Genomic DNA, 51,262 nt, shown 5'->3' on the forward strand with positions numbered 1-51,262 from the left:
GGCTGCAGGCAGCCGCCGATGTTGTCGGCGCCGAGTACAATCTGCGATCGGACATCATGGCAATGACGTTCGAGAAGCATGACGTGAATACCCTTGTCGCGGCGGGCACGCGCGGCCCGACGAAACGATACGAGCTGCAGGAGCCGGAGCACTGCCTGTTCCGGTTCACCGTGGACGCCGGAACGCGCGAGGCCCAGACCACTACCGCCGACCTCGGCAAGCTCAACCGCCTCGAAGTGGCGCCGACGATGTCGGGCAACTTCGGTATCGTCTCCCTGGCCGGCAGCGAGGCCAACACAGTCTCGGTTCATTCGCGGTACGGCGACCAGAAAAGCAACAAGGTGCGCCTCAACAACCTGGCGCCGGGACAGATCGACGCGTTCCTGTCGAAGGTCGCGGAGTTTCAGGAGAAGTTCTGCGGCTTAAAGGTTCAGATGCCCGGCGGCTGAGGCTGCCGGAACGATGTTACGGGGGACGAGAGATTTCCGTCCGGTTCGGACGGATACGTGATCAGCCCGGCATAACGCCGACGCTGATAAACAGGAGAAGTTCAGTGAGCATCTTCGGTAAACCTACGCATTCCGCATCCTTCGGCGAGTTCGCGACCGGTGGATCGACTCCCACGCACTCGGCTTCGTTCGGCGAAATCGCCAGCGGCGCGGCCGTGCAAGTTTCTGGCTCTACGTTTGGCCAGAAGGTTTCTGGCGCGTCGACAGCGACGCATTCCGCGAGTTTTGGCGAACGGGTGTGCGGCGACTCTATGGCCACATACTCAAAGGATTGATAGTTACAGGCGAGCGGTGTGCTTGCGTGCCGCTCGTCTTGCTCTCTGAACGAGCCGTACGGTCTTTTAAGGCCTTTCCGTCGCGATAGTGCGGCTGGCCTCGCTTTGAGAAGAAAGACTCTTTAATTCCTGCGCCAGCTCGTTTGAACGCCGGTCTGGATCCAAATGATCCTCGTTGTTGGCAATGCGCCACCCCCCCTTCCCTTCAAAAAGAGAGTGAAAAATTCAGCCGCAGGCGTTTTAAGAGGTATTCATAGTTTTAAATAGTTTTAGGCGAAGCGACCCTGGGGATATGTCAAAATTCCGCTAACTACATCATGCGCTTGGGCTGGAAACCAATAGGTGATCTACGGCCTCGCGATAGATGATATACGGTTTGTCATAGGCGATATACGGTTTGCCATAGTTGATATACGGGGTTTGGTAGGTGAAATACGGCTTTGTCAAAACGCCTTTGTCAAAACGCCTTTGTCTCTCGCTCCCGGATAGGCGATATACGGTTTTGTCAAAATGCTTTGTCAAAAATCGGCGCTCGGTAGGTGATATACGGTTTTGTCAAAACCGTTTGTCAAAATCAGGCCAGCAAAGGTAGCGGAGCTTTGGCCTTGCCCAGTTTCGCCCCTTCCCCACGGTATCGCATCCAAAGCAATTCTCCGCTTTGGCCCGCGATTAGATCAAGATCATAATCCGGGAGCGGGAACATCTTGCTATGCGCCACGAGCTTCCTGAGTATCTGCGCAAATTGTGGCAACGCCTGAGGCGAGCCGCTCCGCTTATGGACCTCGATAATTGAATAGCGCGCCTCGGTCCGGCCTGCAGCTCGCCGGGCTAGTCGATAGACCATCCGACCTAGCCCTTGGCTGATGAGGAAGTAGTCCGGATTGAGTGTCAAAATCTGCGGCTTCCCCTTCTCCCGCACCACGGATTCATACACCCAGCTCGGAATATAGATTTCGATATCATCGACATGCCCGTTCGAGGTGGCACTCACTACACGGTACTTGTCGATCAGAGGGACGTTGACCACCTCGCGGCGCCTGCCACCGCGGAGATTGGCTACTTTCAAACGCGTGCCCGATAGGCGATCGAGTGCGGCTTCCAGGCTCTTGTATTGCAGCCCACCTGAGCCGCGACGGCAGAACTTCAGAATGTGCGATGCCTTTGGCCGGTAGACTTGTGGCGGTAGATTGGGACGCAACCCCTTGCTTATGTCGATGTGATACCGACGCGCTTCCTCGGCCAGGTACGTGACCATGTGGAGGAAAATGTCATAGTCGAACACGGTGGCAAGGCCGTGCTCCGCGCTTCCGTCAACGGTGACGATACAGTCGTTGAGCTCGTAACGAAGCCCAGTAGTTCTCCGATTTTTCGACATCGTGAAGGGCGCTATATCCATGAGATTGACGTCGTCCTTAAGCGGAGCGTCATAGATCACCGGCACAAAAAGCGAGAGTTGGTGATCATCCGTCGGGGCTTTTCGCAGTATCGGTCCTGGCAATTCCGACTTAAGCGCGCCGACAACGTCGTCCTGGCGCTCGCTGTCCTTGATGGTTTCGCCAAGGCTCCGCAACGCAGCTGCCAGTTCGGGGTCGGAAATTTTAAGGTCGACTTTCCCCCTCTCCAGATCGGCGAAGCTTCGGCGCAGGTAGAAACGACGAAGCCGGGCCAGTGCATCTTGCCCCAAGGCAATAGTCGGACGACCGGTTTTTTCGGCGAACTCGCTCGCGAGCTTTTGTAGGTAGCCATTTCGTTCGTGTAAGCCCAAGTCCGCGAACGCCTCGCGTGACATAAGATCGAGCTTGAGCGGCTGCATTCAGTGGACAATAGCGCTTCCCCTTCCCGCTCACGAGTAAGGCGCCAATGATTTGAGCACTTATGATCGACGTCGAACTTGCAGAAAGCGCGGTTTTCAGCTCGGCGCGTCAGTCGTACTGTTACGCTGCCATGCTGCTACATATCCATGCTGACATATTGTTGCACTGCTGTACTGCTATGCCAGCATACTGCATAAGCAGTGTCCTGCCGTACTGTTGTAGTGCTGTAACAGCCTATCAGCGAACTGCTGTACTGCCATAGCAGTGGTGTGCATCCCTGCATTAGGGTAGGCACATGAAAATCGTCAGCTTCGTCAATCAAAAGGGTGGCACGGGCAAGAGCATGCTCGCCATCAACCTCGCTGTGGCTGCCGAGGCTGCTGGCGAGAAGGCTTGCCTTATCGATCTCGATCCGCAAGGCACGGTGACCAACTGGTTCGACACCCGAACAGCCGAAACGCCCCCGGTTGTTGCACATGAGTCCGCGGCCGATCTCACGAAAACCCTTACAGCGCTGGAGCAAGCTGGATTTTCGCTAGTGGTGATCGATACGAAGGGGGAGGACGGTCACGCCACTCGTGCGGCAATGCGGGTCGCTGACCTGTGCTTGATCCCCGTACGCCCCGCCGGGCCTGACCTGCATGCCACGCGCACCACCATGGAAGCGCTGCACACCATGCGCCGCGACTTTGCGCTGGTCGTAAATCAAGCCACACCGAACAAAGCTGCCAAACTCACGTCGGCTGTCATGACGGGCCTGGCGCAAAGCGGGCCAGTGGTCCCGATCTCTTTGGCCTCACGGATGGACTTTCAATACAGCTATGCTCTAGGCCTCGGTGTCAGTGAACATGCGCCCGAGTCAAAAGCTGCCGACGAGGTTGCCGAATTTTGGGCCTGGTGCAGGAAACGTATCAACAAGGAGAAGACCGGTGAGCAGCAAGAGCGACGCCGCGCGTAACGCTGTTGCAGCTGCTGCGGGTTTGGACGGATTGCTGCGCCCAAAGCCCGTTCAGTTGGCCGTCGCGCAACCCGATAATGTGGTGGAAATTACCCCGGAAACTGCCGCGCCTCGCGCAGAGCCGGCCGGGGGCGAATTCCGTAAGGCAGCGAAGCGGCAAGAAGGAACCGTGCGGGCAACTTACAAGCGCGTGATGTTGTACCTACCGCCTAAAGCAAAGAAGAAGATGCAGGAAATCGCCTTCATCACTGACCGCAAGCCTCATGACATCTACTTGGACGCTTTGCGAGAATTTCTAGAACGGTCTGGCCATCCAGGTCTATTGTAATAGTACAGCAGTATACTAGTGCGCTGCTATGCCAGCATGGCGGCAAATCGCAAATGCGATTTTCAGGTGTGCGCTTACATCTCAAAGACGGATGGATCGCCGCCGCGGCCTCCATCCACCAGGCATTCCGGTAAAGCGTTGGGTCGCAAACGCATCCGCTGCGCGCGCCTCCCGAATGCGTCGAGCAAAGTCGGTTACGATTTGTTGGGCGGCGAGCAACTGAGGGCGGCTTGGAGCCACTTTTATAAATTCTTCGCGCGACATACAGACAACCACGGCACTTCCTTCTGCGCGTCCCGGAAGCAAGCACCAAAGTCCGTCTTTAAACGCATCCGGTGGTTGGCTCTGATACACACCACGAAAATCGAAGACGACTGGTACGGAACTATCGAGCCACGTGGCGGGAAAGCATTCTTCGGGGAAGGAGAGGAGGAAGTATCCCTGGTTATTGGTGCGCCTGAGCTGATCCTTTCCCTTCACAAACCGTGGGTAGTCCCGCTTCAGGCGGGTGCCATCAACAACCCACACCATATTTCCATAGAAGCCCTCGCGTGCCGCTCGTTCCGGCGAATTGAGGTGCGAGTGCTGAAACTCAAGTACAAGGCCATGAGAGGTGCGGACATCAGCAATGTGCCGTTCACCCGATTGACCATCGTGTTGGACAAACTCTTGGCATTCAGCCGGGAAGTAGTTCTTCCACGCTCGGTGCCATTCGGTTTCCTTTTCAACCCAAGAGTCGCAATCTTGAATTCCCCGATGGGCCCAGTGATGAACTCTGTGCGTGCCGCATTTGGCAATAACTTCGCTACCACAAACGGGGCATGTCGCTCTACCTTCGAGGTAGGCTTCAACGCGTTTACCGCCTGCAAGGGCATATTTCATGTTGCGTAGGCCTGCGATTGGAACGCAAAGAGAGTAGGGCGGCTACCAGGAAATCTCAACGTCAAAGCCGGTGGCCTGCCGACCGTCCTCGGTTGTCGCCACGCGGCTTTGCCATTCTGCAGAGAGTCCGTTTTGATTGATCCATTCCTTAAACATCTCGGCGCCGTCCGTCTTTCTCAGGTCGATGCCGCCAGGCAAGGCGATGCGGAGAGAGCGGTGACCGTTCTTGGCTGCATTGTGCAGAGCGATTTTGATCTTGTCGTGGCGCAGGTGTGTGGCCGCCAGGTTCTCCAGGGCCGTCGTATAGGACTTTTCCAGCTCGGGGATGAACTTCGAGAGAGGGGCTTTCATGTGCCCCGATTCTGCGCCTTTGCGAAGCGACTGCCAAGATAGGTGTCGGTGACGGCCAATCGGCCATGTCCCAGCTCGTTCGAAATCTGCATGCGGGCGCGGAAGTCCGCCGCTTTCTCGGCGCGGGACATGCGCTCATACGTGGCGCCGCCCGCAGCAGGGCAGGGGCGACCGGTCAGTGCCTGGTAGCGCCATTGCGCGTACCAGTGCCGGTGACCATGAAGATTGCGGATGCCAGCGCCCCAGGTCACACGTTCGACCTCTTTGCGAAAATCAATGTAGCGTGTTCCTTGCGGGATGAGCGATCCATCGCCGACGGCTTCACGCAGTTCGTCAAGCAACGCCCGCTGGCGCGGGTGCGTCACAGGGACCTCGCGGGCGCGACCGCCCTTGCACCAACTCGATTGCATGGCCAGGCGATCGCCTTTGTCGGCGTGGCTCACGCGGAATTTCAAACTCTCTTCAAGCCGCAGGCCGAACGCCATTTGCAGGCGCAGCGCCAGCTGCATGCGGTAGGGCAGGGTGGCGAGCTGCTCGATCGGGGTGACGTGGGCGCGGTTGCCGTTGAAGGCCACGCGTTTCTCGATGCCGACGCTCTGGTTATCGCGCGGCACCACGTTGGGTTTGCGGACCCTCCCGGCCCACCAGCGCAGCCAGCCCATGCGGTTCTTCATTGTCCCGGTCGAAAGCCGCGACGTCTGCCAATGTCCAACCAGCGCCTCGACATGGCGCGGCTTCAACGATGACGCGGCCGGGAGCTTGAACCCGAGCCCGCGTAGCTCGCGCGCCATGAGTTGCAAGCCCCGGTGCCGCTGGTTGCGCGTCAGGTATGACCCTACGCCATCGCCCAGGGCGATGGTTTTGAGGTCATAGGCGAGCGCGTCCATCGTCATTATCCTCTTTAGTGTTGATGACCGCCGCAGAAGCCTTGGCTTGCTGCGGCCCGCCATGCTGGCGGACTGGTCGATTCAATACGGCGAGCGACGCCGCATTGCCTCGTTTGGTCTGTGACCGGTACGCGACCGGGAATGCGGCCAGCTCCTTCCATGCTGTGCTTCGGCATTGCCGAGTTGTTGCGTTTCCTTGTCGTTACTTGCCTCTTATCGGCACGCAGCCGGCATTGCCCGGAGGGATGCACTGGCGGCGGAATTGCCGGGAAACGCCCGGCTCGCTTGTGTCTTGTCGACATCATCTTGCTCCTTTGAAATGGTCGTGGCCTGACGGCCGGGGGTGGCTCTCACTGTCGTACGGCCTGGCGAATAACTTCTGGCACTCGCCGGCACTCGACTCGTGCAGAACCCGTGCCTAACCGGCACGAAATGCAGAATGATTGTGCAACCGCGGAGAGAACTCGTCCGACAAACTTAGCGCCGTGCGTGTAGCTCGCGCCCTCACTACTGGTCTTTGACTGTAGTGAGGGCGCTTGCAGCGCGAGTGCCGGCACGCCGGCATCGGGGAGGGGAGCCTCCCCAAAACCCTTCCCGTGGCCGCTTAGGGCTGCGCCATCCAGCGGCCAGCGGAGCGCGTGCGCCGCACTCCGCACCTCACTGCGGCGGGGGACACCCCGGCACCCCGCGTCGTGGAAACGTGAAATCGTGAATACGAGTTTTCCGTGCTGCTGATGTGTGCTCGTTCGCTGATCAACAAAAGCGCCTGACAACTTTACGCCCGGCTGGATTGCGTCAGCATCGGCACACAGCGTCTCGCTGGAAACATCCCTCGTTTGAAAAGGAAGAACTGATGGCCGAGAGTAAAATGCCCTCGCATGACGCGTTTGTTGTGAGTGGCGATGGCAGGAAGGCGACATGGACACGAATCGGCGCTGCGTGGCCGAACGATGATGGCAAGGGGTTCAACATTGTGATCGCGCCCGGCCTTGCGGTGTCGGGAAAGATCGTGCTGCGCGAACCGAAGGCTCAGCCCGACCAGGAGCCTGACTAGATGCGGCTTCCCTAGCCGAAGCGAATGAGCTTGTGAGGGCGTTCCGCGACCTCATCGAAAGGACGTCTTGGCCAACCTGGCGCAAGGATGAATTCATTCGAGCTGTTGAAGCGCTCGCCGAAGCGCAGCTGGTCACTGAAGCGGTGATCGCGATGCCGGGCGATGCGGGGTTTCGGGAGCGCTTTGCCGCCGCCTTCATCCTGTTTGCGAAATGCTAAGGCTCTCCTACGGGGGAGCCACTCTTATCCGGTGTTCAGTGCTGAGTTGGCGTTCGGTGCAGAACAATTTGTGCCATTGCGTCACAGGCTGGTAAGTACGTAGTTAGCTTGTTAAAACGCGAGTGCCACACGGATTGCTGCATTTCCATTATGCCAACCTTTTCGAGAAAGGCCAACGATGATCGCGGTTCTCATTCATTGGCGCATTAGACCGGATGACGAAAACGTGCAGGCCTTTCTTGATCACTGGAAAGGTAACAACACTATTGGTGATCGCACCGGCCTTATCGCGGAATTCTTAAGCGACTCGCTTCCTGTCAAAGAATTTCCTGACACCACTTGGCATTTAGATCCGGATTCCCTTGGTAACTTTCGATCATACGTGACAGTCGGTCTTTGGAACGATGCTGAAGCATTCAAGAGTCAGGTGGGCAACTACTTTAATGATCAAAAACCAATGTTGAAGTTCGAGAAGTATCGGCGACGGCGGGTGATGTTTGATCCGGTAGGCTGGCGCATAGGCCACGCTGCTTTGCCTGCGACGGATTCACCGGAAGTCAAATAGCCAAAGCGTTCGGGTTTTCCAACACCACGCCGTTATCAAAAAGCGGGCGTGCCTTCGGACGGGCTTTAGGCTTTGCCCGGAGCCGCTATGCTGTCTCCGCCGATGCGGGTGACAATCCCTCACGCAAGGCATAATGCACTCCTCGCCGGAGGCACTCGGTCAAGCAGCTGCCTGCGGCACCGCTATCACTGCTGCGTGCGCCGGGTGCCTTCTTAACCGGTCTCGTCGCCGCACTCGGTCACGCATTTGCCTACAGCATCGCTATCACTAATGCGCGCACCGGGTGCATTTCTCTTGGCTCCGCTTCGCTCCGCTATGCAGAAACCGGGGCCACCCTGTCCCGATCGCGTCAAGGCCAAGCCCGATGGGCGCCACGCGGTCTTGACCCGCTCACGCCAGGGCGGGGAGGGGCTTTCCATCGCGCTAAAGCGCACTCAGGTCGGTTGGTACCTCGCCGAACTTCCTGATCAGCTTGGCGTCGCTGAAATCACCGGAGGCTGGATCACCCGTCCGCGAAAAAGCAAGCGCGCCGACGTGACCGGGCTTTCGGGACAGCGCCTCGGCCCGCATGACCGCCGCATTGGGATTGAAGCACTCGGTTGGCTCGCCAGGTGCAATGCCGTCGTCAGCGGCGACAAAGGGCAGCGCGACGTAGTAGGTGACTTCCGACATCTCCTTCGCTCCTAGCCATTGTAGGGGTGAAATCTTCCGCGCGCATATGCGTGAGAAACTGACTTCATCAGCTCGGCAACTTCCGATTCCAAATACTGGTTTGCCACGATCAACGCCTTGATGGTTGCGCGGACGTCGCCACCGCACGCGGCAAGGGCCTGGTCGACAGATTCCTCAAGCGAGTCCTCGTCGCCTTGCGGAATAGGCGTGGGACTTTGAGACATCGGCCGTTTCCGCATTCAGTGGGACCGGCAAAATGTTCTCATTTTGTTCTTTTGGAGTCAAGCGGCCCCGGCTGCCTTGGGCTGCTATCTTTTCGGCGCTCCGGCGGCTCCGTATCGTCGATATTGCCCACGGGAACGCCGCACGGCCCGAGGTTCTTAAGCTAGGTTCGATAATCGTCTTTGTTGAGTAGCGTAATGGTCAAGCGTACCAAGCCCCGAGTGCGTACCGCTTCAGCGGAGATGCCGGGATTCATCAAACCGCAGCTTGCCACCTTGAAGAGCCAGCCTCCCTCGGGAGAGCAGTGGCTTCACGAAATTAAGTACGACGGCTACCGCATTCAGCTCCACATCGAAGGGGAGAGCCGGAAGGCCTTCACCCGCAACGGCCACAACTGGATCAAGCGTTTTTCGGTGATTGCGGGTGCCTTCGATGTCCCGGGCCAGGCCATCATCGACGGTGAAGTGGTCGTTATCCACGAGGCCCGGACCAATTTCTCGGAATTGCAGGCGGAGCTCGCCGGCGGCCGCCAGGACCGTTTGGTGTTCTATGCCTTTGACCTTCTCTGGCTCGACGGCAGGGACCTGCGCAAAACGCCGCAGCTTGCGCGCAAGGTGGCGTTGAAGGAGCTGTTCGATGCCCACGGCATCGAGGTCCCGGCGCTCTACAGCGAGCATCTCACGGGAAACGGCACCGACATGTTCGAAGCCGCCGCCAAGCTGAATTATGAAGGCATCATCTCGAAGCGGGCAGACGCGCCGTACCGCTCCGAGCGCAACGAGGCCTGGCTGAAGATTAAGACCGTGCAGAAGGGTAAATTCCCTGTCGTGGGGTTCGTCAAGGACCCCTCGGGTGTTGCCGCTCTCTACCTCGGAAAGAAGGAAGGGAAAGACCTGGTTTACATGGGCAAGGTCGGCACGGGCTGGGACCGGTCGACGTCCGGCAAAATCCGGAAAGCGCTGGACACCGTGGTGAGCCCGAAGAGCAAGCTGAGTAAGCAACTCAAAAACCCTAAGGCCACATGGGTCGAGCCTGTCTTCTCAGCGGAGATCGAATTCCGGGACATCACGTCGGAAGGGCTGTTGCGCGCGAGTTCGTTCAAGGGGCTCTTGAGAAACTGACTTTTGTTATAGCGCTCGCCGTTCAGGAAACTACTTTTGGGGGTATCGCCGTACGCGGTGAGCATCGGTCGTTGAGAGGCCATTGCTCTCACGCCCTCCTCTGAAGGGAAAGGAGCGCGCCATGCAGAAACGGCGCCGATTCAAACAAGTGCTTACGCTTCAAGAGCGGCTGACGGCCTGGTCTGAAGAGACAAAAGCTCAGGCCGCAAGACTTCCACCCGGTCCCAAGCGGGATGCTCTCATCAAAAAGGTTCGGCAGGCCGACGTTGCCAGCCACCTTGACGATTGGGCGAAGTCGCCGGGATTGCAGCCGCCGACTTAGGAACGGACGGTCGAGCGGCAGGTTCTGCGTTAATGAGCGAACCCATTCCTTGGCTTATCGAGCATTCCATCCAGATCGCCTGGAATTATTTAGAGCGTACCGGCGAACTGGGAAATGCGGCTGAAGCCAGCAGCTTCCTCCTGAGGACCGTCGATGAGATGGTCCTCAAGGGCGAGCGCCGGAAGCTGATGCTCGCCAGCCGCGCGATCGAGGCCTATCAGCGGCACCGCCCGGTCATCGCCGCATGATCGACCCGGAGTGCCAGACCTGTTTCGGCCTCGGCTGGGTTTGCGAGAACCACCCATTTCAGCCTTGGAATGAAAACGGCTGCCAATGTGGCGCGGGAATGCCATGCGAATGCCAGCAAGCCCACGGACTTGAGCAGCCTGATATCAGCAAGGTCCTAGAGAGCGAGGACGTGAAGGTACACCGCGAGAATTAGCGCGATACTGACGATGACGATGCCGATCAGAAACCGGCCCATCACTTCTCCTTGCGGACGCCCTTGAATTTCTTCGCGCTCTTCTTGACGGCCATGAACTGGCCGCCCTTCTTGTTGCGCTTGGTCGAAGTCTTCGTGAGCGGGTTCTTCAATTGCGTACGTTTCTTCACCGCGCCCTTGCGGGCATTGTCGCCGACCGGTTTGTTGACTGCCATCCTGGCCTCCCGTTTTGCAATCAATGCATGACAGGGACGCTTGGTTCCTCGCCCGGAACTGGGCGCGCTCTTGCGCGTTTTCTTCACGCAACTGAGGAGGACAACATGGGCTTTGGTAGAGGTGCTTTGCTTTGGCTTCTCGGCATCCCGTTGCCGATCGTTTTGTTGCTCGCACTGTTCTGGCATCACTAAGGGCGGATGTACCCCTTGATGCTGAGAAGGGCCGTCGGTTCGCCGGGGGCCTTTCTTTCCCTTATGGGCGCCTGCCACACCGCTGCCGCCAAACTAGACGCCTGACGATACAGTTCAGCGGCTTGGCCTTACTGTCGGAGCATGCGCTCCGTGTTACTCGGATTGATGCTCGCCTCTGTGGCTGGCGCCGCCGTGGCCCAGGATTGGGGCAACATGGCCACCATCTCGTCGACGCTCGGCAACAACACCAATCGGCTTTGCATCGGTGACCACTCACGGCCCGGGGACATCGGCTGCCCAACTTGGGCGCCCAGTCTCACGACAGCAGGCAACGTGATCGTCAGCGGCAGTGTTACTGCCGCGCAATTTATTGGTGATGGTTCTGGTTTGACCAACGTCGGTGCGGCAAGTACCGACCGCATCACCAGTGGCACGACGAGCATGCTGGCCATTTCAAGCACGGGCTTTGTCTCGCTTACGCAGAGTGGCGTAAATACCGGATGGTTCGATCCTACGCGTGGGTTGGTGACGATTGGCGTCAGCAGCACGGGCTCCATCAGTGGCACTAGCGGCTATTTCGGCGGCAAGCTTACGGTCGTTAATAACCCAATATATCTCAGCTCTCTACAAGGCCTGTATTGGGGAGGTGTCAATAACAGTATCACCGGCCACCAAACCCAGCAGTACCTTTCCTTCTTAACTTCCGGCACCGAAGCCATGCGCATTGTCAGCAGCGGCTACGTTGGGATCGGTACCAGCCAACCGAGCAGTACGCTCCACGTCGCAGGCAGCGTCACCGTCATCGGTCCCTCGGGTGGCCAGGCCCTCACTATCTATAGCTCGTCTGGGGGAGGCAGCACGGCATCCATCGCCAGCACCGGAAGCTTCTCCTCAACGGGCTATGGCTTCAAAAATGATGGCACCACCAGCATCAACACAGCCAGCTACAACAACCTGTCGTTCTATGTGAACAGCCAGGAAACCATGCGCCTCAAGCCGAACCTCGTTGGCATCAACACCATTACGCCCACTACCTCGCTCGAAGTCTCCGGCACCGTCAGCGCCACGCGCCTTGTCGTCAACGGTGTCAGCATCACTGGCGCTAGCGCCAATCTGTCGGAAACCGTCTCACTGAATGACCTGAAAGACGTCTCAGCCAGTACGTCACTGGGCACAATCCTCGCCGGCCCCGGTGTTGTGCAGGCTATTACCCCCACGGGTGTCACCGCCTTCGGCGTCGGTGCCATGGGCGGCGTCACCGATGCTGGCACCGCCAACACCGCCATCGGCAACCAAGCCCTCTATTCCATGAACAACGTCGGCGCCCTTTACAATACCGCGGTGGGGAGCGCCGCCCTCTATGCCGATACTTCCGGTCAATATAACGTAGCGGTCGGTAAAAGCGCCATGTCCGCCAATACCACCGGCAGTTACAACGCAGCATTGGGCACCGCCGCCCTCGCTGGCAACGTCGGCGGGGTTGCAAATACCGCTGTCGGGAACGAATCCTTGCGCTACGGCAACGGCAACTACAATACCGCCGTCGGCAACAGCGCAGGTGGCTACGCCGGGGCTGGACTGTTCAACACGATCATTGGCCAAAGCGCCGGCTACGGTGTTAGCGGCTCTACCAATTACAACGGCGCGGCCCTGTTGGGCTACCGCTCGGGTATCAGCCTCACCACCGGTAGCTATAACACCCTCCTTGGTTTCCAAACCGGCTATAGCCTCACCAGTGGCGGCAGCAATACCCTTGTCGGCGCCCAGGCTGGCACCGCGCTCACCACTGGCGCCAAAAACATCGTCATCGGTGCCAATACCGATGCCTTCAGTGCCACCGGCAGCAACCAGCTTAATATCGGCAACGCCATCTGGGGCAACCTGGGCTCCGGCACTAGCAACGCCAATCTCATCGGCATTAACGTCGCCAACCCCACCACCACGCTCGAAGTATCCGGCACCATCAGTGCCACAAGCTTTGTCGTGAACGGAGTAAGCATCACAGGAGCTTCCGCGAATGCGGATCGAATCGTCAGCGGCAGTGTCAACATGATCGCCGAACAAACCAGCGGGACTGTCCGGGTCAGCGGAACGCTGGCCTTAGTGAACACCGGCAATGAAGTCTGCGGTCCGGCGACATGGTACAGCTTCCGGGTCGATCCTGTTTCCGGCCAAATGCAGATGTGCCGACCTTAGAGGGCGCAACGGTTGACGCAGGACTGCGGCACAAGTCCAATCAGCACAAATGCAGTTACCAGGGGCCGCGTCGCCCTTTGTCGAGCCCGAAGATCCTGTCATTTAATTCCTGCATCTTTGATATCCGCTTGCTCAGCGTGCCGTCATCGATCATTCCGCGTGCGATTTTTTCAACCCGGGTCAATTCCGCTTGAAAGCCCGGTGAGGTGACCTGGCTCAAATGCTCTTGGAAGGTGGTTGAATTGACATACCCCATCGCTGCCTTTCCGACTGGAGAATCCAGCCACCTTTGGCACTGTTCAAAGACGGACAGCGCTGGGGAGCTAGTGTCGGCAGGACTGGTCGGGACGATCGCACGGGAAGCACGTTCCCGTGCCGCGCTCAGAAGCGTTGCGCTCTCCTCCTTCCATTTGCCTTGCAGCCTTCTCAAGAGGGTCGGCTCTGTGGCGTTCCAGTCGGTGCGGCTCCTAATGATCCGGAGCATCGCGGTGGTCGGCTTCAATTTGGGGTCTCTCACGATCGCGTTCGCCACGAGATCAAGAGTTGGTCCGTCCGTTTTACCGGAGCCCTTGGGGCGTCCGCGCTTCACGTCTGCCATGATGATTCTCCCTCTCAATTTGTGCGCTCAGATTGGTGTTTGCGCTCTCAGAACGCCAGCGAGATGATTTGCGTCGGCAATCTTTTTTGCGAAGAAAAACAATAGGCTGCGTTCGTTCTGCGAGGATAATTCCTTGCCGCTCGAATTATCCTCGCTTATGCAAAGTCTGTTGCCCAGGAAAGGCCCCGATGGCCTCGTCCCATTGGATCTGTTGATTCGACGGTCTTACTTTCAGGAGGTTTCGATGCGTCGCTTTACCGTCCGAGAAACGTCGCCTGGGATCAATTACATGGAGCCCGACAAGCCGATCTATTGGCATTTGGTCGGTCGAAGCACCGACCGCTGCGGCGGCGGAAGCTTTTATCCGGCAGGCAAACACTGGCGGCCATGATCCGGTCGTCGTGCAGCCGTTAGGCTAATGACTGAATATCGTCGGTCTAGCGTTCTTCAGTCGGGTGCACCCATTTGTAGGGTGTGATGCTTCGCGTCTCGGTGAGCTTGATCATATGGACAGGCGGAGCGTAGCGGCCTTTGCGGCATGATCGGCACTTGAGCGATGCTTCAAGTTTCCAGATCGGCGTATCGCGTGGTCGTCGGATCGCACTGAGCGGAAGGCTCGCGCGCGTCTTACAACGGTTGCACTCGACCTCAAGCCACTCCATGCCGCCGTTGATGCATTGACCGATTGTCGGAGAGGGTTGCGAAGGTCCGCCGTAGCCCTCCATCCGGACCGACCAGGCTAAGGCCTCGGCGCGGTCGGCTTCGCGGATCGCCTTTTTGGCTTCTTGCCGGGCGTGCTTGGCGTGAATTTCCGCGCCCATGATCTGGCCGCCCCAGATGACCTCCCGCGATTTTGTGCCCATGGACGGCATTACAGCGGGCCTTGTGATGGCCGGCAATGCCACTAGGATTTGCGGCCGGACTAGGTTTCCAGGCCCCACAGGTCGGTCAATGTGCAATCTATATTCGATCACCAAGAACAGGGACGCGATTCGCTGGCTGTTCGGCGTCGTCATGATGGCCTGAAAATCGTTCTGCGCGGCGCTGACAAGGAGGACAGGGTGGCATGACCAAGCAATACGAGACTGCCCGCCAGCTTCTGCCGGTCGTTGTTTCTGCCGCTGCCTCCCATCAGTTTCTTACTTATCAGACCGCAGCCGAAAGCGTCGGCCGACCGAGAAACCACGCTCGCGCCATCGCGCAGGTGTGTAACTTGCTGGATGCCGCAGCAGCTTTAGCGGAAGTTCCGCTGCTCGCGCTCGTTACCGTGTTGGATACGAATAACAAGATCAACCCGAATGCTTGGACTGCCGATTTTATCGAACCAGGAATCAGGGAAGGCATCATCAAGCGTTCGTTAGGGCACACTTTTACCAACGCAGACTTCGAAGCAATCGCCTTAGCGCTGGAGCAATTGAAGGACAAAAGTGGTGAAAGTGCCTGGAAACATCTTGGCGTACTCATGCCATCAGCCGAACGAAGGCGACGTTTAGCAGGAATGGAGAGCGTGGCGTACGACGATGCCATCGATGACCTCGGAACCGACGATCCGGCGTATACAAGTTATTCGGGTATACGATATGCGCGTGATCCACAGGTCCGCGAAGCTGTAAGAAGGCGAGCGGCTGGTAAGTGCGAGTTTTGCGGAAAGCTAGGCTTTAAGTGTGCGAACGGAGCGCGATACCTCGAGTGCCATCATATTCTGGCGGCAAATGACGGCGCAGATAGGATGACTAATGTCATTGCCATCTGTCCTGGTGAGCACCGTGAGGTTCATTTTGGAGAGCGCCGCGACGAATTGGAAGCCGAAATGATTGCCAAAGTCAAAGTGGCAGAAGCTCGTCGCCTGAGGGCTAGCATATGAGGAATGGGCGCAATGCTTACGAAACTTGACGTAGCAAGGCATCAGTTGGGGACGGCCATGGAGCTGTTCCTGCGCGACAAAGACCCGGTATCGGTGCAATGTCTGGCTTGCGGTGGTGCAGAGTTGATTGAGTCGATCGCGACCCACCAAGATCTCCGGCCGTTCTCCACGCACATGCTCGAAAACAATCCCGGCCTCGACATAAAAGAGCTGCGCACGCTGCAGCGGCGCTTCTGGAACGCGTTCAAGCACATGTCGGATCGGGGAGGGGAGCTACGCGACGACGATGCAATCCTGGCCACCTTTGACGATACGATGAACGACGGAGCGCTGTTCGTTGCGTGGTGGGATTACCAAAGCGTTACGCAAAAGCTGCCACTGGCGGTCCAGGTCTTTCAAGTCTGGTTCTACGCCCTCAACGAAGAGAAGCTGGCACCTGGTACAAGTACCGATGACATCCGCCGCACGTTCCCGCATATTAGATCGGCGCCTCGAGAGGAACAGAAGCGACGGCTGCGCCGGGTTATTGAAAGATATCGCAGCGATAAGGAAATTCTGGCCGATTCGCGCACCGAAAACCTGCAACTCTGTTTTTCGCTCTCGAGGAGCCACTGACAGACGTAAACAAGCCCGCGCTCAGCAGCCTGCTGTAAGTACGCGGGAGTGTCACTTCAGGGTAATGGGCGCTTGTCCTATGACGACGTCTGCGCGGCTTCCCGCGATGTGAGCCTTGTCCTGCCCGAAAGTGCAGCTGTTGGTGTCCTTGAGAGGCCAGGCCAAAGCGTTGGCTGCGGGCCTGATCGAGAAGGAAAACATTTCTGCGTCCCCCTTCTTCAGCAGAAAGAGCGTGCCACCGTTGTCGGCCCGCAACGGGAATATCGCTGATTGTTCCCGTTGTTGCGGCGGAGATGGCTTTTGGGGATCAAACGGCGCGATAACCAGCCGGTATGGTAGCCGGTGTGTCAATGTGATCGTGAACTCATCCTGCGCGAAAGGAATGGCAAAGTCGCCATTGTTCTCGACCACTGCAAGGATGTCCACGCGTCCGTCCGTCATGATCGAACAGCGTAACGTTGTGACCTCCGTTGAGGCAGCGTAGGTTTTAGGCTTCGGCGGCGTAGGCCGGAGCGCTTCAATCTGGTTTTGAACGAGATCCTGACCGTAGATAATACCCGCTACCGTCGCCGCCACGACCAGGCAGCTGATAGCGAAGGCCACGAAGTAGACGAAGGCTACCGAGGCGCCTTGGGCGCGAAAGCGCGTGCGCAAGATGGCCCCTAGCACGGCAACAGGCGGATAGCTTGCGACGATGGCAAAAACCCAGAAAATCAACCCGCGGTCGTAGACGGGAAGGACAAGTGAAAGCGCGTCAAACGCAACAATAGAGCCCGCTGCAGCATAACGCAGGCGCTCGCTATTCCTGCGGAACCTGCGTTCGTCGCGGCTGAAGCACCGCGAAACTGTTCGCACGAAGCAGTCGATCAGGATGAAAAGCAGCGTAACCAGAATTAGCTGCTGATACCAGCTCAGGCCCGAGAACTCGAGACCGGCGACGAATTCGGGAATGTCGCCAATCCACTTGCCAAGGTAGAACACCGGGAAGACGAACAGAAGCAGTGCAACTGAAGATGGAAGCGCGCGTCCGGCGCGGTTTTCGCGCGCGACCCGAAGGGGCGACCAGAAGATGAAGAATATGGTGGCCAGGACCGAATAGATGAACCCGATGGTGCCGACGAGATACTCCTCAGCCAGCTTTTGCACGCCCTTTGATTCCGCCATCCGTTGCCCCTGGATCAACTACAACCACAGAGAATGGCCGCTTCTTCTAAGTTAGGTTCAGTAATCGCTTAAGCTGGGACCATTCTGTACCAGCGCATGATAAAAATCGTCCGACGCTTCGAAATAATGCTCGCATCCCTCCATGACGTCTTTAAGCCGCTCGACCGTGACTACTCCATTTGCGAGCTTGAACTTTGCACCATCCTTATTGGTCGAATACCGGAAGGCGACCGCACTTTTGTCGAGCCCGTGGAAATCCTGAACTATTAGGCCTATTGTCTTGTCAGCGATGTCTCCGGCTTGGGGGTTTAGAGCATTGTTCAGCTCCTGGTAAACCTGCCAAAGGTCGAGCAAGTTGTGGTCTCTGTCATCGCTGAGATAGACGCTGACATGGTGCCCATACTCGACGATGATCTCTTTCATAGCCACTTCGAGCCCGTGGCGGTAGTTGAACATCATTGGATAGACGAGGTAGTTGGTGTCGAAGGGATTCCGTCCGCATTCCTCAGCAAGTAGCTTGCCCGCTCTGAAGTATCCCCTCCAAATAAACATGGCCCGCTCGTATGGCTCTTGCGAGACGTAAGCGTCTGTTGGCTTTTCAACATGTTGGGCTATGCGGTCGCCACCTTTGGGCCAGCGGTAGCGGCGATGCAAAATACTTTCATAGCTGTCGGTCATGCGAAATCCGAGCTGCGTGGGCGGCTATGCCGACTCTTGATTTTCAAAGTATCGGATATGCGCACTCATTTTGGTTGAGATAGCGCTTGTAGCTGGAGCTCGGTATGGCTCCGTAATAAGAATAATAGCGTCATCATTTCGGAGCACGACGTTATCTGCGTTGCTGCTGCAGTTGAGCTGCTTTCTCAAAATCTTGGCGGGCCGACGGTATATCGCCGAGCTGAGACCTGCACCGTCCGCGCTGTTGGTACATGTTCGCAACAAAATCAGGCGAAGCAAAAGGCGACGCGGCAGCTATACCTTTCCCAAAATCGGCTGCGGCTTCGGCGTGCCTGCCAAGCTTCATCAAAATTTCCCCGCGCGTCCCATAGAGGCCAGGAGGACCTTGCGGATGGTAAGCGTCGGCTGCGTTCAAATCATCAAGGGCCAGCTCGAGGTCTCCGAACTCACGATGCGCGTCTGCGCGAGCCAAGAGCGCCATAAACTGATCCTCCCGGTCTCCGGTTTGAATCGCCCCAGCAAAATCCGCTATTGCGTTTGCCTTTCCGGCTTCGCCAGTGCGTTGCCAAAGTAGGCCTCGGCAGTAGTAGGCGCTAGATGCCTTGTGACCTGCGTCGATTGCCTCACTGTAGTCCGCTATCGCTTCCGCACTTTCTCCCTTTGCAGATAGGAGACCGGCCCGTTGGAAATATCCTTCCGCGAATTCTGGGTCGATCTCAATCGCCCGCGTGTAGTCTTCTATGGCCTTGTCGCGGTCTTCTGGCTTGTTGCCGCGGTTATAGTAGGAATTACTCCAAGACACGCCGCGATGAAAATGAATGTCGCGATCATCAGGAGAGATGCGCAGAGCCGCCGAGAAGGCGCTTATGGCGCTATCAAGCTTTTGCTCGCGAATGGCTTTGTGCCCTTGCTCCACCAGCCGCTCGACAGGGTCTCGATCGGCCTCCTTCGCCTCCGTCTGAGCGTTCAAGCCGCTCTCGAATCGCCTGATATCCCAGTTGGAACGCAGATAATTGACGCTCGAGCCCTTGCTGAGAACGAACGTTCTGTCGTTGGAAATTGCAACTTTAAACCCGCTAGTCTCAGCTCGAAGTAGAATGTTGATACATTCATCAGTGCAAGTTTCTCCGCTTGCGGTTTGCCTGAATTGTTCTCGCTGATACTTCTCCCGGACTCTCGCAATCTCCTTGCGCAACATGCCGATTACCAGCAGGTTGTCTTTGTCCATGGCCTTAGCGAGTTGACTGGAAACAGCCGACATCGCCAGGCCCACCTCGTCGAGAGAGTATCCTTTCTGGTTAAATGAGTTCGCAAAGTCCGCGAGCCTGTCGACCGCTATATCCGTGTGCTGCCGCGGCAGATCCGGCACACCAACGTCCATCACTGCATTTTTTAAGGAGCCGAGCGCCTTTTGCTCCTCTTCCAGTTGATTGCTTAACCGATTGATCGCCTGAGCGATCCCTTGAGCACCTTTACCCTCCATTGAAAACGCAGTGCCGAGCGAGAGCATCGGCAAGGTGATTGCCAGATAACTGATTCCGGTCGCCTCTTGTATCTGAACGACCGTCCTCTTCAATTCGGGGATGAGTTCGTTGTCGATGCTTTTCTTGGGCTTGCTTCCAAAGAGACCAAACATTGGCCGCCCCATTTATGGAAAAGTGGCAGCCTAGCATGCTGCAACTAGATCGGGAACAGGCCTATTTGCAAATCAAGACTGGAGCGGAACACGACGGTCAGGCGGGGATACCTGTGGGGGCGACCGCTCGAAATGCATGTCGTTGCATAAATCAAAATAAATGCAACACGGGTAGACAATCGTTTCGCTGCGGGCTTTGACCGTTGCGTAAGTCTGTTGCAGAATACCTGCAGTGAAATACGGCTATGCCCGCGTGTCGACCTCCGAGCAGGATCATGCCGGCCAGGTCGATGCGTTAAAGGCAGCGGGCGCCGTCAAGATCTTCAGTGAAAAGATGAGTGGCGTGCGGGCCGATCGGCCACAGCTTGCCCGCGCCATCGCCGCGCTCGACGAAGGTGATATCCTTGCGGTTACCCGCATTGACCGTCTGGCGCGATCGTCGCGCGACCTGCTTAATATTGTCCATGAGATTGAGGCGCGGGGCGCGACCTTTGAATCGCTTTCCGAGCCGTGGGCCAACACCAATACGCCCACCGCGTCCGCGATGCTCACCATGCTGTCGGCGTTCGCGCAGCTCGATCGGGCCTTCATCCTGGCCAGGACGAAAGAGGGCAGGGAGCGCGCCAAAGCCCGCGGACGCAAGTTTGGCAGAAAACCGAAACTCAACCAGGAGCAAGTTGATCATGCCAAAGCGCTGCAGCGAGAAGGGCGGGGGATGCGTGAGATCGGCAAGCTGCTGGGCTGCAACGCCTCCACGATTTCGCGCACACTGCAGCTTCAACAACAAGAGGATGAAATCGCATGACAGCAATCATGCTCACCCGCATCGACAACGACCGCAACATGGCGAGGTTCTACAAGCTGGATGTTCAGCCAACGTTGTTCGGCGAATGCTCGCTCGTCAGGGAATGGGGTCGTATCGGCCGTGCCGGCACGGTTCGTATTGAAACGTATCGGAGCCGCGGCAGGGCTGATATCGCGATGGCCTTGAGCTGGACGCAGAAGCTTAAGCGCGGCTACCGCTAGAAAGTACAATCGCTAGCTTTCACTTTATGCGGTCAACTTGCCATAGGCAGACAAAATGTGAGCCGTCTCGGCACCGTCGATGATGCAATAGCGTCGTGGCCGGCGCGGATCGTAAGCAAGGCTCTCCGTGATTCGAACCACGGTATTCTCAATTTTGTTGCAGTGCTGCACTATGATTAGATCGACCGGCTCTTCGAACGCACGGATGAGCTGATCGCCGCGTTTCCCCATGTTGCCGGGATGGAGTGGGCCAGGCACGGATGGCCCTTTAAAAATAAACGCTGCCGACGTCGGCTTGTCGTCGATCGTCAAACGCGTGGTCTGCAGGTCAGATTTCTCGCCACCCCAGTCCTTAGACACGTAAGGCTCCCCGATGATGTCGGCGAAGGCCTGTTTGACCGCTGCTTCAGGCATGCTCTCGATTGCTCTGAGGTCAGCGGCTGTTGGCTGCGACCTCTGCCCAATTCGTGAGAATTGGTCTATCTGCTGCGGATAGATACGAATCGATGTGGCGATGGGCATGGGAAGGACAGCGCCTTCAATTTCTTCGCCGATGATGTAAGGAAAGACTTCCGCCTTTTGACCGTTGAATTCGAAGTGGCCGGCAACAAGCATGCGCTTCTTACCCTTCAACACCCCGACCGACGTGTCGGAGAAGAAGTGCGCGCTACTTATCTCGCCAAACATTTCGTATTCGGCCGTCGCCAGAGGGATGTTTCCTCTCAGCGTCGCATTCTTGGGCGGCTTTCCGTTTTGCTCTCGCCTGCTCGCTTCGGCCGCGCCAGAAAACGAAAATACGCCCCACACAAAGCCCAGAGCGCGTTTGCCTTCGACGTCCTTCGTGGCAACCACCTCGGTGAGGTTTGGGAATCGACCCTGGCGAAGCAGCTGTTGAGCCGTGGCGGTAACGTCTCTCATTGCCAGTACCCGTTCGCTCGAATTGTCGGCGAGCGGGTTTTGCGCTTCGACTGCGAAATTGATGTCAGCGAGCAAGCCGAGGCGCCGGCTGTTGAGGTAGTATGGAAAAGCCGAGTGTCCTCGAAGCCGGCCATATCAATGCCCTCTATTGTTGGCGATCATGCTCATCAGCCTCGCGACTGAAATCATCCTGAAATCGCCCCTGAGCAGCTTCGATAGGTCGGGTTGCTTCATGTCAATGACCTAGCATCAGTCTTCAAATGATTCCCTGACGTGCCGAGACTCCGCGAGGCCTTCCTCGGCATGTTTCCGGATTCCGTCGTAAAGCTTATGCGCGGGCGAAAACCGTGGGAGTGATTGGAGTATCTGCTCGCTCTGCTCCTTCATGGAGACATCTCGCGGCATCGGTTCTCCCGCAGCGCCTGAACGGACACCGCTGATCGCCGAACTGAAGAGGGCGCCGATTGCGCGCTTCAGCGCTTCCGGGCCTACCTGCTTGGCCTTTTCCAGATAGCGTTCAACGAACGGACGATGGGTGAAAACGAAGGAATGGTGCGCCTCGTTGAGGATGCCGGCGATGAGATCCATGTCTTGCTCGTCCGATGTCGCAATCCATTCTTCAAGGAACTTGACGGTTTCCCCATCGAATGGCCGGAAACAGGTCTCGAACAGCTCTCGGGCACGGTAGCCGAACAGGAAAGGCTTGCCTTTGCCCGCTCTCATCCATTCTGCCACCGTCCTGAGCAGCTCCGGATAGATTCCGGAGTCGTGAAATCGGAGCGGCACGTGACCATAGGGGCCGTGGTTTATCGGCCGGTACTTCCATTCCTCATTCTCACCAGCTCGATCAACGCGGCGCATGAAGAAGTTCATGGTCTCCCTGGGAAATGCCTGCGACGCCTGCGCCAGAAACTCTTCGACCCAGTGACCGTCCAGCTCGGCAATTGCCATCAGCTTGTCCAGGAGGCATTCAACGTCCTCCTTCGCCAGATGCTTGAACAATCCATTGAACGAGAAGACCGTCAGCAGTTCGTCGGCGAGCTGTTCTGATTCGCCGATATTTGCAGCACGGGTCAGTTCGATGACCAGGCTGACGTTCTCTTCGGGGAGAGTCGTAAGGGCATTGATCGCATTCCGGACGACCGAGGCGTTCGGGTTGGAGAGCAGTGAGCGCAGGACTGCGATATCGGCCTCGTTGTAGAGCCCGCTGGCCAAGAGCCGGTAATAGGCCTGAGCAACCGAGGCGAGGAATTGTTCGCGGCCCGTCGCAAGCAGCTTCTCGATTGCCGCGCGCGCTTCGTCCGGGCTGTGATCCCATAAGGCGATCAGGGCCCCGGGCAGAAAGCGGGCAGTCTCCGACTCAGAATGGGCCAAGGCGTTAGCCAGAGTGGCCCGACCGAACTCGATTGATGACCGAGTCAGGGCTTCATACAGCGTATAGGGTACCGCAGACGATCGTTTGTAGTTCCTGGCAATGCTCGCTAGAAGGTTGCCGATGAACGCGCGACGCGCCTCTGCGCCGGGATAAGTGGTCTCCAGGTCTGAAACCAGCGTAGAGATGTGGGCGGCCCACTTCTCCCGATGCTTGATCGGGTCGATGCGCCGAAATTCGATGCCGTGGCCATCGACGAGCACCGTCAGAGTCCGAAAGCCAAGAGATTTGGGTAAGCCTGCCTGAAGGCGGCGTGCCGCGTCAGTAGCGTCGCCTTTTCCGTACTGAATGTGCCACGAGATCGCTTTCCATACCGATAACTGGACGAGGTCGTCTACGGGGCGAGCCCGGAGCGCGGCCTCGAGCGCACTTAAGCCTTCGACGAAAACGCCGGTCCACTCGTCCCGAGTCTTCGGCGAAACGGTGCTATTGAACATTCCCATCGGGTATCTGAAAGCCTTGCTCAGCGCGTCAGCCGCGAGAACACCGATACGGATTTCCGGATCGAAAAGCAGGTCGATGATTTGAGTCAACACCTTAGCGCGGAGCGACTTGATTGCCTCGACCCTCACGAAATGGGGTTTGAAGGTCAGCGAGAAATTGTGGGATTCGGTGATGTGCCCTTCGGTATCGAAGATAGGTGTAAGGATATCCAGCGGCGTGTAGGCGTATTGCCATGCATCCGGTCGCTCAAGGAGTGACAGCCCGAAATCGACGATTGCTTCGTTGTAAACTAGTGGCTTATTCGGTTGGACCTCGCACAATTCCGCTAGAATGCGGATCGGGTGCTCCGGATGCTGCGCAAGCGGGCGGCTGTCGTGCTTGCCCAGCTCCCAGAGGGCTTCGCAGGCTGGGCGCACTTGGGCAAAATTGAACGCCGCGTTGCGAAGAATTTCGGGGAGTTGCTGGAGAAACTTGCCTTCGTGAATCAACCGCTCCGCAAACTCGATTGCTTTAGAGGGCTGATAGTAGGCAACCGCCGCAACTGCCTTAATGTGTGGATCGCTGTAATCGCGCTCCGGCTTGAGCTTACTCCAGACTCCGTCGACCAGTTTGCTGTTACTGGGATCGCCATTTGACCGCCGCCAATCCAGTCGGCTGAGGTTGATCAAGAGATGTTCGGCTTGTTTTTCGCTAGCATGCGCGAAGACGGTCTCGGCATAGCCTGATGAGGCACCCAGTGCGCCGACACAATGCTCCTCAATGATGTAATCGGCCAGGACGTCGGGCGAGAGCCTGAATTGCGCACCGCGCTTAAACAGCACGCCGGCTTCGGTCAGCAAGCGCATGATACGGCTAGCATCGTGCGGTTTGACGTTCTCAACTTGCTCGATGACGTGAAGCAGAGCCGAATCTTCGGGATGAATAGGTTGTAAAAGCGCAAGCATCCGTAGGACGTTTTTGATTGTTTCCGCTTCGCTCTTGTTTCCTATCTGTCCTGCGATGATGGTTTGAAAGCGCGAGAAAAGCAGCGTCCTGAAGGTGTCTTCGTGCTGAGCAAGATCCAACCGCCGCTTCTCTTTAGCGACGACTTGAGCACCTACGACGGTGGCCAACGGGCAGTCGCGCGTGAGGCGGGCGATGTCCTTTGCAGCGGAAATCGGACCACCGTGCTTCTTCAGGACCTGTCCCGCGAGTTGTTCGCTCTCTGCTTGGGTCAATCGCTCCAGTACAATTTCCCTGAGGGATGGGCCGACCAAGGAGAAGATGCTGGCCTGCGCCTTGATATGGTCGAGCCCATAGGGACGGAAGGAGAGGAAAAGCTTGGCCTTGTTGGAAGGATCGGCAGCGTACTGGAAGAGCATCTGCAAATCGCTCTGGTCGTGCGCGTCATCGACGACGAGCAACTTCTCCTTACCGCCCAAATCCTCAAGGCTTTTCTTTGTCAACTCGGCGTTGCGCGACAAGTAGCGGACAACGATGCCTTTGTTGTCGGCTTCGAACGCCTCGACGGCCTGTTTGAGAACGCGTGACTTGCCGGACCCGCCGGTGCCGATCAGCAGGACTGCTGAAACGCTCGGTTCACTTAGAGCCTGCTTCAGGGCGTCGAGGTCGCCCCGGCGGCCGACGAGGTTCCAGACATGGTTGAACACGCCCTCAGCGTTGTTGAAGGCGGCAAAGAATTCGTCGCTGGTTTCCCAGGGGCCTGCTTCATTGACACCGAGGAGTGCGAAGCGCTGACCCCGAAAGAAGATATCGACCAGCCTCACCTGATCGGCGATGGGGAACTGGCGGATCTTGTAGGAGATGTCTTCGCGGTCCCAGATTTCCCAATCCGGATGACTCTTGATGACCGCGCGGTCTTGCGGGCTCGCGATCTTGGTCAGCAACAGGACCTTTTTCGCGGCCGCCGCCGTGTGTTTGGCGACTGCGTCGCGCACTTTTTGAGGGCCGAATTGATCGACGCGCTTGCATTGAAAGCTGAACGTCGTGCCGTCGGGGAAGTTGGCGGTAACGTCGAGGCCATCTTGGGTGTGTCCCTGTCCGCCGGCATGTTCGACGCGGGCTTCGGGGTACATGGCCTGTAAGAAGTGCCGACAGAAGCGTTCAAAGCTGTCCGGCGTAAGTCCGTCAATCGGGAATGGCTGGTCAAAACTCACCACCGCCGTCTTTTGGGTGAAGCCCGCCGCAGTGAAGAGGTCGGCCACCTCAGCCTTCAGCACGGCTGCGATGAGAGGCATCTGCTTGTCGCGCGGGCGGGATAGGCCCGCCTCCCACCTGCTCACCGTTTGCTGGCTGCTTTTGACGAGGGTCGCCAATTCGGCTTGGCTCTCGATTCCCGCCTTTTGGCGGAGTTCTACCAAAAGCCTTCCGAGCGCATCGTATGGAGGTGGTGCCATTTCATTACTCATTTGTAGGGTAATACCCATAAAATGAGTGAATGCATAGCCATGTGTGCTCAGAAAACGCACTGGTCGGTGATGAGTTATAGCATGGCTTTCTATAGCTCATTTGGCCATCTAGAGTGAGTTATAGAAAGGAGCGCTATAACTCATGTCCTGGAACTGGGAAGAGCCGACCTGGCCCCAATTTACCTATGAAGCGGCCGCCCTTGAGCCGCTGGAGGCTGAATTCCTGCTCCGCTCAGGAGAGTTTATCGGCGCCTTCAAGCATGTCCGCCCGGACGACCAGGAGAACCTGCGGATTGAACTCATCAGCGAGGAGGCTCTGAAAACTTCGGAAATCGAGGGTGAGATCCTGAACCGTGACAGCGTCCAGTCGTCGTTGCGGCACCAGTTCGGCCTTGGTGATGGACAAGCCGGCGCGCCTCCTGCGGAACGAGGAATCGCGCAGATGATGGTCGACCTGTATCTCAACTTCGCTGGGCCGCTGACCGACGAGACCATGTTCGGGTGGCACAGCATGTTGATGAGCGGGGATCGGACCATCAAGACGATCGGAGCTTACCGCACACATCCTGAACCCATGGAAGTGGTCTCCGGGCCAATCGGCCGGCGCAAAATACACTTTGAGGCGCCGCCCTCTGATCGCATGGCGGCGGAAATGGGCGCGTTCATAAAGTGGTTTAACGGCTCCGGGCCGGACGGCATGCTACCGTTGCCGGCAATTACGCGCTCCGCCCTCGCGCACCTCTATTTCGTCAGTGTGCACCCATTCGAAGATGGGAATGGCCGGATCGGTCGTGCGCTGGCGGAAAAATCACTCGCGCAAAATCTAGGACAGCCGACCCTCATTGCGTTGGCCTACACGATCGAACGCAAGCGGAAGGCCTACTACGAGGCCCTTGAACGCAACAATAAGCGCATGGAGATCACCGATTGGCTGCTCTACTTCGGCAGCACCATCCTCGAAGCGCAGGAAAATACCAACAAGCGGGTGGATTTCTACATCGCGAAGACGAAGTTCTATGAGCGTCTGCGCGGGCAATTCAACGACCGCCAGGAGAAGGTCATTGCCCGAATGTTCAAAGAGGGAATTGACGGCTTCAAGGGTGGTCTAAGCGCGGAGAATTACATCACGATCACAAAGGCGCCCCGCGCGACGACAACACGTGACCTTCAGGACCTCGTCGCCAAAGGCGCGCTAACCAGAACGGGCGAGCTCCGGCATACGCGCTATCACCTGAACCTAGGTGAGCCCACGCCTCCAGCTCGCGCCTGATCGGAAAACGGTGGATGTTCGGCTGACTATTACACGAAACGAAGCTCGGAACGCGAGGCGAGGTCAACAATGACGGCAATATGCTCTGCGCCTCGAAGCCGACCCTCTCGCACGCCGAATATGACCAGCCCGCAAGCCAAGGGTAGCGAGCTGATGTATCGCGTATCGTTTCGGTAATCTCATGCTCTTAAAGGCGCGCGCCGGCCGAAGCCGACGGCGCCCCTAAGTTTGCCGAGCCTGACGTCGCGATCAACTCGTTAGCGGAAGAATGAACTCGGTAAACGGTCCCACGGGTTCTCTTCGTCCTGCCCGCCGTAACGGCTATGGAGGTAACGAAGCTCATCGCGAACGGCTTGCGGATTGGAATTTGCCAACACAAGCAGCGTGCGCACTTCACGAGGACTTAAGCGGTAATGATACGGCTCCGGATATCGGGACATGTTGTGACCCTTTGCGTTGAGGCCGAAGGATCATGCCGACCCGAAAAGCAAATGGCCGCGCACACGCGCGGCCATTGAGGCTCTTCGAAATTGTCAGGAGTAGCTATTCCTGGGTCGGCCATGACTCTCACTGTGTCTAGGGACTTTGTAGAGGCGGCGTGGCGTCCGCAGCCGAGTCTCGATCTCGGTTAACCGTTAAGATACCAATGACGAAGCAAGGGAGTCAACGATTGAGACGAACGAAGACCCCCGCGGCATAAGCCACGAGGGTCTTCGAAGAGGCATCGGGCCTCAAATGATCCCCAGGTCGCCACAACCTGGGGGCTTTGGCTTCGCCCTAGACAACGGCCGACGTCAAAGCAACTCGAAAAGGGTCAAATGAAAGATCAGTAGTCCAGAACAAAATGAGAACAAGGCTTCTTTTAGTCAAACGAAAAATGCGCCGGTGCACCCGGCGTGCCGCTCATTGGGTGCCGCAGCACCGTGACCAGAACCCTTCTGTCTTGATCCGCCTTCGCCTGCAATCTCAGCAAAAATGGCTGACCTGGAGGATGACGAGGTGACACTCAGCTTGGAAAACTGCCAAGGCAGTCCTCGGGACGATTCGATCAAGTTTTTGAATCGAGTCAAGCCTTTTTTCCCAGAACGAAGTCAGCTACCGGCGATAAGATGTGCGTTTGAGATCGCTCTGCCACCGCCCGAATCAACACCATCATTGAATCACAATGCGTAGGGCCGTCCAACGTACTTGGCGCCCATATTTGGTGGATATCGCCTCGGAAAGCCAAATGAGCCCGGGACAAGGCAGCGAGCGCACACAGGGGCGATACAATGGCGAAAGCTACCGGTTGCCTAGGTATCGCCAATCTTTAAATGGCAGCCAGGCCAAGACCGAAATGCGGGGAGAAAATGCCCGAAAGCGTGGCGGACTGCTTGACCGTCAAAATGCGTCCGTTCTAATTTTGTTCTCAAGGAGCGCGGCCGATTCTAGCCACGGCCCCCTTTGAATAACAGCGTCCCTAATCGGCCAGGACCATGCACGAGATCATCTGCCCCCACTGTACCAAGGCCTTCAAGGTCGATGAGTCCGGTTTTGCGGATATTTTGAAGCAGGTCCGGGACGCCGATTTCGCGGAGCAGCTCCACGAACGGCTGGAATTGGCCGAGCGTGACAAGCAAAGCGCTGTGGAGCTGGCTAAGGCCCAGGTCAGCGGCGATCTCCAAAAGACCGCGGCGGCCAAGGATGCAGAAATCCAAGAGCTGAAGTCCAAGCTTGAGGGGAGCGAAGTCTCGCAGAGGCTTGCCGTCAACGAAGCGCTCAGTGCCGTTGAAAAAGAGCGTGACACACTCGCGAACGCATTGGCGCAAGCCGAACGCGAGAAGAAGGCGGCCTCAGAGCTCGCTGAGGCGCTTTTGGACGGCGAGCTGCACAAAGTCTCGGCCGCCAAAGAAAAAGAAATCCAGGAGCTGAAGGCCAAGCTTCAGGCCGTCGAACTGGAGAGGAAGCTCGCCGTAACCGAAGCCGTTGGTGCCATTGAAAAAGAGCGCGACGAGCTGAAGAACGGCATCGAGCGGGTCCAGCTTGAAAAGCAGCTCTCCGAGCAGTCGCTCAAGGACAAGTATGAGACCCAGATCAAGGATCGCGACGACGCGATCGAGCGCCTCAAGGATATGAAGGCCCGCCTGTCGACCAAGATGGTTGGCGAGACCCTCGAACAGCACTGCGAGACCGAGTTCAACCGCGTGCGCTCGATGGCCTTCCCGCGGGCTTATTTCGAGAAAGACAACGACGCGCGGAGCGGCAGCAAGGGCGATTACATCTTCCGCGACGCGGACGAAGCCGGCACCGAGCTCATCTCGATTATGTTCGAGATGAAGAACGAGAGCGACAAAACCGCCACGAAGAGCAGGAACGAGGATTTCCTCAAGGAGCTGGACCGCGATCGCACCGAGAAGGGGTGCGAGTACGCGATCCTGGTCTCATTGCTCGAACCGGACAACGAACTCTACAACACAGGCATCGTCGACGTCTTCCACCGCTATCCCAAGATGTACGTCATCCGGCCACAGTTCTTCCTGCCGATGATCACGCTGCTGCGGAATGCCTCGCTCAACTCCTTGAAATACCGGACCGAGCTGGCGCTGGTTAAGGCGCAGAATATCGACATCACCCAGTTTGAAAGCCAGTTGGAGACGTTCAAGACCGCGTTCTCAAAGAACTACGACCTCGCCTCTCGAAACTTCCAGACGGCGATCGCCGAAATCGACAAGTCGATCGACCATCTGCAGAAGACCAAGGATGCGTTGCTGGGTACAGATCGCAACCTGCGCCTTGCGAACGACAAGGCGCAGGACGTGACGATCAAGAAGCTGACAAAGGGCAACCCGACCATGGCGGCGAAGTTTGCGGAGCTTAGGAGCCCGCCCGCTGAAGCGGCTGAATAAGGCCATTTCCTCTCCTTGTTACGAAGAGGCCAAGTCGGCTGCGTGAAATCGTGCAATCGCATTCACGATTTTAAGGTCCCTTCCTGAAGGATTGGCGCTCAGCCGACGATAGTTGCGATTCTGCGCCGCACTCTGCTTGTCAGGACCAGGTAGTCCCCGCCCACATAGAAATGTGGTATAAGGCATCATGCAAACGTCAGAGGTGATTTCACGCCTAAGGGCTGTAGAGCCGCAGTTGCGTGCGTTTGGCGTTGACGGGCTGTATCTCTTTGGTTCTTACGCCAGAAACGAAGCTGGCCCCGATTCTGACGTCGATGTCTTCATTGATAGGGCGCCCGGCACCAAGCTGGATCTCGACGCGTTCGTCGGCGCTTATGACGTTTTGAAATCCGCGCTGCCGGTCAACGTCGATTATGGCACGCGTACCGGCCTGTCGAAGCTCATCCGCGACCAGATCGAGATGGAAGCCATCCGTATTTTCTGATGGCACCCAGCAAGACGCCCGCTATCCGTCTTTTGCACATCATCGGTGAAGCCGAGGCCATCAATCGCGCGCTTGATGGCGTGTTGAGGATGGATTTCGAGGATTCCTGGGTGCTGCAGCGCGCAGTAGAGCATGGGCTGCTCATTATCTCGGAAGCTGCGAAATCGCTGCCTTCCGATCTCAAAGACAATGCGCCCAACGTTGCATGGCGCAAGATTGAGACGTTGGGCAATTTCCTGCGCCATGAGTACCGCGATGTCGATCCTGAGCTGATCTGGAGCATCACGCAGGACTACTTGCCAAATTTCCTCGCGGCTGTGCGGCTTCTCGCGGAAAGCTTGCGTGAAGTGGAGTCGGTCTAGCTTTCTTGCACCAGCTCCTAACTTGGGCTGGCAGGCATCCATTCACCCATTGTTCGACCGCGCGCGCTTTCTAGAACTTTGCGAGGACTCGACTTTCGCATTCAAGATCGGCGTTGCTGAAACGATAGTTATGGTTCGAGAGGCTCTGGTAAGGGCCACGTACAGGTCGTTGCGGCTCAGCTTCTCCGGTGCAACGATGATGGCGTGATCGAATTGAAGGCCCTTTACCAGGAGCGTGCTTCCAACAGACCGTTGCGCCAAGCGCCGCCCGGCGTGCCGCAACTTGTTCTGAACGTGCCAAGCGGCATCTGCGAGAGTTGAATGCTCACCAGCGATAAACAGCCTCAAGGTGTTCTGCAAGGCTGACAACAGTTCTCTCCGGAAAGCGATCACGCCCGGCTGCCGACGCAGACACTCCAGCAGGCGGAGCACGTGGGCAAACTCGTTCGATGCAAGGACATCGAGAGCCGCGCGCTCGGCCTCAGTGAGCGCTTTCCTTGGCTTCCATCCCCCCGCCATGCGAGTCACTCGACGCTCGAAGGCGGCTTTCGCCAAACCCGACATGGCACCAGCTGCAAGATCTAGGACTGTAGTAAGCCGATCGCGGCCCGTACAAGCCTCAATTGTGTCAAGGAAGCTGCCCAGGGTTTGACAGGCTACCGGCTCGATTGCGGAGCATTTCAGCTTCGCCGCCAGCGAACCGCGGATGAGCTCGCTGGCCTTGTCGCCGATGACGATCAGCGTCTCTTCGCCCCGAAGCTTGACCGAACGTCCTGCCGATATATTCGCCTTAAGTAGGTCTTGCTTGGTCGACGACTGCGGAATGACGCGTGACACGCATCTCGGCGCCGCTGCCAGGTCGACGCGGTTTATCTGTTCCAGCTGCTCACGGATGGCTATGAGCCAGCACCCTAGCTTGTCGTTCTTCACTCGCTTCCATCGCCAGGGCTCTCTAAGCGCACCAATCTCAGGAAAGTCAGTGGTAACGGTTTTCCAATCCGCGAGTTGCTCGTCGCGAAATCCAAAGATGGCCTGCAGCGGGTCGCCAAATATGCAAGTCGGTAGGTGTTGCGATAGCGCGAGGATCAATGCGTGCTGTTCGACTGTGCAGTCCTGATATTCGTCTACAAGCAGCCGTTGGTAAGATGCTTTCAAAACACTCGTGACGAATCCGCCGAGAACTAGTTGCGCAGCAGCGGCGTATACAGCCGGCCAATCCCCACCGCGTGGCTCGCGGGTTTTGAGCCCTGACCTCCGCGGGAAAGCTGCCGCAAATCTTAATGACCAACCTGCAATCGTCTCTAGGTCCGTGCGGTGAAGGCTGACGTGTTTTTCCTTCAGCCGCTGACGCAGTGTATCCACGCCAGCCAGGGTGTGAGTGAGAACAAGGCATTTGGCTGGGCCGCCCGCGGCCTTTACCACGTCGGCAATGCAATCGGTCTTGCCGCAGCCGGCTGGGGCAACGACGGACCCGAGCCGCGAACTCAGAACCGCGTCGATGATGGGCTCATTGCTCACGATCTACCCAGGCCCGAATCTCAGAGATCATCTCTGGAAACTTGCCCTTCAGCGAGTCGAGATGCGGTCCGACATGCTTGCGGCCGATCCACTCGGCATGAGTGATGTCCTTGAACCATCCGCGCTCGCCTGGCTTGCCTTTCGACTTTGTGAGTTCGCCCATGGCAATGCGAAGTTCGGTGTCGTCGGCAGCCTCCTGTACCTCTGCGACCGATTTAAAGCGCTTTTTGGAATACTTGCTGGAGAGACGGTCGAGAAATGACTCATCGCCATCCTGAATAGTGGCTGCGGCCCTGATGAGCCCGGCAACCGCCTCGGTCGGAAGATCCCGGAAAAGGTGATCCTCCGTCGCGTGGCCTGGGGCCCAGCGGAAGACGTTCACTCCCGCTGAGGTGAGTTCGTTGAGAATTTTAGCGTCGTTTGGCTCGCAGTCGTTGTCGAGCAGGAGGCCGACCCTATAGCCAAGCGCGTGGAAGTAGCCGGCGATGACCGGCGCGTTGTTGACGCCGCCGCCTGAGACCGGCACGACTCCGGCGGTGGAGAATGGTAGGCCTCCCTTACTCACCCAATAGTCGTCGAGACCCCTCAAGAGCCCAACCTCGGTTTTTCCCTCACAGACCAGAATGGCCGGTGCCAAGTAGGCCTGCGGGTTTACCCGCGGCTGAGACTGCACATCCAGCCCCGGGTAAGGCGTGTTGGCAGGAACGATGCTCACAGCACCCGTCTTGGGATGGCGCCTGACGACATTCAGCTCCCCGACGCCGAGCTCTTGGAGAACGACCGGGGAGTGCGTGGTCATAAACACCTGGGCTTTCGTCTTGCCGTCGGCGTTGTCCTTTTTCAGTTCCCGCAGCAGTCTGGATATGCGGTGTGGCTCCAGGCCGTGCTCGATCTCATCAATCAGAGCCACCGACGCCTTGGCTCTGGCGTAATCCTGCAAGGCGGCGATGAACAGGCGCGATGAACCGACGCCCAACCGGCGCAGAGGCAAATCTCCGTCATGCAATGATATCCCGCCACCGGACAGCCCCATCGCCTGGACGTCGAGCATAGCATGAAGCCGGTCACCCACTGGCACGCCGAGCCGCTGGGCGGCCAGCTTTGCCTCTTGTATCGTGTCAGCGAATAGAGTTTGCGAGTCTTTCGAGAATTCCTGGCGCGCGACACGTCCGGCTTCCGCCATGAGCCCACGGGAGGCGGCCGGACCCTTGGTTATCCGGTTGAGCACAGACTGACGTCCCCAGCCCAGATGCCGGTCTGCATAAGGCCCCAGCCGGCTTGGCGCGATATCCTGGCGATCCTGGAAGGCCAACGTGCGGCCGCTCTGCTGTTTCTCCTCGACACGCTCGTTGAAAAGCGCCCACTCCGCTTCAAGCGTGTGGTCCACAGTGAGCCCTATGGACAGCACATGCTCAAGGCCGCGTGCTTCGTCAGGCTCGTCTTCGAGCTTCTTCGCGGCGTTGTCCCAGCCGCGCAGGTAAGGGCCATACCGGTCCTCCTTCAGGAATTCAGGGGGCAGATCGCCGATGGTGACCGTGATCGCAATCGGGTTAGATTTCGGGTCAACGGCATAGAAATCAGTATCGTCGAAGGTGACGCTGTTGCGCGCAGCAAAAGCCAGCTCAATTGCATCAAGAACGGTCGTTTTCCCCGAATCGCCCGGACCCACCAAGCAATTGGTGCCGGGCGCCGGATACCATGAGAGCTTCTTGATACCTCTAAAGTTGACTATCTCGACGTGGACGATTCGCAAGCCCTACCCCCCCCTACCGAGAAGAGGCTACCATGGCGCCGCAACTAGTGGTAGCCGGTGGAGCCTAAGCCACGCCAGGACGTCCTCGAAGAGTCCATCCCATGCAGACGAACGACAACGGTGAGGCAATAAGCCTACCGATAGCTTCCCTCTACAAGCACTGGATCACTGCGGATGCTGTGAAGGCTCGCATGCTTCTGGAGACCCACGCTGCGGAAGACATGCCTCCGCAGTTGGTCGCCGAAGCCCAGAAATGGTCTCAAGTGCAGACGATGGCCGTTTTCTACGGGCTTTTCTATGTTGTGATTGAGGGATATCGCGAACTTGGTCTGAAGGATGAATCCATAGACGCGCTGCTTGAAGCGCATGACTACGAAAGCCGCCTTCGGCGATTTCGCAATGCGGTCTTCCACTACCAGGAAGATCCGTTCGACAGGCGTTTGATAGAGTTTCTTGATGCCAAGGACAGCGAGCACTGGGGCAAGGCGCTCTATGAGGCTTTTGAGAAGTTTTTTGCGAAGGTTCTCCCGATCAGGCAGACAGTCGAGCGGCTCCGTAATCTGGAGGCGGATAAAGCTTGACCGATTGTCGCGACTTTCAAATCATCGTAAGAACGGCTCTATCGGCAGAATCGGCTATGTTTGCAGGCAGAACATAAACCGCCGAAATTCCCGAAGGCGCGGTGTATGCTCATTCACAGCGCGATCATACGATAATGAAGAAATCGACATAGCCAGATGTCCCCGCGAAAGCAGCTATCTCGCCCAGAACGCTTTGGACTCTGGAAAGCTTGGGATGGTTGCTGCGCATGGTGCGCCGAGAAAGTCCTATTTAAAGACGTTCAGATTGACCACTTGATTCCGCTTGACGCTGTCGCTTCAGTCGATGCGCGCACGGATATTGTCAGCCGATATTCCCTGCCGACTGGTTTCGATTTTTCGGGTCTGGAAAACCTGGTCCCTTCATGCCCTAGGTGCAATCGCCTAAAGTCGAACCAGGTGTTTGAACCGTCGCCTGCGCTTATTCTCTTTATTTCGTCTGTTCGCCTCAAAGCGAGCCTTGCGCGGCACATCGCAAATTCTTTCGTCGCCGACGAGAAAAAAGAGAAGCTCTTGGCTAAGGTCGAGGCCGCCATGCAGAGAGGGGACATTACCGAGTCGGACATTACGGAGCTTTTTGCTTCGCTGCCCGTTCTCGTCAGAAAGGCCGCGGGTGCACAGCCTGATGTGTACCTACAGATTGCCCCCGGTTGGGAAGTCGTTGAGCAGCGCGGTCATCTCGTCACGGTTAGAGCATCAAGCGGCATAACCGGAATCACGTCGACATCCGGTGATGCGAGCTGGATCTGCCCGTCCTGCGGACACAATGGCCCGTGGAACGGCGTGATCTGTCTTTCCTGCGGCAGGATGAGCGATCCCGGCGACTGACAGCGTCGACCGCCAGGGCAGGGGCCAAACCGTATGACCGCAATTGCGATTTTGCGCCCACGCCCGGATGGTCCAAGTAGGCTGGGGGCTGTTCGTATGACGCAAGACGATCCGCGTGTATCTGATCGCCGTTTTCCCGATCGACAACTACTTCTTCGCCACTTTGTCGATCACAGTACTCCCCTTGAAAGGCTGCACCACCCGGCCGGTAAGGTCGGGTGAATAGGTCAGCAGCGCAACCCGTCAAGGCATCCACGCGGCGTTGCACGCGGAGCCTCCTTGACTGGTCGCTCAGGCCTGCTGCCCTCGAATTCTCCCGACCGGCCGCGATGGCGCAGCCGATAACCAAAGGGAGAACCTCACATGACCGACACCATCAAAATCCGTAGCTTGAACGACAGTTTTCGCCGGACACTCGTCGGCGGGTTGGTCCTGTTCACGCCCGGTGTCAAAAGCCTACCGCCGGAGTGCCAGGCCGAGTTGCTTGAGCTGGTGAGAAAGTTCGATCGCTTCACCGAGGACAACGACCCGTGGGGCGAGCACGACTTCGGCATGATCGAACTCAACGCAATCCGCCATATCTTCAAGATCGACTACTACGACCTGTCAGGCAGGGTTGCATCGCCTGATCCGGCTGACGCGACCGTTACCATGCGCGTAATGACGATTATGTGGGCCGACGAGTACTAGGAGGCGCCGACATGACCAAGATACTCAACGTCAATGATCTCTGCGACGCGATCGTGGGCTCCACACTCGATGTCTCCAGACAACGCGCCCTGATCGATGATCTGGAAACGACCGTAGCGCGTGTCGCCAAGACTCTGGCCGATCATTACGGGGTCATCGCTGAACGCGCCGAATACGAAGCCGGCTTCGGTGGCCTCTGCGTGAATTTCCGCCCGGCTTACGATGGCCAGGAATGCCCGGACGTCATCGATCACGGCGACGAAGGTGGCGACTGGCCGTGAGGTAAATAAAAGCCCCGCTTCGCACGCGGGGCTTTCGCGCTTGGCTTCTGCCAAGCAACATCTTTTCCCCGATCACGCACGTCCGAGGCTTTGGAATCATAACGCGGTCCCAGCGAGAGTATCAAGGAAAATGAAACGCTTCGCTTCCGGCCGCTTGGCGCGGCCGTTGCGGCGCGTTTCGTCCTTGCTGATTAATCCAAAGAAAGCAGAACCCATGTCCTCGCACACATGGTCCATGACCCTGACCGTTCGCACAGGTCGCTCCACCGTAACCAGTATGCGCGATTATCTCCGTCAGCGCGGGATAGTCGTTCCCATGCGCGACCGAGATGTGATCGCAAAGTATCTCCACCGCATTGTCGAGAACGGCAATGCCCGTACCGGCATAGAAGCTCCGGCGGCTATCACCCGGCCTACCTGGGTGAACAGCGCTGCCAGAGAAGGCCTTGAAGGGAACGCATCTCGAAGCAACGCAATCCACACCGAGCAACCGAGCCGCCTCGCGCTCGCGGTCGAGGGCTTCGCGGGCCTTATGATGCTCGCTTGCATCGCTCTGGCCACCGCTCGTGCCTTCACCCATACGCCGCCGTCCGTTCCGTGGTACACTACCGGGCATGCAACGCCCGTTTCCGCCTCCCAGCGTGTGCCTGACTAGGGCGTCTGTTGAGATGTTGCATATAGTATCAAGGAAAGGAGCCGCGCTTCGCTGCGCGCGGCCGCGCGTGGCGCGGCCGTGCTCACTCGCTTGGCTTCCTTTTTGATTACCAGCCACTCGACAAATCCAGATCGGGCGGCACATGGGACTGCAGCCGGATGCAATCACCCCGGCCATCGTCCAACAGGAACCGGCCGGTGCGCAGGTTGCGGGGGTCGATCGGCAGGTCATCGGTGTAATCGAGCACCGCGTCGATCGCTTGCCGGGTCTTGAGCCGAAAGCAACATCGGAAGCCCATGTTGGCCTTGAGGTTGCTGTCGATGGCATCGGAGGTCGGCTTCTGGAGCGCGCAGATCAGCACCACGCCAAGCGACCTCGCCGTGAGGACGATTTGTCTAAGGCTATTGGCGAGCCGGACCGCTAATGCCTTTTGTCCGGTCGCTTTTGCCTCGGCGATGTGCGCATTAATCATTGCGTGCTCGTCGATCACGACAAATACGCGCGGCCCTGACCACATTCTACGCCTTTGGGTGGCAAGTTGTGCCTTCCGAGCCTCCAAAAGCTCTATAATGCCGTCCAGCGCAGCCGCAACGCTCTCGATTTCGGTATAGACCCGCGCTTTGGGATGATCGTCATACAGCGCGAACTCGATGCGCTTCATGTCGATGAGGACGACTTGGTCGACATCGGGCGAGCGCAGAAGTTGAACAATCAACGAATGCAGAAAGACGGTTTTGCCGCTGCCGGGCACGCCGCCAACCAGCATGTGCTGGATCTTGTCGACGGGGATGACCACATCATCGCAGTCTTCGATCGGCGTACCGAATGTGATGCCGTGGGCGCCAGCGGTATCATCCAGATAGATGACGCCTGACCGGCGCTGCTTGCGCGCTTCATTGTTCGCCTGCTCTTGGGCAAACTCGATATCGCGCTTTGCCATCGCGAGCGCAAGCTGGGCATCTGCCTCGGCACGCTCGACCGCCTTGTTGGCTTCCGCGACGGCCTTCTGCGCTTGGTCTTTGGCCCGCTCCAGTTGCTGGCGCTGCAACTCGGTTGGCCAGCAACCGGCTCCAAGAGCGGAAAGAACCTCCGGCGCTGGTTTCATCCTCGCGAGCCAGTCTGCTAGCTGAGCTTGTCGGCCGGCGGCGATCTCGGTAACGACCCGTCGACTATCGGCCTCCACCGCGTCGCGAAATGACGCCGAGAATCTCTCAAGCTCGTGAGCCGCCCAGTAGCGTGCCATCGCATCCCGGATGGGTTTATTGAACCTCGCCCATGCGAGCTTTCGAGCGGTGGTGATAATCTCTATACGTTCCTGTTCTGACTCGTATCCCGTGCTGCCGTCGTTGACGCCAACGACCGGCATGGTGCCCCCGAGCGGCAGGTAGCAGCGAAACTCTATCGGTTCTCGCGATCCGTTTTCCGGCCAGTTGAACCACGCCTGGAAGGAAACCGCTTCAGGTTGAGGCTGCGTGTCCTGATCCCAAATGGCCGCGATTGGAAAGTCTGCACCGACCGCCGGTGGCGGTGGTACGGGATCAGTTCGCGTGGGCAGACTCTTGCCGGCTTCCATTGCCTGTCGCTGCCAGCTCAAGATCGCGGCGCGTGTCTGGTGCTGATAATGGCGGAGGGCGTACTGCTGAGCCTCGGAAAGGACGCGTTTCATTGACGTCTGGTTCGTGATGAGTCCACCACCGCCAGTCAGAAGCAATGCGCCACGCGTCTTAAACGCCGGAAGGCAGTAGAAAAATTCCAGCGTGTTGTAGCCAGTGTAACCAGGCAGCTTGAACCGGGCACTGAAGGGGTAGGTACCCCAAGGGTGTGGAGCATCCCCGCCCTCTGACCAATAGCTGTGCGGGAGCAAAGGATGCTTGCCGGCATCCGTCATTGGACTGATACCGGCAAGCAAATCGTGGAGTGCTTTGAACACGCTCAGCGCCGCCAATTATCAAACAGTTCGATCCAGCGCGGCGTGGGCTTGATGTCGCTGTCGTAATGCGGTGCCGTGCCGAGTGGTTGAGGCCCCAGGACGTTCAGCTCCGTATCGGTCAGCTTCATCCGGGCGCCGGGCTCGTACTCCACATACTGTTCGGCGGTTTCGACCAGGCCGCGGTGCAGGAGCCGGTAAAGCCACGGCGCCCGATCCTGGAAGTTGGTCGCCTTCGGCTCGAAAATCTCGCCGATCTCCTCAAGCTGGAAGATCGTCCGGCGCACCAATCGTCCCACCTTCATCTTCGGTGCGGGCGGCGGTTCGCCCTTTGCCTTGTAGTAGGACAGCACGCACTCGTGGTCGAACAGCCCCTTGTCTTTCAGACGGTCGCCAATGGGATGTTCGTTGTGTGCGTTCGCGCGATGGACATCGCGCATGAAGTCGCGCCGCGAAATCTCGCCGCTGCCGACCTTCGCAAGGTAGTCGCCGTATTCGCTCATCGTTGAAGGCTCCTGTTTTCGGGGCGACCGGGCGTCATCGCCCGGCCGTTGGTTCGGAGAAGCAGGGCCGCGCGGAAGTACGCGGCCCCGTAACGGTCAGGTAGAGCAGGTGGGGCAGCCTCGGCCCTGGATCGCCACGAGGTCCGCAAGGCACTGGCGTCGCCAGGTCTCGCGGTTTGCCACGTCGGCAAAGGGCTGAAGCAGCACCCGCTGCCCGATCGGTCGGCCTGTCGCCTCGTAGAAGGCACAGACCTGGCCGGGATCGATCGCCAACCAGTCGATCGCATCAAAGCGGGCAGCGAGGTCGTTCGCATCGGTCACCGTCAGGCAATTTTGGCTGCGGTGGGCGCAGGCACGGGCCGCTCAACGCGCGGCTCGCTCTTACCGGTCTCGACCTTGAGGTCGCGGACCGCGCGAAAGAACACCGAACCCTCGAACACCGAGTAGTCGACTTCGAGCTCGACAGCCGTGCCTTCCTTGTAGCTCTCGGGCTTCGCGCCTTCGGGCAGCCGGACGTTGAGGAGGCCGATACCCTTCTGGCCTCTCTTCACAAGCTGGACCGTATAACCAAGGATTTGACCGCGCTCGTTGCGGGACTCCTTGAGGTACTCCACGTCACCAGCGATGATGACTCTCGTGTTCATTTTCACTTCGCTCATTGCAGTCTCCTATTCAGGGATATGTCTCTCGAAAGTTCGGTTGCTGTTTCTCGGTAGCTTGCGGTCACGGTCCCATGGCGAAACCTCCTTCGTTTGCGGGTCGCTCGAAGGAGCGGCCAACGAAAAAGAAGTCGCCTCGGCCGCGCACTTCGCGCCAGGCATAGAGATCGGAGCAGATGAATTCGCCGAGTTCGGCTTCGTGGGCCCTGGTCTCGGCATCCGGATCGTCGGTGAAATCCAGGTCGAGGTTGCCCTTGAGGTTGCCCGAGGTTTCGACCAGGCGGCGGTCCTTCAGCGCCTGGATGATCGCGCGCAACGGCACGTTGGTCAGCCAGCGCAGGCCTTTGCCATCGTTGGGGTCGAACAGCTCGCGGGTGGTGGCACCGACGATGGCGGGTCTGCCACCGGTCTTGGTGTAAAAGATCGCGCCCGGCTTGAAGCAGTACTTGAGGGCTTCCTGCAGTGATTTGCGACCTGTGACGGTCAGAGGCGCAAAACCCCCACGCATCTTCTCGATACGGACCATCGGGTCGTAGTCGGCGCGAAGGCTTGCCTTCCAGGCCGCGCGCAGCTTTTCGAAAGAGAGATACTCCTTGCTGCCGGGCTTGAAGTAATCGGGGCCGACGATGAAGATGCAGTGCAGATGGACCATGAACAGGCCCGTCTGCGGGTTGCGGCTGATTTCGAGCGAGCGCAGCCAGGCAAGGAAAGCCCGCTTAATCGCGACGCGACGCGTAAACTTCGAGAACGCCTTGAAGATTTGATCGACGGCGACCCAAAGATCGTAGGCCGCGACGGCCTTGGTGGTCAGCGTGGCCATCAATGGTCGGGAGCCGGGATTTCTTCTGATGTAGCGCTCGATCGCGCCGCCTTTTTCCTCGACCAGCTTGGCGGCCCGGCGGCGTTGAGCCGTGGGACAGACCAGGTGGTTGCACTCGGTCATGGCGCGGAAGACGGTACCGCGCTCGTAACGGTCAACGATCACATAGCAGCCGCATCGGCGCATGGCCTGAGCGGCGTCGACCTCGCCGATATCTTCGAGGGCGTCGGCGAGCGGGCCGACCTTGATGCATTGAAATTGACTCAGCCGCTTGTTGCCAAGCCGTTTGCCGTAGTTGTCGAATTCGCACAGTCTGGGGGTCTGCCAATTCCATTCATGCTCCCAGGCCGCTTCGTGCGCAGGCTCATCGAGGCATCGCTCGATGGGCGGCGTGAATTGGGCATCGAGCTGGGCTGGGTCCAGATGAGGCATCTGCGGACTCGCAGCTGCTCAGCGGTCTACAAGGCTCACGCGTCGATCCTTCCAGTCCTCAACAATAACGGGAAAGGTCTTGTGCAGGATCAGCTGGCCATTCGACAGCATATAACGCCAGGCATAGCGCTCGAACTTGCCTGTCTCGGGGTTACGGCAGACAGCCTGGTAGTAGGCGACGGTGTTGCCGTTGGCCCAATGGTCCGTTCGCTGAAACTTGGCCTCCCGCAGGCCGGCCGACAGCTCATGGAGAGGCCGAAATTCTTTCAGCGAGGCCTCGTCGAATGGGTTGCTCGCCGTGTCCGGGGCAAGGACGGCTGGAAAATCACGAACTTCATTTAGAATTTCGAGAGCCAGGCAATGAAGTTTAACAACAGCAAAGGCTTTCATGGAGAGGCTCCGCATCATCCTTCGACTTGGGCAGGAGCGCCCGCCGTCTGGGTTGACTTGGACCCTAGGTACCAACCACTATCCTGTTAGCTTAGAATCTCTTGCTAGGTTATAACTGTTTGTAATTACTAACATTTACCCCGAAATTCATGACCCTAAAGAAAAAACGCCCAGTCAAAAGAGGACCAAAGCCCAAGGGCAAAGCTAGGATGCCTAGCCAGATGAAGCCTGACGGCGCCGAGTCTCTCTTCTTCTCGGCCAACAAGGAAGATCGCGAGCTTCTGAAATCTGCTGCTCAGGCTGGCGAAGGTCGGACAGCACGGATCAGAAGAGGTTTGCGTACACTCGAACTGGCCGACACTCTTGCAGAACATCAAGCCAAGTTGATGTCGGCAATAGCGTGGTCTTCTACGACAACGCCACCTACGAATACTGGCGTCAGACGAAAACTTTATATGCTTGATGACGTTATTGAGATCATTACCCTTGTTCGCATGAAAGAACTCTGGCTCCGGAAAGCGAATCTTCATTTCCTACAAAAAAGTCAGGATTTCAGAGCCATTCTAAAGGTCGCGACTGCGGCCATACGTTCTGACCCAAAGGCTTTGAGCAGCGCCCAGAATTTTATCGAACTGGCCGAGGATCTATTCGACAAACTTTCCGATGCATTTGCGACGGGAGCCAATATGAATTTCTTTACGATTGGACAGGCATTGGGCGACTATCGCGATATAATCTCACTGTATGCAGTCTTTGACCGCATTCTTGAGCGTCCAGCTCGAGAGCTACCGCTTGTAGTACAGAAGGCCATGCCAGATTCCTTTCTATTGCCGCCGAAAAAATAGCCTTGCTAAGTAGCAAGGCTGAATTTTTGTATTACGGTTCCGACTCGAAATGCCGCAAAGATGGTGAGTGAACTCGCGCCTTTCTCTCTTCAGAGAATTCAAGGGTATGGTGCTGGCTCGCTAATGTAGCCTTGATGGTGCCAATGATTGCTTCGCAGCAGGCGATTTCAAGCGCCAGCGTCACTTGCTCGCTCGAAGGGGGGGCGTCGTTGGTGACCGAATCGCGTAAACGAAAGAGCCGCCGATGTGCAATTCCTGCAATCGACAGATAATCAGCCAATTCGCGCATGGGAAATCTCTCTGATGGCCCTCCGTCACGCCGGAAGGCGTGAACGGTGGCCGTACCTCAGAGGAGGAAACGGAATGCGTGATGCGTTCAGTATGGGACAAACGTCGCTTAGTGCAAGCGGAGCTTATCTTATTTCTGTAAATACCCATTACGCTTCAATGAGATAACAAGGGGCGACAGTCTGTGGGGGCGACTGTTGCGGGTCCCCGCAACCAAGACAAGGCCCGGCATCCCCTCAAGGGATTTGCCGGGCTTTTTCTTTTCCGCCGTGATCGTTTATCAAAGACGTCAGACCACTCGTCCTTCGATAGTCCCTCAAAGGAAGCAGTGTCGCGATGTTCATGCGGTCAGTCATTTTCAGCACGTTCGCAATCGCGTTTCTCGGCATGGGTCCCGCATCGGCGGTGGATCCGGGCAAGCTGGAGCCGCCGCGCCTGCTGGAGCAACGGGAGTCGCTCTACAACAACATCTTCGTCTACCAGCGGTCGCCCTATGTGATCCTGACGTTCGGGCACAACAAGCAGATCTACACCGAGAGCGTGTTCAACCCCGCCGACGACCGCGATCTGCTGGTGCCCTATACCCAGCTCATGACCGCGGGGCTGATGTATACTGCGAACGTGAAGTCGATCCTCGAGATCGGCACCGGCGGCGGGCGCACCGCCTGGTATCTGCATCGCTTCCTGCCCGATGTCCGCGTGACATCGGTCGAGCTCGATCCCGCCGTCGTCGAGCTGTCGCGGAAATATTTCGGGCTCAAGGATGAGCCGAATTTCGTCGTCGAGGCCAAGGACGGCCGGCTGTTCCTGGCGCAGTCGAAGGATCGCTACGACATCATCATGATCGACGCCTATCGCGGGCCCTTCGTGCCGTTCCATTTGCTGACGAAGGAGTTCTACCAGATCGTCAGGGAGCATCTCGCCGAGGGCGGCGTCGTGGTGCAGAACGTCGCGTCCGACACCATGCTGTTCGACGCCGCGATGAAGACGATCGGATCGGTGTTTCCGCAGCTCGAGTTCTACAAGTCGGAAGAGAATTTCGTCACCGTCGCCTATGACGGCCCGGCCCGGAAGGGGGAAGACCTCGCGGCAGCCGCAGCCGGGCGCGACAAGGCGCACGGCCTGCGCTATCCGCTCGCCGGCATGCTGGCGCTGCGCAAGCCCGTCGATCTCAACGACACACAGATGATCAGCCCGAAGGCCACCGTGCTGACCGACGATTTCGCGCCGGTCGAGGCCCTGAAGAACATCGAGCGCCACAACAGGAAGCTGCCTTGACGCAGCCTCGCTCGCTCGCGCCCATCGTCTATGTCATTGCGTTCGTCTCCGGCGCAGTCCTGATGGGCTTCGAGATGCTGGGCAGCCGCTATCTGTTTCCCTATTTCGGCGGCGGCATCGGCACCTGGGCCAGCCTGATCTCGACCGTGCTCTGCGCGCTCGCCATCGGCTATTTCGCCGGCAGCGCCATCGTCGACCGCTATCCGTCGCCGCGCGCCATCGGTGCCGCCATCCTGGTCGCCGCACTCTGGCTCGCGCTGGTGCCGGCGACCGCCGATGCGATCATGCAGGGCATCCTGGACCATATCGGCGTCGGTCCCGCCGCGACGCTCGCGGCGTCGACCGCGCTGCTGCTGGTGCCGCTGTCGCTGCTCGGCACGTTCTCGCCGATTGCCGTCAGCCTGCTGACACGATCGGCCCAGGAGGCCGGCCGCGTCGCGGGGCGCGTCTACGGCGTCTCCACCATCGGCAATGTCGCCGGCACGCTGCTGACGACGTTCATCCTGATTCCCTCGATCGGCTCGCGGAACATCACGTATATTTTTGCGGCGATGCTTGCGGCCTGCGCTGCGTTGCTGTTCATGGCACCAGCACGGCAGCCACCCGAGTCCTGAACGATGTCACCAAATTTCCGATCCCGGTTCCTCGCCGTCGCCGCGCTGCTGATTTTTCCGGCGGGGTTGCTTTTTGCCCAGGACAAGGCCGGGCAGAAGGCCGATCAGGTCAAGGTCGACGTCAAAACTGACGCCAAAACTGACGTCAAAACTGACGTTAAAACTGACTCTTGGGACGGCAACCGTGCGCTCGCCACCGTCGTGGACCTCGTCAAATTCACGCCGCGTGCGATGGAGACGCCCGGACACCAGAAAGCGATCGACTACATCGTCTCCGAGCTGAAGAAGACGAAATTCGACGCCGTCACGCAGCAGCGCTGGATCGCGCGCGAGGCCGGCCGCACCATGGCGATGACCAACATCATCGCCCGCTTCAACCCCGCCAATCCGCGCCGCGTCATCGTGGCCACGCATTACGACAGCATCATCAAGGCCTATCGCGATGCGAAGACTCCGGACGCACCGATGCCGGGCGCCAACAATTCCGGCTCCGGCGTCGCCGTCTTGCTGGAGACCGCGCGCGTGCTGTCGGAATTGCCCGAGGCGCCGCCGGTCGGGATCGACATGATCTTCTTCGACGGCGAGGAGGGCCCGCTCTCGCTGGGCGCGGGCGATCCGAACTTCCACTCGATCGGCTCGCCTTACTTCACCGAGCGCCTTGCCGAATTCTACCCGAATGCAAAACCTGAGAAGATGCTCGACTTCGACATGGTCTGCGACCGCGATCTGCACCTGAAGGCCGAGCAGTCCGGGCTCCGCTCGGCGCCGTTGGAGGTGAAGAAATTCTGGGACATCGGCATGGAGGTCGCGCCGCACGCCTTCGAACGGCAGCCGGCGCCCTACGCGATCCAGGACGACCACACCGCGTTTCACCTCGCGGGCATTCCAAGCTTCGTCGTGATCGATTTCGAATATGAGCCGTTCTACAACACCACCGAGGACACGCCCGACAAGTGCTCGGCGCAAAGCCTGGAAGCGGTGGGGCGCACGCTGGTGAAATATCTGTATCTGCCGTGAAGCGACCGGGCGGACTGCGCCCGGCGTCAGTCCGGATAGCTCAGGATCATCTTGAGCAGTTTTGGAAACCGCGCATTGATGTCGTCCTCGCGCAGCACATTACGGTGCTGCACGCCTTGCTTCGACGTCCGGATCAGGCCGGCCTCCCGCAGGATCCGGAAATGGTTCGACAGCGTCGACTTCGCCATCTCGGGGCAGGGCGCCGCCTCGGTGCACGACATGCAATCGTTCTGCGCGGCGAGGCTCTTGACGATGCGCAGCCGCATGGGATCCGCGAGCGCTCCAAGCACTCCGGCCAGCGTGATCTCGTCCCGCGGCGGGTGAACGAACTGCACCATGCCCAAAATATAGCCCGTCTCTTGAACTCTTTCAATAGTTCATTAGTATTGAACTATTGAATATCGGCGTCCTGCCGGTTCGTGGAGTTAAGCGATGACGAAAAGACTCGAAGGAAAAGTTGCGCTCGTGACCGGCGCATCCAAAGGCATCGGTGCGGAGATTTCCAGCCGGCTCGCAGCCGAAGGGGCGGCGGTCGCCGTCAACTACAGCAGCAGCAAGGAGGCCGCCGACCGCGTCGTCGCCGCCATCGTCGCCAGGGGCGGCAAGGCCGTCGCCGTCCATGGCAATCTGGCCGATCCCAAGAACGCGAAGAGCGTGGTCGCGGAGACCGTCAAGGCGTTCGGTCCGATCGACATCCTCGTCAACAATGCCGGCGTCTACGACTTCGCACCGCTCGAGGACATCACGCCCGAGCATTTCCACCGGCATTTCGACCTCAACGTGCTCGGCCTGCTCCTGGTCTCGGGGGAAGCGGTGCGGCACTTCAACGCCAGGGGCGGCAGCATCATCAACATCTCCTCGGGCGTATCGACCATCGCGCCGGCCAACACCGCCGTCTACACCGCGACGAAGGCATCGGTGGACGCGATCTCCTCAGTGCTGTCGAAGGAGCTGGCGCCGCGCAAGATCCGCGTCAACGCCGTCAACCCCGGCATGATCGCCACCGAGGGCGTGGTCTCAGCTGGCCTGCACGAAGGCGACATGCGCAACTGGATCGAATCCACCACCCCGCTCGGCCGCATCGGCAAGGTCGAGGAGATCGCCGCCGCAGTGGCCTTCTTCGCTTCGGACGAGGCGTCCTACGTCACGGGCGAGACGCTGCACGTGACGGGCGGCCTGCGCTGACGGGGCGGGGCCTTTGGCGGGCCGACGGCGCTGAAGGCCGTCGGCCTGGCACGGTCGGTCGTTGCATTTTCGCAACCATCGTCTTGGCCCGCGGATAACAAGGGAAAACTCTATCGAGCTCTCCGGAAGCGGGCGCATGTTGTGCGGATACTTCGTGAGGAGGGCCGCTCTCCGCAAAACTCGCTAATAGCCTTTCCGTCGGCCCCAACCATACTTCACGCCGCATCCCTGAACACCAGCCCTTTCGGCTGAAACTTGATTGTCTTGCCGCCCTCGACGAACTCCGCAAAATTCCTTGGCGTCGCCGAGTGGACGCCGTTGGTCCGGAAATCGTCGACCTCATAACAGGTGTCGGCGGACCGTCCGGCGCGATGGTCACCACGACCTTGCTGGTGTCGGCATCGGACCGCCCTTCCGGCCAGAACTGCTTGACCTCGATGGTGCCTTCGGCCTCCAGCAGTCCAACCGGCATCGGCCGCTCCTGTCAAACGAGCGCGTTGATCGCCTCAACAGGCGATTCTTACGCGGCGGGAGCGATCATCGTCGTGCGACAGGCCCAGGAGAAGGGACAGGCGCGGCACGGGCACGGCCGCTGGGACAGCAGCCGACAAGAAACGATACGCCGCGCAGCTGTAGCGCGCGGGGCGGTATTGAATTTCATGAACGAAGCAGAGGTTTTTGAAGATCACGATCTGTGCGGGCAGACCATCGTCAGATTGAGTAGCGTCGGCTTGTCCGAGCCCTTCTTGTACTCCCACTCCAGCCGGATCTCATGCCGGTGGGCGTAGGCATCGCTTGCCGCGTGGGTGATGATGTTGGTCTTCATCGGGATCGGCGGCTCCGAGTTGAAGCATTTCCGGACGCAGGCATCGAGCAGATCGCATCGCGTCAGGGGGATGACGCCGGGCTCGTCCTTGGACAATGGGACCGTGTTCGGCTGGGTGCTGAGGTCGACGCGGGCCCGGCCCTTTTCCTTGTGCCAGTACTTGGCGCTGCCCTGCGGCCAGGTCGATGCCGGGTTCAAAATCAGGTGGTACTGGCCGTATTCCAAAGTCGGCAGGTCGATGTCTTCGGATGCCTTGAGCTTTGCCACGCTCTTTTTCATGTTTGCCAGCGGATAGTAATTGCTGTTCATCAAGTCCCGAAATGCCTTGCCGCTATATACCAGTCCGGCCATCGCCTCTTTCCTCGGTATGTCTGTTTGTCAAAACCCGTAGCGGCCGGCCGCAAATACGCTTCATGCTGCGGTCGATCACGCGATCTGTTGTGCGCAGTGACGCTACCACTCAAGACTGCACTTCGTCCAGAGAGCCACCATCCTGTAACGTCGCGTATGTCGCAAGCCCGATTGCCATGCATCCCCTCTTCGGTAATGTAATGCGAAGCGCTTCGCGGGCGTTGGGGGGCTGCCACGGCAGTCATTGGAAGAACAGGAATGCATTGCTTCGCGTGTCAGTCGGCGATTGGTCCGGGCGACAGCTGGTGCTCCAAATGCGGGGCAGCGGTTCGCCAACGCGTTGATCCCGACAGCGAACGGCGGTTTGTGACGATTCTGCGCGCTGACGTCGTCGATTCCACAGGTCTTGTTGCCGAGCTGGAGCCGGAGGAGGCGGTGCTGCGCCTCGAGCCGGCTCTTGCGGCCATGAGAGGCGCGGTGCGCCAGTTCGGCGGCATCGTCAGTAAGGAGCTGGGTGATGGGTTGGCTGCGGTATTCGGGGCCCCGATCGCCGATGACAACCATGCGCCGCTGGCCTGCCACGCGGCCATCGAGCTTGTCCGCCGGGTTGGCAGTCTCGGCGATCCCGGACTTCAGGTCCGGGTCGGCCTCCACTCGGGTCATGTGGTGGCCTACATGGTCGCCAGCGAGTTTTCCAAGGTCTACGAGATCGGCGGCGCAGCGCAGCACTTGGCGGCGCGGCTGGAGGCCGCGGCCGAGGCGAACCAGATCTACGTGTCCGAAGCGTGCCAGGAGCTTGCGGACGGGCACGTCCGCTTCGAGTTTCTGGGCCGCAGGGCCCTTCGTGGCTTCAGCGAGCCCCAGCCTTTGTACCGGGTCATGGGCGCCAGCGATCTTTCGAGCTGGCGGGTGCGGCGTGCGCGTAGCGTTTCCCGATTCGTCGATCGCACGACGGAGCGGGCTCTGTTGTGGCGTGCTGCGGAAAAGGTCGCTGTCGGCCGGCAGACGGTGCTCCTGATGGGGGATGCCGGCATTGGCAAGTCGCGGCTTGCGCATGAGTTCGCGCAGGACCTTCGAGCCGGCGGCTGGCGGCTTATCGATGCCGAGTGCAGCCCGAATCTGCAAGGCGCTCCGTACAGCACCCTCAAACGCCTGTTGCAGTCGGTGCTCGATGTCGCGGCGAGAGATCAGACCAAGCCAAACGATCCCAGAGTCGGGTTGCCGGCGGTGCAGCAGCTGGCCGTTGATGCGGTCCTCGACCTTCCGGTTTCCGATCCGCGATGGGACGAATTGGAGCCTCATGCGCGTGGTCGCGCGATCTCAGATGCGAGCTGCGCGATCGCCGAGAGTGTCGCCAGTGGTCAGCGCACGATCCTTCTGATCGAGGATCTGCACTGGATCGATCGGGTCAGCGATACGGTTGTTGCCAACCTCTCGGCATTGCAATGTCCCAATTTGCTGGTGCTGCTGACGGCGCGGCCCAATGGAATGCCGGTATGGATCGCGCGCTGTCGTGCGGAAATTGTGGCAATGCGGCCTCTAGACGATGAATCGGGTCTGGCGATGCTCGCGGACATGCTCGGGACTGCCACGACCAACGCGGAGCTGAAGAACCGGATCATCTCTCATACGGCCAACGTTCCACTATTTATCGAGGAAGTCTGTCGCAGCCTGAAGGACAGCGGCATGCTTCTTGGTCAGTGGGGCGACCTGTCCCTCGTGCGTCCTGTCGACGAACTCGGTATTCCCAGCAGCATTCAAGGCGTGATCGCGGCCCGGCTGGATCGCGTGTCGCGACAGGAGCGGTCACTTCTCCAGATCGCCGCGGCGCTTGGTCCTCGGGCGGACCAAGCCATGCTGCGGAAAGTCGCGGCCTTGCCCGAAGACGTCCTGCAGGATTGCCTCACCGCACTTGACCGGGCTGAGCTGCTCGTCCGCATCGACAGCGAGTTGGAGGACTCACTCGAGTTTCGGCACGAGATGGTCAGGCAGGTGACCTACGATTCGATGGTCGAAAAATTACGCGAAAGCATCCATGCCAACATACTGGCAGCTATCGAGGAGGATGAGGTATCGACCGACGCGCCGGACACCCTCTGCTATCACGCGACGAGGGCGAAGAACTGGCAGAAAGCGTTTCATCATGGCAGGAGCGCTGCGCGAAGGTGTCTTGCGCGCTCGGCTTATGCCAACGCTGTCGACTATTTCGAGATTGCGATGGGGGCTCTCGACAAGACACTGGTGACGCACGCGCGCGAGTCCGACGCAATTGACCTCCGAATGGAGGCGCGTTTGGCCTTTGCCGGATCGGGACGCGTCGCCGAAGCCCTGGATTTAGGAAGAGAGGCCGAACGGCGAGCCGATGCGATCAACGATGTCGGGCGGAAGGTCGCTGCCATGACCATGAGAGCCGGCGCGCAGAACTTCTATGGGACGCCCGTCGAAGCTGTCGCGGTCGGTGAGGACGTCGTTCGTCTGGCGGAAAGCTCGGGCAATCCCGGCTGGCGCAATCTCGCACAATACGGCCTCGGTCAGGCCTATTTTCTGTCCGGTCGTTACCATGATGCCAAGAAGATGCTGGCCTCGGCCTGCGTTCATCTTGCGAGCTCAGCGGCGAGTGCGCCGATCGGGACGACGCCCCGATCCCTGCTCCTGCTCTGCTGCATGATGAACAGCATCACCCACACCGTCATGGGCGAGCTTGATCTTGCCGAGCAGCTCCAGCGGCAGGCCGCAGCGATCGCCGAGGAGACGGGCCGCCCCTACGACCGCGTCGCCGCCGCCTATAGCGGCGGG

54 protein-coding genes are annotated in these 51,262 nt (G+C 58.5%); 28 read left to right on the plus strand and 26 right to left on the minus strand.

Annotation, left to right across the window (positions count from 1 at the left end):
- The coding region (locus tag PMI42_RS00025; RefSeq protein ID WP_035964069.1) for a hypothetical protein at positions 1–449 on the plus strand (449 nt) is incomplete at its 5' end.
- Positions 450–1,358: 909 nt separating this feature from the next.
- Here the strand turns inward: PMI42_RS00025 and PMI42_RS00030 are convergent.
- The gene (locus PMI42_RS00030; RefSeq protein WP_008129339.1) at positions 1,359–2,597 is read right to left on the minus strand and encodes a replication initiator protein A; all 1,239 of its coding nucleotides are present in this window, start codon (positions 2,595–2,597) and stop codon (positions 1,359–1,361) included.
- A gap of 296 nt (positions 2,598–2,893) precedes the next feature.
- Here PMI42_RS00030 and PMI42_RS00035 point away from each other — a divergent pair, with 296 nt between their 5' ends.
- A complete protein-coding gene (locus PMI42_RS00035; RefSeq protein WP_008129342.1) occupies positions 2,894–3,556 on the plus strand; it encodes an AAA family ATPase in 663 nt (220 codons plus the stop codon).
- On the plus strand, positions 3,528–3,884 hold the full coding sequence (locus tag PMI42_RS00040; protein WP_157195674.1) for a hypothetical protein: 357 nt from the start codon (positions 3,528–3,530) through the stop codon (positions 3,882–3,884). Before PMI42_RS00035 ends, PMI42_RS00040 begins: the two co-directional genes overlap by 29 nt.
- A gap of 81 nt (positions 3,885–3,965) precedes the next feature.
- On the opposite strand, the gene PMI42_RS37695 is transcribed toward PMI42_RS00040, so the two are convergent.
- From PMI42_RS37695 to PMI42_RS00055, 3 genes are read right to left on the minus strand one after another with little or no spacing between them, the layout of a single operon-like run.
- Positions 3,966–4,766, minus strand: coding sequence for a competence protein CoiA (locus PMI42_RS37695; RefSeq protein ID WP_008129345.1), 801 nt, complete (start codon positions 4,764–4,766; stop codon positions 3,966–3,968).
- A 42-nt stretch (positions 4,767–4,808) separates the two neighbouring features.
- Positions 4,809–5,117, minus strand: a complete 309-nt coding sequence (locus PMI42_RS00050) for a hypothetical protein (protein ID WP_008129347.1) — start codon at positions 5,115–5,117, stop codon at positions 4,809–4,811.
- Entirely contained in the window at positions 5,114–6,004 is an 891-nt protein-coding gene (locus PMI42_RS00055; protein WP_008129348.1) for a phage integrase N-terminal domain-containing protein, read from the minus strand. The genes PMI42_RS00050 and PMI42_RS00055 overlap by 4 nt, the downstream gene beginning before the upstream one ends.
- Positions 6,005–6,857: 853 nt before the next feature.
- Here PMI42_RS00055 and PMI42_RS00060 point away from each other — a divergent pair.
- The 3 genes from PMI42_RS00060 to PMI42_RS38845 all read left to right on the plus strand — a co-directional run bounded on the left by PMI42_RS00060 (position 6,858) and on the right by PMI42_RS38845 (position 7,841).
- Positions 6,858–7,058, plus strand: coding sequence for a hypothetical protein (locus tag PMI42_RS00060; protein ID WP_008129350.1), 201 nt, complete (start codon positions 6,858–6,860; stop codon positions 7,056–7,058).
- A gap of 32 nt (positions 7,059–7,090) precedes the next feature.
- Positions 7,091–7,276 (plus strand): hypothetical protein, encoded by a 186-nt coding sequence (locus PMI42_RS00065; protein WP_035964076.1) that lies wholly within the window; start codon positions 7,091–7,093, stop codon positions 7,274–7,276.
- A 178-nt stretch (positions 7,277–7,454) separates the two neighbouring features.
- Positions 7,455–7,841, plus strand: a complete 387-nt coding sequence (locus PMI42_RS38845) for a hypothetical protein (protein WP_157195675.1) — start codon at positions 7,455–7,457, stop codon at positions 7,839–7,841.
- Positions 7,842–8,264: 423 nt separating this feature from the next.
- Here PMI42_RS38845 and PMI42_RS00070 read toward each other — a convergent pair whose 3' ends face one another.
- Both PMI42_RS00070 and PMI42_RS00075 read right to left on the minus strand, forming a co-directional pair.
- Positions 8,265–8,513: a hypothetical protein gene (locus tag PMI42_RS00070; protein WP_008129352.1), complete on the minus strand. Its 249-nt coding sequence runs from the start codon at positions 8,511–8,513 to the stop codon at positions 8,265–8,267.
- A gap of 11 nt (positions 8,514–8,524) precedes the next feature.
- The gene (locus PMI42_RS00075) at positions 8,525–8,737 is read right to left on the minus strand and encodes a hypothetical protein (RefSeq protein ID WP_008129353.1); all 213 of its coding nucleotides are present in this window, start codon (positions 8,735–8,737) and stop codon (positions 8,525–8,527) included.
- 195 nt (positions 8,738–8,932) lie between these two features.
- On the opposite strand from PMI42_RS00075, the gene ligD reads away from it, so the two are divergent.
- Together ligD and PMI42_RS00085 are read left to right on the plus strand one after the other, a co-directional pair.
- On the plus strand, positions 8,933–9,856 hold the full coding sequence (gene ligD / locus PMI42_RS00080; protein WP_008129355.1) for a non-homologous end-joining DNA ligase: 924 nt from the start codon (positions 8,933–8,935) through the stop codon (positions 9,854–9,856).
- A gap of 354 nt (positions 9,857–10,210) precedes the next feature.
- Complete coding sequence (locus PMI42_RS00085; RefSeq protein ID WP_008129356.1) at positions 10,211–10,426, plus strand: hypothetical protein; 216 nt, start codon at positions 10,211–10,213, stop codon at positions 10,424–10,426.
- 235 nt (positions 10,427–10,661) lie between these two features.
- Here the strand turns inward: PMI42_RS00085 and PMI42_RS39855 are convergent, their stop codons facing one another.
- Complete coding sequence (locus PMI42_RS39855) at positions 10,662–10,835, minus strand: hypothetical protein (RefSeq protein ID WP_008129358.1); 174 nt, start codon at positions 10,833–10,835, stop codon at positions 10,662–10,664.
- 405 nt (positions 10,836–11,240) lie between these two features.
- Between PMI42_RS39855 and PMI42_RS00090 the strand changes: the two genes are divergently transcribed.
- Positions 11,241–13,223 (plus strand): beta strand repeat-containing protein, encoded by a 1,983-nt coding sequence (locus tag PMI42_RS00090; RefSeq protein ID WP_157195676.1) that lies wholly within the window; start codon positions 11,241–11,243, stop codon positions 13,221–13,223.
- Positions 13,224–13,278: 55 nt separating this feature from the next.
- Here the strand turns inward: PMI42_RS00090 and PMI42_RS00095 are convergent, their stop codons facing one another.
- Complete coding sequence (locus tag PMI42_RS00095; protein WP_008129361.1) at positions 13,279–13,821, minus strand: hypothetical protein; 543 nt, start codon at positions 13,819–13,821, stop codon at positions 13,279–13,281.
- Between the two features lie 437 nt (positions 13,822–14,258).
- Positions 14,259–14,684, minus strand: a complete 426-nt coding sequence (locus tag PMI42_RS00100; protein WP_085969336.1) for a hypothetical protein — start codon at positions 14,682–14,684, stop codon at positions 14,259–14,261.
- A 203-nt stretch (positions 14,685–14,887) separates the two neighbouring features.
- On the opposite strand from PMI42_RS00100, the gene PMI42_RS38850 reads away from it, so the two are divergent.
- Complete coding sequence (locus PMI42_RS38850) at positions 14,888–15,685, plus strand: HNH endonuclease signature motif containing protein (protein ID WP_008129366.1); 798 nt, start codon at positions 14,888–14,890, stop codon at positions 15,683–15,685.
- Positions 15,686–15,742: 57 nt separating this feature from the next.
- Entirely contained in the window at positions 15,743–16,300 is a 558-nt protein-coding gene (locus tag PMI42_RS00105) for a hypothetical protein (protein ID WP_157195677.1), read from the plus strand.
- Between the two features lie 51 nt (positions 16,301–16,351).
- Here PMI42_RS00105 and PMI42_RS00110 read toward each other — a convergent pair whose 3' ends face one another.
- The 3 genes from PMI42_RS00110 to PMI42_RS00120 all read right to left on the minus strand — a co-directional run bounded on the left by PMI42_RS00110 (position 16,352) and on the right by PMI42_RS00120 (position 19,778).
- Positions 16,352–17,464 (minus strand): hypothetical protein, encoded by a 1,113-nt coding sequence (locus PMI42_RS00110; protein ID WP_008129368.1) that lies wholly within the window; start codon positions 17,462–17,464, stop codon positions 16,352–16,354.
- A gap of 57 nt (positions 17,465–17,521) precedes the next feature.
- Positions 17,522–18,142 carry a hypothetical protein gene (locus tag PMI42_RS00115; protein WP_008129370.1) on the minus strand — a complete coding sequence of 207 codons (621 nt, stop codon included), beginning with the start codon at positions 18,140–18,142 and terminating at the stop codon, positions 17,522–17,524.
- A 151-nt stretch (positions 18,143–18,293) separates the two neighbouring features.
- A complete protein-coding gene (locus PMI42_RS00120; protein ID WP_035964081.1) occupies positions 18,294–19,778 on the minus strand; it encodes a tetratricopeptide repeat protein in 1,485 nt (494 codons plus the stop codon).
- Positions 19,779–20,010: 232 nt separating this feature from the next.
- Between PMI42_RS00120 and PMI42_RS00125 the strand changes: the two genes are divergently transcribed.
- Together PMI42_RS00125 and PMI42_RS00130 are read left to right on the plus strand one after the other, a co-directional pair.
- A complete protein-coding gene (locus PMI42_RS00125; RefSeq protein WP_008129374.1) occupies positions 20,011–20,583 on the plus strand; it encodes a recombinase family protein in 573 nt (190 codons plus the stop codon).
- Positions 20,580–20,804 (plus strand): WGR domain-containing protein, encoded by a 225-nt coding sequence (locus PMI42_RS00130; protein ID WP_008129375.1) that lies wholly within the window; start codon positions 20,580–20,582, stop codon positions 20,802–20,804. Before PMI42_RS00125 ends, PMI42_RS00130 begins: the two co-directional genes overlap by 4 nt.
- Positions 20,805–20,828: 24 nt before the next feature.
- On the opposite strand, the gene PMI42_RS00135 is transcribed toward PMI42_RS00130, so the two are convergent.
- Genes PMI42_RS00135 through PMI42_RS00140 form a run of 3 tightly spaced genes read right to left on the minus strand, consistent with a single transcriptional unit; the run spans position 20,829 to position 25,994 of the window.
- Complete coding sequence (locus PMI42_RS00135; RefSeq protein ID WP_008129376.1) at positions 20,829–21,797, minus strand: hypothetical protein; 969 nt, start codon at positions 21,795–21,797, stop codon at positions 20,829–20,831.
- 60 nt (positions 21,798–21,857) lie between these two features.
- A complete protein-coding gene (locus PMI42_RS40725; protein WP_008129377.1) occupies positions 21,858–21,956 on the minus strand; it encodes an XRE family transcriptional regulator in 99 nt (32 codons plus the stop codon).
- A gap of 15 nt (positions 21,957–21,971) precedes the next feature.
- Positions 21,972–25,994 (minus strand): P-loop NTPase, encoded by a 4,023-nt coding sequence (locus PMI42_RS00140; protein ID WP_008129379.1) that lies wholly within the window; start codon positions 25,992–25,994, stop codon positions 21,972–21,974.
- Between the two features lie 154 nt (positions 25,995–26,148).
- Here PMI42_RS00140 and PMI42_RS00145 point away from each other — a divergent pair, with 154 nt between their 5' ends.
- The 4 genes from PMI42_RS00145 (at position 26,149) to PMI42_RS00160 (ending at position 31,007) form a co-directional block, all read left to right on the plus strand.
- Positions 26,149–27,276 carry a Fic family protein gene (locus tag PMI42_RS00145; RefSeq protein WP_008129381.1) on the plus strand — a complete coding sequence of 376 codons (1,128 nt, stop codon included), beginning with the start codon at positions 26,149–26,151 and terminating at the stop codon, positions 27,274–27,276.
- Between the two features lie 1,475 nt (positions 27,277–28,751).
- Positions 28,752–30,161, plus strand: coding sequence for a DUF2130 domain-containing protein (locus PMI42_RS00150; RefSeq protein ID WP_008129384.1), 1,410 nt, complete (start codon positions 28,752–28,754; stop codon positions 30,159–30,161).
- A gap of 187 nt (positions 30,162–30,348) precedes the next feature.
- Positions 30,349–30,645: a nucleotidyltransferase family protein gene (locus PMI42_RS00155; RefSeq protein WP_008129385.1), complete on the plus strand. Its 297-nt coding sequence runs from the start codon at positions 30,349–30,351 to the stop codon at positions 30,643–30,645.
- Entirely contained in the window at positions 30,645–31,007 is a 363-nt protein-coding gene (locus PMI42_RS00160) for a HepT-like ribonuclease domain-containing protein (RefSeq protein ID WP_008129386.1), read from the plus strand. Before PMI42_RS00155 ends, PMI42_RS00160 begins: the two co-directional genes overlap by 1 nt.
- A 42-nt stretch (positions 31,008–31,049) precedes the next feature.
- On the opposite strand, the gene PMI42_RS00165 is transcribed toward PMI42_RS00160, so the two are convergent.
- Together PMI42_RS00165 and PMI42_RS00170 are read right to left on the minus strand one after the other, a co-directional pair.
- Positions 31,050–32,525, minus strand: coding sequence for a UvrD-helicase domain-containing protein (locus PMI42_RS00165; RefSeq protein WP_008129387.1), 1,476 nt, complete (start codon positions 32,523–32,525; stop codon positions 31,050–31,052).
- The gene (locus tag PMI42_RS00170) at positions 32,515–34,278 is read right to left on the minus strand and encodes an ATP-dependent nuclease (RefSeq protein ID WP_008129388.1); all 1,764 of its coding nucleotides are present in this window, start codon (positions 34,276–34,278) and stop codon (positions 32,515–32,517) included. Before PMI42_RS00170 ends, PMI42_RS00165 begins: the two co-directional genes overlap by 11 nt.
- A gap of 101 nt (positions 34,279–34,379) precedes the next feature.
- Here PMI42_RS00170 and PMI42_RS00175 point away from each other — a divergent pair, with 101 nt between their 5' ends.
- From PMI42_RS00175 to PMI42_RS38860, 5 genes are all read left to right on the plus strand, one after another.
- Positions 34,380–34,859, plus strand: coding sequence for a hypothetical protein (locus tag PMI42_RS00175; protein ID WP_008129390.1), 480 nt, complete (start codon positions 34,380–34,382; stop codon positions 34,857–34,859).
- 273 nt (positions 34,860–35,132) lie between these two features.
- Complete coding sequence (locus tag PMI42_RS00180; RefSeq protein ID WP_157195680.1) at positions 35,133–35,705, plus strand: hypothetical protein; 573 nt, start codon at positions 35,133–35,135, stop codon at positions 35,703–35,705.
- A 363-nt stretch (positions 35,706–36,068) separates the two neighbouring features.
- Positions 36,069–36,395, plus strand: a complete 327-nt coding sequence (locus PMI42_RS00185) for a DUF3768 domain-containing protein (RefSeq protein ID WP_008129393.1) — start codon at positions 36,069–36,071, stop codon at positions 36,393–36,395.
- A gap of 11 nt (positions 36,396–36,406) precedes the next feature.
- The gene (locus PMI42_RS00190; protein WP_008129394.1) at positions 36,407–36,676 is read left to right on the plus strand and encodes a hypothetical protein; all 270 of its coding nucleotides are present in this window, start codon (positions 36,407–36,409) and stop codon (positions 36,674–36,676) included.
- Between the two features lie 130 nt (positions 36,677–36,806).
- Positions 36,807–37,331 carry a hypothetical protein gene (locus tag PMI42_RS38860; RefSeq protein WP_157195681.1) on the plus strand — a complete coding sequence of 175 codons (525 nt, stop codon included), beginning with the start codon at positions 36,807–36,809 and terminating at the stop codon, positions 37,329–37,331.
- A gap of 106 nt (positions 37,332–37,437) precedes the next feature.
- Here PMI42_RS38860 and PMI42_RS00200 read toward each other — a convergent pair whose 3' ends face one another.
- From PMI42_RS00200 to PMI42_RS00225, 6 genes are all read right to left on the minus strand, one after another.
- Complete coding sequence (locus tag PMI42_RS00200; RefSeq protein ID WP_008129397.1) at positions 37,438–39,261, minus strand: FtsK/SpoIIIE domain-containing protein; 1,824 nt, start codon at positions 39,259–39,261, stop codon at positions 37,438–37,440.
- 2 nt (positions 39,262–39,263) lie between these two features.
- Positions 39,264–39,761, minus strand: a complete 498-nt coding sequence (locus tag PMI42_RS00205) for a hypothetical protein (RefSeq protein WP_008129398.1) — start codon at positions 39,759–39,761, stop codon at positions 39,264–39,266.
- A gap of 96 nt (positions 39,762–39,857) precedes the next feature.
- Positions 39,858–40,082, minus strand: coding sequence for a hypothetical protein (locus tag PMI42_RS00210; RefSeq protein ID WP_035964092.1), 225 nt, complete (start codon positions 40,080–40,082; stop codon positions 39,858–39,860).
- 2 nt (positions 40,083–40,084) lie between these two features.
- Complete coding sequence (locus PMI42_RS00215) at positions 40,085–40,420, minus strand: hypothetical protein (protein ID WP_008129401.1); 336 nt, start codon at positions 40,418–40,420, stop codon at positions 40,085–40,087.
- Between the two features lie 64 nt (positions 40,421–40,484).
- Entirely contained in the window at positions 40,485–41,672 is a 1,188-nt protein-coding gene (locus PMI42_RS00220; RefSeq protein ID WP_008129403.1) for a protein rep, read from the minus strand.
- 18 nt (positions 41,673–41,690) lie between these two features.
- Entirely contained in the window at positions 41,691–42,062 is a 372-nt protein-coding gene (locus PMI42_RS00225; RefSeq protein WP_008129405.1) for a hypothetical protein, read from the minus strand.
- A gap of 221 nt (positions 42,063–42,283) precedes the next feature.
- Between PMI42_RS00225 and PMI42_RS38865 the strand changes: the two genes are divergently transcribed.
- Positions 42,284–42,907, plus strand: coding sequence for a hypothetical protein (locus tag PMI42_RS38865; RefSeq protein ID WP_157195682.1), 624 nt, complete (start codon positions 42,284–42,286; stop codon positions 42,905–42,907).
- A 31-nt stretch (positions 42,908–42,938) separates the two neighbouring features.
- Here the strand turns inward: PMI42_RS38865 and PMI42_RS38870 are convergent, their stop codons facing one another.
- Positions 42,939–43,196, minus strand: a complete 258-nt coding sequence (locus tag PMI42_RS38870; RefSeq protein ID WP_157195683.1) for a hypothetical protein — start codon at positions 43,194–43,196, stop codon at positions 42,939–42,941.
- Positions 43,197–43,537: 341 nt separating this feature from the next.
- Between PMI42_RS38870 and PMI42_RS00235 the strand changes: the two genes are divergently transcribed.
- From PMI42_RS00235 to PMI42_RS00245, 3 genes are read left to right on the plus strand one after another with little or no spacing between them, the layout of a single operon-like run.
- Positions 43,538–44,473 (plus strand): spermidine synthase, encoded by a 936-nt coding sequence (locus PMI42_RS00235; RefSeq protein WP_240535182.1) that lies wholly within the window; start codon positions 43,538–43,540, stop codon positions 44,471–44,473.
- On the plus strand, positions 44,470–45,087 hold the full coding sequence (locus tag PMI42_RS00240) for a fused MFS/spermidine synthase (RefSeq protein WP_008129408.1): 618 nt from the start codon (positions 44,470–44,472) through the stop codon (positions 45,085–45,087). The genes PMI42_RS00235 and PMI42_RS00240 overlap by 4 nt, the downstream gene beginning before the upstream one ends.
- A 3-nt stretch (positions 45,088–45,090) precedes the next feature.
- Positions 45,091–46,104 carry a M28 family peptidase gene (locus PMI42_RS00245; RefSeq protein ID WP_008129409.1) on the plus strand — a complete coding sequence of 338 codons (1,014 nt, stop codon included), beginning with the start codon at positions 45,091–45,093 and terminating at the stop codon, positions 46,102–46,104.
- A 26-nt stretch (positions 46,105–46,130) separates the two neighbouring features.
- On the opposite strand, the gene PMI42_RS00250 is transcribed toward PMI42_RS00245, so the two are convergent.
- Entirely contained in the window at positions 46,131–46,442 is a 312-nt protein-coding gene (locus PMI42_RS00250; RefSeq protein WP_008129410.1) for an ArsR/SmtB family transcription factor, read from the minus strand.
- 94 nt (positions 46,443–46,536) lie between these two features.
- Here PMI42_RS00250 and PMI42_RS00255 point away from each other — a divergent pair, with 94 nt between their 5' ends.
- A complete protein-coding gene (locus tag PMI42_RS00255) occupies positions 46,537–47,289 on the plus strand; it encodes an SDR family NAD(P)-dependent oxidoreductase (protein WP_008129411.1) in 753 nt (250 codons plus the stop codon).
- Positions 47,290–47,974: 685 nt separating this feature from the next.
- Here the strand turns inward: PMI42_RS00255 and PMI42_RS00260 are convergent.
- Positions 47,975–48,466: a hypothetical protein gene (locus PMI42_RS00260; protein WP_008129413.1), complete on the minus strand. Its 492-nt coding sequence runs from the start codon at positions 48,464–48,466 to the stop codon at positions 47,975–47,977.
- A gap of 258 nt (positions 48,467–48,724) precedes the next feature.
- Between PMI42_RS00260 and PMI42_RS00265 the strand changes: the two genes are divergently transcribed.
- On the plus strand, positions 48,725–51,262 hold a 2,538-nt coding region (locus tag PMI42_RS00265), incomplete at its 3' end, for an ATP-binding protein (RefSeq protein ID WP_008129415.1).

It is taken from the genome of Bradyrhizobium sp. YR681, assembly GCF_000282615.1.
In the GTDB taxonomy this organism is placed as follows: domain Bacteria; phylum Pseudomonadota; class Alphaproteobacteria; order Rhizobiales; family Xanthobacteraceae; genus Bradyrhizobium.

Coding starts and splice junctions, on each gene's coding strand:
- PMI42_RS00030 (WP_008129339.1), bottom strand. CDS start 2,597: ATGCAGCCGCTCAAGCTCGATCTTATGTCACGCGAGGCGTTCGCGGAC.
- PMI42_RS00035 (WP_008129342.1), top strand. CDS start 2,894: ATGAAAATCGTCAGCTTCGTCAATCAAAAGGGTGGCACGGGCAAGAGC.
- PMI42_RS37695 (WP_008129345.1), bottom strand. CDS start 4,766: ATGAAATATGCCCTTGCAGGCGGTAAACGCGTTGAAGCCTACCTCGAA.
- PMI42_RS00050 (WP_008129347.1), bottom strand. CDS start 5,117: ATGAAAGCCCCTCTCTCGAAGTTCATCCCCGAGCTGGAAAAGTCCTAT.
- PMI42_RS00055 (WP_008129348.1), bottom strand. CDS start 6,004: ATGGACGCGCTCGCCTATGACCTCAAAACCATCGCCCTGGGCGATGGC.
- PMI42_RS00060 (WP_008129350.1), top strand. CDS start 6,858: ATGGCCGAGAGTAAAATGCCCTCGCATGACGCGTTTGTTGTGAGTGGC.
- PMI42_RS38845 (WP_157195675.1), top strand. CDS start 7,455: ATGATCGCGGTTCTCATTCATTGGCGCATTAGACCGGATGACGAAAAC.
- PMI42_RS00070 (WP_008129352.1), bottom strand. CDS start 8,513: ATGTCGGAAGTCACCTACTACGTCGCGCTGCCCTTTGTCGCCGCTGAC.
- PMI42_RS00075 (WP_008129353.1), bottom strand. CDS start 8,737: ATGTCTCAAAGTCCCACGCCTATTCCGCAAGGCGACGAGGACTCGCTT.
- ligD (WP_008129355.1), top strand. CDS start 8,933: ATGGTCAAGCGTACCAAGCCCCGAGTGCGTACCGCTTCAGCGGAGATG.
- PMI42_RS00085 (WP_008129356.1), top strand. CDS start 10,211: ATGAGCGAACCCATTCCTTGGCTTATCGAGCATTCCATCCAGATCGCC.
- PMI42_RS39855 (WP_008129358.1), bottom strand. CDS start 10,835: ATGGCAGTCAACAAACCGGTCGGCGACAATGCCCGCAAGGGCGCGGTG.
- PMI42_RS00090 (WP_157195676.1), top strand. CDS start 11,241: ATGGCCACCATCTCGTCGACGCTCGGCAACAACACCAATCGGCTTTGC.
- PMI42_RS00095 (WP_008129361.1), bottom strand. CDS start 13,821: ATGGCAGACGTGAAGCGCGGACGCCCCAAGGGCTCCGGTAAAACGGAC.
- PMI42_RS00100 (WP_085969336.1), bottom strand. CDS start 14,684: ATGGGCACAAAATCGCGGGAGGTCATCTGGGGCGGCCAGATCATGGGC.
- PMI42_RS38850 (WP_008129366.1), top strand. CDS start 14,888: ATGACCAAGCAATACGAGACTGCCCGCCAGCTTCTGCCGGTCGTTGTT.
- PMI42_RS00105 (WP_157195677.1), top strand. CDS start 15,743: ATGGAGCTGTTCCTGCGCGACAAAGACCCGGTATCGGTGCAATGTCTG.
- PMI42_RS00110 (WP_008129368.1), bottom strand. CDS start 17,464: ATGGCGGAATCAAAGGGCGTGCAAAAGCTGGCTGAGGAGTATCTCGTC.
- PMI42_RS00115 (WP_008129370.1), bottom strand. CDS start 18,142: ATGACCGACAGCTATGAAAGTATTTTGCATCGCCGCTACCGCTGGCCC.
- PMI42_RS00120 (WP_035964081.1), bottom strand. CDS start 19,778: ATGTTTGGTCTCTTTGGAAGCAAGCCCAAGAAAAGCATCGACAACGAA.
- PMI42_RS00130 (WP_008129375.1), top strand. CDS start 20,580: ATGACAGCAATCATGCTCACCCGCATCGACAACGACCGCAACATGGCG.
- PMI42_RS40725 (WP_008129377.1), bottom strand. CDS start 21,956: ATGAAGCAACCCGACCTATCGAAGCTGCTCAGGGGCGATTTCAGGATG.
- PMI42_RS00140 (WP_008129379.1), bottom strand. CDS start 25,994: ATGGCACCACCTCCATACGATGCGCTCGGAAGGCTTTTGGTAGAACTC.
- PMI42_RS00145 (WP_008129381.1), top strand. CDS start 26,149: ATGTCCTGGAACTGGGAAGAGCCGACCTGGCCCCAATTTACCTATGAA.
- PMI42_RS00150 (WP_008129384.1), top strand. CDS start 28,752: ATGCACGAGATCATCTGCCCCCACTGTACCAAGGCCTTCAAGGTCGAT.
- PMI42_RS00155 (WP_008129385.1), top strand. CDS start 30,349: ATGCAAACGTCAGAGGTGATTTCACGCCTAAGGGCTGTAGAGCCGCAG.
- PMI42_RS00160 (WP_008129386.1), top strand. CDS start 30,645: ATGGCACCCAGCAAGACGCCCGCTATCCGTCTTTTGCACATCATCGGT.
- PMI42_RS00175 (WP_008129390.1), top strand. CDS start 34,380: ATGCAGACGAACGACAACGGTGAGGCAATAAGCCTACCGATAGCTTCC.
- PMI42_RS00185 (WP_008129393.1), top strand. CDS start 36,069: ATGACCGACACCATCAAAATCCGTAGCTTGAACGACAGTTTTCGCCGG.
- PMI42_RS00190 (WP_008129394.1), top strand. CDS start 36,407: ATGACCAAGATACTCAACGTCAATGATCTCTGCGACGCGATCGTGGGC.
- PMI42_RS38860 (WP_157195681.1), top strand. CDS start 36,807: ATGAAACGCTTCGCTTCCGGCCGCTTGGCGCGGCCGTTGCGGCGCGTT.
- PMI42_RS00205 (WP_008129398.1), bottom strand. CDS start 39,761: ATGAGCGAATACGGCGACTACCTTGCGAAGGTCGGCAGCGGCGAGATT.
- PMI42_RS00215 (WP_008129401.1), bottom strand. CDS start 40,420: ATGAGCGAAGTGAAAATGAACACGAGAGTCATCATCGCTGGTGACGTG.
- PMI42_RS00220 (WP_008129403.1), bottom strand. CDS start 41,672: ATGCCTCATCTGGACCCAGCCCAGCTCGATGCCCAATTCACGCCGCCC.
- PMI42_RS00225 (WP_008129405.1), bottom strand. CDS start 42,062: ATGAAAGCCTTTGCTGTTGTTAAACTTCATTGCCTGGCTCTCGAAATT.
- PMI42_RS38865 (WP_157195682.1), top strand. CDS start 42,284: ATGAAGCCTGACGGCGCCGAGTCTCTCTTCTTCTCGGCCAACAAGGAA.
- PMI42_RS38870 (WP_157195683.1), bottom strand. CDS start 43,196: ATGCGCGAATTGGCTGATTATCTGTCGATTGCAGGAATTGCACATCGG.
- PMI42_RS00235 (WP_240535182.1), top strand. CDS start 43,538: ATGCGGTCAGTCATTTTCAGCACGTTCGCAATCGCGTTTCTCGGCATG.
- PMI42_RS00245 (WP_008129409.1), top strand. CDS start 45,091: ATGTCACCAAATTTCCGATCCCGGTTCCTCGCCGTCGCCGCGCTGCTG.
- PMI42_RS00250 (WP_008129410.1), bottom strand. CDS start 46,442: ATGGTGCAGTTCGTTCACCCGCCGCGGGACGAGATCACGCTGGCCGGA.
- PMI42_RS00255 (WP_008129411.1), top strand. CDS start 46,537: ATGACGAAAAGACTCGAAGGAAAAGTTGCGCTCGTGACCGGCGCATCC.
- PMI42_RS00260 (WP_008129413.1), bottom strand. CDS start 48,466: ATGGCCGGACTGGTATATAGCGGCAAGGCATTTCGGGACTTGATGAAC.